The organism is Geobacillus sp. TFV-3 (assembly GCF_009901865.1).
Classification (GTDB): Bacteria; Bacillota; Bacilli; order Bacillales; family Anoxybacillaceae; genus Geobacillus; species Geobacillus thermoleovorans_A.
The window spans coordinates 3,343,126-3,400,796 of sequence record NZ_MPSP01000001.1; the positions used below are offsets into that span (position 1 = coordinate 3,343,126).

57 protein-coding genes and 5 pseudogenes (2 of these 62 only partly in view) are annotated in these 57,671 nt (G+C 50.9%); 25 read left to right on the top strand and 37 right to left on the bottom strand.

From position 1 onward, the window contains the following. Nucleotides 1-1,341, top strand: partial view of an IS21 family transposase gene (gene istA, locus BJQ97_RS16925; RefSeq protein ID WP_160155207.1) — the 3' portion only. 165 nt of this gene lie to the left of the window's left edge; the window shows 1,341 of its 1,506 coding nt (coding positions 166-1,506); its start codon lies off the left edge, out of view; the stop codon is at nucleotides 1,339-1,341. Continuing rightward, nucleotides 1,338-2,090, top strand: coding sequence for an IS21-like element helper ATPase IstB (gene istB, locus BJQ97_RS16930; protein ID WP_160157460.1), 753 nt, complete (start codon nucleotides 1,338-1,340; stop codon nucleotides 2,088-2,090). The genes istA and istB overlap by 4 nt, the downstream gene beginning before the upstream one ends. 92 nt (nucleotides 2,091-2,182) lie before the next feature. On the opposite strand, the pseudogene BJQ97_RS16935 reads toward istB, so the two are convergent. Together BJQ97_RS16935 and BJQ97_RS18265 are read right to left on the bottom strand one after the other, a co-directional pair. Continuing rightward, nucleotides 2,183-2,582 (bottom strand): annotated as a pseudogene (locus BJQ97_RS16935) (helix-turn-helix domain-containing protein); the annotation flags it as partial. A 492-nt stretch (nucleotides 2,583-3,074) separates the two neighbouring features. Next, entirely contained in the window at nucleotides 3,075-3,290 is a 216-nt protein-coding gene (locus BJQ97_RS18265) for a hypothetical protein (RefSeq protein ID WP_483867024.1), read from the bottom strand. Between the two features lie 182 nt (nucleotides 3,291-3,472). Here BJQ97_RS18265 and BJQ97_RS16945 point away from each other — a divergent pair, with 182 nt between their 5' ends. The 9 genes and pseudogenes from BJQ97_RS16945 to BJQ97_RS17520 all read left to right on the top strand — a co-directional run bounded on the left by BJQ97_RS16945 (nucleotide 3,473) and on the right by BJQ97_RS17520 (nucleotide 10,283). Next, nucleotides 3,473-3,949, top strand: a complete 477-nt coding sequence (locus BJQ97_RS16945; protein ID WP_160157461.1) for a hypothetical protein — start codon at nucleotides 3,473-3,475, stop codon at nucleotides 3,947-3,949. 16 nt (nucleotides 3,950-3,965) lie between these two features. Beyond that, nucleotides 3,966-4,283 carry a hypothetical protein gene (locus tag BJQ97_RS16950; RefSeq protein ID WP_013146668.1) on the top strand — a complete coding sequence of 106 codons (318 nt, stop codon included), beginning with the start codon at nucleotides 3,966-3,968 and terminating at the stop codon, nucleotides 4,281-4,283. A gap of 84 nt (nucleotides 4,284-4,367) precedes the next feature. Continuing rightward, nucleotides 4,368-4,478: pseudogene (locus tag BJQ97_RS18270) on the top strand (DUF7667 family protein); the annotation flags it as partial. Between the two features lie 435 nt (nucleotides 4,479-4,913). Next, a complete protein-coding gene (locus BJQ97_RS16955; protein ID WP_160157462.1) occupies nucleotides 4,914-6,671 on the top strand; it encodes a stalk domain-containing protein in 1,758 nt (585 codons plus the stop codon). Between the two features lie 29 nt (nucleotides 6,672-6,700). After that, the gene (locus BJQ97_RS16960; protein ID WP_160157463.1) at nucleotides 6,701-7,561 is read left to right on the top strand and encodes a phosphate ABC transporter substrate-binding protein; all 861 of its coding nucleotides are present in this window, start codon (nucleotides 6,701-6,703) and stop codon (nucleotides 7,559-7,561) included. Nucleotides 7,562-7,634: 73 nt separating this feature from the next. Further along, a complete protein-coding gene (pstC, locus tag BJQ97_RS16965; protein ID WP_160157464.1) occupies nucleotides 7,635-8,570 on the top strand; it encodes a phosphate ABC transporter permease subunit PstC in 936 nt (311 codons plus the stop codon). Continuing rightward, nucleotides 8,567-9,463: a phosphate ABC transporter permease PstA gene (gene pstA, locus BJQ97_RS16970; RefSeq protein WP_160157465.1), complete on the top strand. Its 897-nt coding sequence runs from the start codon at nucleotides 8,567-8,569 to the stop codon at nucleotides 9,461-9,463. Before pstC ends, pstA begins: the two co-directional genes overlap by 4 nt. A 183-nt stretch (nucleotides 9,464-9,646) precedes the next feature. Beyond that, nucleotides 9,647-9,913 (top strand): hypothetical protein, encoded by a 267-nt coding sequence (locus BJQ97_RS17830; RefSeq protein ID WP_236567312.1) that lies wholly within the window; start codon nucleotides 9,647-9,649, stop codon nucleotides 9,911-9,913. A 226-nt stretch (nucleotides 9,914-10,139) separates the two neighbouring features. Beyond that, entirely contained in the window at nucleotides 10,140-10,283 is a 144-nt protein-coding gene (locus BJQ97_RS17520; RefSeq protein ID WP_201451710.1) for a transposase, read from the top strand. Between the two features lie 268 nt (nucleotides 10,284-10,551). Here the strand turns inward: BJQ97_RS17520 and BJQ97_RS16985 are convergent, their stop codons facing one another. The 3 genes and pseudogenes from BJQ97_RS16985 to BJQ97_RS16995 form a co-directional block, all read right to left on the bottom strand. Beyond that, nucleotides 10,552-10,704: a hypothetical protein gene (locus tag BJQ97_RS16985; RefSeq protein WP_236567314.1), complete on the bottom strand. Its 153-nt coding sequence runs from the start codon at nucleotides 10,702-10,704 to the stop codon at nucleotides 10,552-10,554. A gap of 61 nt (nucleotides 10,705-10,765) precedes the next feature. Further along, on the bottom strand, nucleotides 10,766-11,260 hold the full coding sequence (locus BJQ97_RS16990) for a PTS sugar transporter subunit IIA (RefSeq protein ID WP_160157466.1): 495 nt from the start codon (nucleotides 11,258-11,260) through the stop codon (nucleotides 10,766-10,768). 58 nt (nucleotides 11,261-11,318) lie between these two features. Next, nucleotides 11,319-11,432, bottom strand: a pseudogene (locus BJQ97_RS16995) (tartrate dehydrogenase); the annotation flags it as partial. 94 nt (nucleotides 11,433-11,526) lie between these two features. On the opposite strand from BJQ97_RS16995, the gene BJQ97_RS17000 reads away from it, so the two are divergent. The 6 genes from BJQ97_RS17000 (at nucleotide 11,527) to BJQ97_RS17025 (ending at nucleotide 16,636) form a co-directional block, all read left to right on the top strand. Continuing rightward, complete coding sequence (locus tag BJQ97_RS17000) at nucleotides 11,527-12,762, top strand: PucR family transcriptional regulator (protein ID WP_160157467.1); 1,236 nt, start codon at nucleotides 11,527-11,529, stop codon at nucleotides 12,760-12,762. A 116-nt stretch (nucleotides 12,763-12,878) separates the two neighbouring features. Continuing rightward, nucleotides 12,879-14,012, top strand: a complete 1,134-nt coding sequence (gene ald, locus BJQ97_RS17005; protein ID WP_160157468.1) for an alanine dehydrogenase — start codon at nucleotides 12,879-12,881, stop codon at nucleotides 14,010-14,012. A gap of 189 nt (nucleotides 14,013-14,201) precedes the next feature. After that, nucleotides 14,202-14,660 (top strand): Uma2 family endonuclease, encoded by a 459-nt coding sequence (locus BJQ97_RS17010; RefSeq protein ID WP_160157469.1) that lies wholly within the window; start codon nucleotides 14,202-14,204, stop codon nucleotides 14,658-14,660. Then, entirely contained in the window at nucleotides 14,626-14,766 is a 141-nt protein-coding gene (locus tag BJQ97_RS17015; protein WP_160157470.1) for a hypothetical protein, read from the top strand. Before BJQ97_RS17010 ends, BJQ97_RS17015 begins: the two co-directional genes overlap by 35 nt. A 47-nt stretch (nucleotides 14,767-14,813) precedes the next feature. Then, nucleotides 14,814-15,629 carry a pyridoxine/pyridoxal/pyridoxamine kinase gene (gene pdxK / locus BJQ97_RS17020; protein ID WP_160157654.1) on the top strand — a complete coding sequence of 272 codons (816 nt, stop codon included), beginning with the start codon at nucleotides 14,814-14,816 and terminating at the stop codon, nucleotides 15,627-15,629. 146 nt (nucleotides 15,630-15,775) lie between these two features. Next, on the top strand, nucleotides 15,776-16,636 hold the full coding sequence (locus tag BJQ97_RS17025) for a carbon-nitrogen hydrolase family protein (protein WP_160157655.1): 861 nt from the start codon (nucleotides 15,776-15,778) through the stop codon (nucleotides 16,634-16,636). 54 nt (nucleotides 16,637-16,690) lie between these two features. Here the strand turns inward: BJQ97_RS17025 and putP are convergent, their stop codons facing one another. Then, nucleotides 16,691-18,148 (bottom strand): sodium/proline symporter PutP, encoded by a 1,458-nt coding sequence (gene putP / locus BJQ97_RS17030; protein ID WP_160157471.1) that lies wholly within the window; start codon nucleotides 18,146-18,148, stop codon nucleotides 16,691-16,693. A 393-nt stretch (nucleotides 18,149-18,541) separates the two neighbouring features. On the opposite strand from putP, the gene BJQ97_RS17035 reads away from it, so the two are divergent. The 3 genes from BJQ97_RS17035 (at nucleotide 18,542) to BJQ97_RS17045 (ending at nucleotide 20,821) form a co-directional block, all read left to right on the top strand. Beyond that, nucleotides 18,542-19,369, top strand: coding sequence for a basic amino acid ABC transporter substrate-binding protein (locus tag BJQ97_RS17035; protein WP_160157472.1), 828 nt, complete (start codon nucleotides 18,542-18,544; stop codon nucleotides 19,367-19,369). 76 nt (nucleotides 19,370-19,445) lie between these two features. Continuing rightward, nucleotides 19,446-20,102, top strand: a complete 657-nt coding sequence (locus tag BJQ97_RS17040; RefSeq protein WP_023633306.1) for an amino acid ABC transporter permease — start codon at nucleotides 19,446-19,448, stop codon at nucleotides 20,100-20,102. Then, entirely contained in the window at nucleotides 20,099-20,821 is a 723-nt protein-coding gene (locus BJQ97_RS17045) for an amino acid ABC transporter ATP-binding protein (protein WP_160157473.1), read from the top strand. The genes BJQ97_RS17040 and BJQ97_RS17045 overlap by 4 nt, the downstream gene beginning before the upstream one ends. 222 nt (nucleotides 20,822-21,043) lie before the next feature. On the opposite strand, the gene qoxD is transcribed toward BJQ97_RS17045, so the two are convergent. The 5 genes from qoxD to BJQ97_RS17070 form a co-directional block, all read right to left on the bottom strand. Continuing rightward, complete coding sequence (qoxD, locus tag BJQ97_RS17050) at nucleotides 21,044-21,343, bottom strand: cytochrome aa3 quinol oxidase subunit IV (RefSeq protein ID WP_160157474.1); 300 nt, start codon at nucleotides 21,341-21,343, stop codon at nucleotides 21,044-21,046. Between the two features lies 1 nt (nucleotide 21,344). Beyond that, entirely contained in the window at nucleotides 21,345-21,959 is a 615-nt protein-coding gene (gene qoxC, locus BJQ97_RS17055) for a cytochrome aa3 quinol oxidase subunit III (RefSeq protein WP_160157475.1), read from the bottom strand. A gap of 3 nt (nucleotides 21,960-21,962) precedes the next feature. Further along, nucleotides 21,963-23,909, bottom strand: coding sequence for a cytochrome aa3 quinol oxidase subunit I (qoxB, locus tag BJQ97_RS17060; RefSeq protein ID WP_160157476.1), 1,947 nt, complete (start codon nucleotides 23,907-23,909; stop codon nucleotides 21,963-21,965). 17 nt (nucleotides 23,910-23,926) lie between these two features. Beyond that, nucleotides 23,927-24,832 (bottom strand): cytochrome aa3 quinol oxidase subunit II, encoded by a 906-nt coding sequence (gene qoxA, locus BJQ97_RS17065; RefSeq protein WP_160157477.1) that lies wholly within the window; start codon nucleotides 24,830-24,832, stop codon nucleotides 23,927-23,929. A 248-nt stretch (nucleotides 24,833-25,080) separates the two neighbouring features. Further along, nucleotides 25,081-25,824, bottom strand: a complete 744-nt coding sequence (locus BJQ97_RS17070) for a TrmH family RNA methyltransferase (protein ID WP_160157478.1) — start codon at nucleotides 25,822-25,824, stop codon at nucleotides 25,081-25,083. A 231-nt stretch (nucleotides 25,825-26,055) separates the two neighbouring features. Between BJQ97_RS17070 and BJQ97_RS17075 the strand changes: the two genes are divergently transcribed. Further along, entirely contained in the window at nucleotides 26,056-27,444 is a 1,389-nt protein-coding gene (locus BJQ97_RS17075; RefSeq protein ID WP_160157479.1) for an amino acid permease, read from the top strand. Nucleotides 27,445-28,425: 981 nt separating this feature from the next. Here the strand turns inward: BJQ97_RS17075 and BJQ97_RS17080 are convergent. Beyond that, nucleotides 28,426-29,805 carry a putative DNA binding domain-containing protein gene (locus tag BJQ97_RS17080; protein ID WP_160157480.1) on the bottom strand — a complete coding sequence of 460 codons (1,380 nt, stop codon included), beginning with the start codon at nucleotides 29,803-29,805 and terminating at the stop codon, nucleotides 28,426-28,428. Nucleotides 29,806-29,988: 183 nt separating this feature from the next. Between BJQ97_RS17080 and BJQ97_RS17085 the strand changes: the two genes are divergently transcribed. Continuing rightward, nucleotides 29,989-31,515 carry an FAD-dependent oxidoreductase gene (locus tag BJQ97_RS17085; protein WP_160157481.1) on the top strand — a complete coding sequence of 509 codons (1,527 nt, stop codon included), beginning with the start codon at nucleotides 29,989-29,991 and terminating at the stop codon, nucleotides 31,513-31,515. 191 nt (nucleotides 31,516-31,706) lie between these two features. After that, nucleotides 31,707-32,669, top strand: coding sequence for a mannose-6-phosphate isomerase, class I (gene manA, locus BJQ97_RS17090; RefSeq protein WP_160157482.1), 963 nt, complete (start codon nucleotides 31,707-31,709; stop codon nucleotides 32,667-32,669). A 164-nt stretch (nucleotides 32,670-32,833) separates the two neighbouring features. Here the strand turns inward: manA and BJQ97_RS17095 are convergent, their stop codons facing one another. Further along, nucleotides 32,834-33,988, bottom strand: coding sequence for a glycerate kinase (locus tag BJQ97_RS17095; protein ID WP_044732908.1), 1,155 nt, complete (start codon nucleotides 33,986-33,988; stop codon nucleotides 32,834-32,836). A 710-nt stretch (nucleotides 33,989-34,698) separates the two neighbouring features. On the opposite strand from BJQ97_RS17095, the gene BJQ97_RS17100 reads away from it, so the two are divergent. Further along, the gene (locus tag BJQ97_RS17100) at nucleotides 34,699-35,937 is read left to right on the top strand and encodes a GGDEF domain-containing protein (RefSeq protein ID WP_160157483.1); all 1,239 of its coding nucleotides are present in this window, start codon (nucleotides 34,699-34,701) and stop codon (nucleotides 35,935-35,937) included. A 298-nt stretch (nucleotides 35,938-36,235) separates the two neighbouring features. On the opposite strand, the gene rlmH is transcribed toward BJQ97_RS17100, so the two are convergent. From rlmH to BJQ97_RS17200, 20 genes and pseudogenes are all read right to left on the bottom strand, one after another. Further along, nucleotides 36,236-36,715, bottom strand: coding sequence for a 23S rRNA (pseudouridine(1915)-N(3))-methyltransferase RlmH (gene rlmH / locus BJQ97_RS17105; protein ID WP_160157484.1), 480 nt, complete (start codon nucleotides 36,713-36,715; stop codon nucleotides 36,236-36,238). An 84-nt stretch (nucleotides 36,716-36,799) separates the two neighbouring features. Beyond that, entirely contained in the window at nucleotides 36,800-36,952 is a 153-nt protein-coding gene (locus BJQ97_RS17110) for a CxxH/CxxC protein (protein ID WP_011232932.1), read from the bottom strand. A 55-nt stretch (nucleotides 36,953-37,007) separates the two neighbouring features. Beyond that, nucleotides 37,008-38,228, bottom strand: a complete 1,221-nt coding sequence (locus tag BJQ97_RS17115; RefSeq protein WP_160157485.1) for a S1C family serine protease — start codon at nucleotides 38,226-38,228, stop codon at nucleotides 37,008-37,010. Between the two features lie 101 nt (nucleotides 38,229-38,329). Then, the gene (locus BJQ97_RS17120) at nucleotides 38,330-39,124 is read right to left on the bottom strand and encodes an MBL fold metallo-hydrolase (protein ID WP_160157486.1); all 795 of its coding nucleotides are present in this window, start codon (nucleotides 39,122-39,124) and stop codon (nucleotides 38,330-38,332) included. A gap of 6 nt (nucleotides 39,125-39,130) precedes the next feature. Continuing rightward, entirely contained in the window at nucleotides 39,131-39,913 is a 783-nt protein-coding gene (locus tag BJQ97_RS17125; protein WP_013146696.1) for a two-component system regulatory protein YycI, read from the bottom strand. Then, nucleotides 39,900-41,228 carry a YycH family regulatory protein gene (locus BJQ97_RS17130; RefSeq protein WP_160157487.1) on the bottom strand — a complete coding sequence of 443 codons (1,329 nt, stop codon included), beginning with the start codon at nucleotides 41,226-41,228 and terminating at the stop codon, nucleotides 39,900-39,902. The genes BJQ97_RS17125 and BJQ97_RS17130 overlap by 14 nt, the downstream gene beginning before the upstream one ends. After that, complete coding sequence (gene walK, locus BJQ97_RS17135) at nucleotides 41,221-43,050, bottom strand: cell wall metabolism sensor histidine kinase WalK (RefSeq protein WP_160157488.1); 1,830 nt, start codon at nucleotides 43,048-43,050, stop codon at nucleotides 41,221-41,223. Before walK ends, BJQ97_RS17130 begins: the two co-directional genes overlap by 8 nt. 6 nt (nucleotides 43,051-43,056) lie before the next feature. Continuing rightward, nucleotides 43,057-43,770: a response regulator YycF gene (gene yycF / locus BJQ97_RS17140; protein ID WP_011232938.1), complete on the bottom strand. Its 714-nt coding sequence runs from the start codon at nucleotides 43,768-43,770 to the stop codon at nucleotides 43,057-43,059. A gap of 190 nt (nucleotides 43,771-43,960) precedes the next feature. Continuing rightward, nucleotides 43,961-45,247, bottom strand: a complete 1,287-nt coding sequence (locus BJQ97_RS17145; RefSeq protein ID WP_044732916.1) for an adenylosuccinate synthase — start codon at nucleotides 45,245-45,247, stop codon at nucleotides 43,961-43,963. A 217-nt stretch (nucleotides 45,248-45,464) separates the two neighbouring features. Then, a complete protein-coding gene (gene dnaB, locus BJQ97_RS17150) occupies nucleotides 45,465-46,829 on the bottom strand; it encodes a replicative DNA helicase (protein WP_025949231.1) in 1,365 nt (454 codons plus the stop codon). A 78-nt stretch (nucleotides 46,830-46,907) separates the two neighbouring features. After that, nucleotides 46,908-47,357 (bottom strand): 50S ribosomal protein L9, encoded by a 450-nt coding sequence (gene rplI, locus BJQ97_RS17155; protein ID WP_160157489.1) that lies wholly within the window; start codon nucleotides 47,355-47,357, stop codon nucleotides 46,908-46,910. Then, nucleotides 47,354-49,330, bottom strand: a complete 1,977-nt coding sequence (locus tag BJQ97_RS17160; protein WP_160157490.1) for a DHH family phosphoesterase — start codon at nucleotides 49,328-49,330, stop codon at nucleotides 47,354-47,356. Before BJQ97_RS17160 ends, rplI begins: the two co-directional genes overlap by 4 nt. 46 nt (nucleotides 49,331-49,376) lie before the next feature. Continuing rightward, complete coding sequence (locus tag BJQ97_RS17165; protein ID WP_160157491.1) at nucleotides 49,377-50,303, bottom strand: YybS family protein; 927 nt, start codon at nucleotides 50,301-50,303, stop codon at nucleotides 49,377-49,379. A gap of 136 nt (nucleotides 50,304-50,439) precedes the next feature. After that, complete coding sequence (gene rpsR / locus BJQ97_RS17170) at nucleotides 50,440-50,676, bottom strand: 30S ribosomal protein S18 (RefSeq protein ID WP_008880812.1); 237 nt, start codon at nucleotides 50,674-50,676, stop codon at nucleotides 50,440-50,442. Nucleotides 50,677-50,774: 98 nt separating this feature from the next. Beyond that, nucleotides 50,775-51,269 carry a single-stranded DNA-binding protein gene (gene ssb / locus BJQ97_RS17175; protein WP_160157492.1) on the bottom strand — a complete coding sequence of 165 codons (495 nt, stop codon included), beginning with the start codon at nucleotides 51,267-51,269 and terminating at the stop codon, nucleotides 50,775-50,777. A 30-nt stretch (nucleotides 51,270-51,299) separates the two neighbouring features. After that, nucleotides 51,300-51,587 (bottom strand): 30S ribosomal protein S6, encoded by a 288-nt coding sequence (gene rpsF, locus BJQ97_RS17180; RefSeq protein ID WP_011232945.1) that lies wholly within the window; start codon nucleotides 51,585-51,587, stop codon nucleotides 51,300-51,302. Between the two features lie 215 nt (nucleotides 51,588-51,802). Then, entirely contained in the window at nucleotides 51,803-52,903 is a 1,101-nt protein-coding gene (ychF, locus tag BJQ97_RS17185) for a redox-regulated ATPase YchF (protein WP_160157493.1), read from the bottom strand. A gap of 393 nt (nucleotides 52,904-53,296) precedes the next feature. Next, nucleotides 53,297-53,431 (bottom strand): annotated as a pseudogene (locus BJQ97_RS17190) (hypothetical protein); the annotation flags it as partial. Between the two features lie 56 nt (nucleotides 53,432-53,487). After that, nucleotides 53,488-53,685: a DUF951 domain-containing protein gene (locus BJQ97_RS17195; RefSeq protein ID WP_011232948.1), complete on the bottom strand. Its 198-nt coding sequence runs from the start codon at nucleotides 53,683-53,685 to the stop codon at nucleotides 53,488-53,490. Between the two features lie 12 nt (nucleotides 53,686-53,697). Next, on the bottom strand, nucleotides 53,698-54,603 hold the full coding sequence (locus tag BJQ97_RS17200) for a mechanosensitive ion channel family protein (protein ID WP_160157495.1): 906 nt from the start codon (nucleotides 54,601-54,603) through the stop codon (nucleotides 53,698-53,700). A gap of 195 nt (nucleotides 54,604-54,798) precedes the next feature. On the opposite strand from BJQ97_RS17200, the gene yyaC reads away from it, so the two are divergent. Then, nucleotides 54,799-55,422 (top strand): spore protease YyaC, encoded by a 624-nt coding sequence (yyaC, locus tag BJQ97_RS17205; RefSeq protein WP_160157496.1) that lies wholly within the window; start codon nucleotides 54,799-54,801, stop codon nucleotides 55,420-55,422. 150 nt (nucleotides 55,423-55,572) lie between these two features. Here yyaC and BJQ97_RS18220 read toward each other — a convergent pair. The 4 genes and pseudogenes from BJQ97_RS18220 to noc form a co-directional block, all read right to left on the bottom strand. After that, a pseudogene (locus BJQ97_RS18220) lies at nucleotides 55,573-55,710 on the bottom strand (DUF554 family protein); the annotation flags it as partial. 54 nt (nucleotides 55,711-55,764) lie between these two features. Beyond that, the gene (locus BJQ97_RS17215; RefSeq protein WP_160157498.1) at nucleotides 55,765-56,634 is read right to left on the bottom strand and encodes a ParB/RepB/Spo0J family partition protein; all 870 of its coding nucleotides are present in this window, start codon (nucleotides 56,632-56,634) and stop codon (nucleotides 55,765-55,767) included. Then, on the bottom strand, nucleotides 56,627-57,388 hold the full coding sequence (locus BJQ97_RS17220) for a ParA family protein (protein ID WP_011232953.1): 762 nt from the start codon (nucleotides 57,386-57,388) through the stop codon (nucleotides 56,627-56,629). Before BJQ97_RS17220 ends, BJQ97_RS17215 begins: the two co-directional genes overlap by 8 nt. A 128-nt stretch (nucleotides 57,389-57,516) precedes the next feature. Beyond that, nucleotides 57,517-57,671, bottom strand: partial view of a nucleoid occlusion protein gene (gene noc, locus BJQ97_RS17225; protein ID WP_011232954.1) — the end only. Its footprint extends 691 nt past the window's final position; 155 of the gene's 846 nt are visible here — the last part of the coding sequence; its start codon lies off the right edge, out of view — the gene reads right to left on this strand; its stop codon occupies nucleotides 57,517-57,519.

Sequence of the window (57,671 nt, forward strand, 5' to 3'; positions counted from 1 at the left end):
ATGGAGGAAGAAGGATACGGGCAAATCATTGATGACTGGTTGGAGGAGGATGCCAAGCTGCCGAGAAAACAACGGCGAACGAACAAGACGATGTTTGAAGCGCTTTGTCGTGACCATGGATTTCAAGGCTCGTATCGCACCGTTTGCGCGTACGTGCAAAAACGAAGACCGCAGCTCAAACTCGAGAAAGAACAGCGCTATGAACGACTTGAGCACCCGCCAGGCGAGGCGCAGGTGGATTTCGGGAAGATGACGGTGGTGACGAAGGAGGGGAAGGAAGAAGAACGATCGGTTTTGATCGTAAGCTTCCCGTATAGCAACGCTGCGTTTGCTTATCCGCTGCCGGCGGAAAACAGTGAATGCTTCCTCCATGGGTTGACGCAGCTGTTTCGTCAGGCTGGGGGAGTGCCAAAGGCATTGCGCATTGACAATTTGTCCGCGGCCATCGTGTCGATTCGAAAAGGGGGAGAACGCCAATTCACCGAGGCTTTTGAGAAATTTCAACTCTACTATCGGTTTGATGTACAAGTGTGCAATCCATACAGCGGACATGAGAAAGGAAATGCGGAGCGAAAAGTCTATTACACTCGCAACCTTTGTTTCGTCCCGGCTCCGTTGATCGAGTCGGATCCGGAGCTGGTGGAGTGGCTGCATCGCAAGATGGTCGAGGACCGAAACCGCCCTCATTATGAAAAGGGGCGGTTGATAGAGGAGCTATGGCAGGAAGAGCGGCCGGAGCTGTTGGCGTTGCCGGAACAAGATCTTCCGATCTTCTCCCTCGATCACGCTTACGTGAATAAGTACGGAGAAGTGATGGTGGATGGGAAGGCGTTCGTCGTCCATGGCCTGTCCGTCCCCAACCGGGTATTGGTGAAAAAAGAGTGGGATCGTTTCTTTGTGCTCTCTCCTGACGGAGGCATACATCTTGAGATGCCAAGGCCGTATACGAACGTGAAACGCGAGATCCCTTGGAAAGAGATTTTCGCTGAGTGGGAGACCAAACCCCGGGTTGTCGGGCATTCCCGATACCGGGCGTACTTGCCGGAAGCGATCCGAACGTATCTGGCTGGCACCCCGCCCCAGGTGGCGGCCCGTTTGAAAGGGCTGCGAGCGCTGTTGGATCGTTGCACGCTTTATGAAATCGCCCAGTGGCTCGAGGAGAGTCAGCGATGGGACTTGGCTCCTCATGAAATCGGGGTGTTGATGGAAGCCGAGCAATCCCATTACCCGGCCAAGTGGAAAGAATCGTACACCCCTTCCGTCCTGATCGACTATGAAACGGACTTAACGGTGTATGATCAACGTCTTCATCCTGTTCGGGAAGGGGGTGTCCAGGGATGAGAGCAGAGGTGAAAGAGATTTGTAAAGCACTGCATTTGGCCTATATCGCGGATCGATTCGAGGAGGTGATGTTCGAAACGAAAGAACAGTTTTTGCGGGATGTATTGGCGCTGGAGCTGTCGTGCCGCCAGCAGGCGAAACAGGCCCGGCTGATCAAGAAAGCCAAGTTTCGGGAGTTGAAATGGCTGAAGGATTACGAATGGTCGGATCACATCCACTGGCCGACCACGACATCGAAGAAGGAATTGTGTGACCTTCGCTTTTTGGAGCGAAAGCAAAACGTTCTGCTTTTAGACTCGCCCGGGACAGGAAAAACCCATCTCGCCACAGCGCTCGGCATCCAGGCGTGCCAACAAGGCCATGAGGTTCGGTTTTTCCGCGTCGCGGATCTCGTCGCCCAGCTGGAAGAGGCATTGAAAAATGGCACGCTCGGGCGGCTGAAACGAAGCATCGATGCGTGCGAACTGTTGATATTGGATGAACTCGGCTATGTGCCGTTTCAAAAGCAAGGATCGGAGCTGTTGTTTCATATTATCGCCGACTGTTATGAGCGAAAAAGCGTCATCGTGACGTCGAATCTGGAATTTGGACAGTGGAATCGGGTGTTTGGGGACAACCGCTTGACAGCTGCGCTGGTGGATCGCTTGGTTCACCATGCCCACATCCTGGCCTTTACGGGAGAGAGCTATCGACTGCGGAACGCTCTCTCCGCGATCCAGCCGTCCTCTTCCCCCGGTCTGGAACCTTAAGTCTTGAGCTGGCAAGCCTATGTATTTTTTCTTGCACTTCTCTGCATTTTTTGCTTGCAAAAAACACCGAGGCGGCACTTCGTATAAGGTTGATCGTGCCATCGAAACAATCGGTATATAGTAAAGTATGAGAGGGTGGTGGGAATGGTCCCCCAGCTTGGTGAGTTGTTCGTAGAATAGGGTCACGGGCATGGTGGGATGTTCCTTCCTCAATGCTAGAATATGATCCTTATCATCGGGGGACAGACGTCTGGAGCGGCCGCGGTCCGAACGGCGCTTCGGCTTCAAGGCGTCGAAGCCCCCTTTTTTGTATCGGGCGCACCAATCCAGAATCGTCTTCGCCGCAATGGGTTTGTCCCCTTGATGAGGAATCGAATGCACTCGCCCGCCCACCTCATTCAAATACGCTTTGGGCTCCACCTGGCCATTCACCAACGGAGCGATCAGCCCGTACCGAAACAGCGCGATGTCGTGTCTCATCGATTCATCCATCCGGATCTCCTCCCTGTCTCCCTGTGATGTTGGACCGTCCCGGTCCCCTCTGCCCCCTATCTTACGAAACGGCTCGAGATTCGTCGAGAGGAAGGGTTTGTGGGAACACCAACCATCTCTTTTTTTTTTGGTTTTCAATAGAAAATTAGGAAGCCATTTGATCCGCAAACGGATGCCACCTCTCGTTTGTCCACATGTCTTGGATGATCGAGCCCCCCGTCCCTCCATGGTCTGCATCCACCAAACCGCCCGTTCTGTTCTTGCGTTCCCCACAGGGCCGATGATCCCCCATCTCCTCCCCGCCGCGTGATGCAAGTGGGAGAGATTCCGTAAAAAATCGTCGGACATAAAACAGGATCACCTCCTTGGTGGGAAAACCAACCTGTTTGGTCTTCGCTCCTCGCCTTGGCGTTTCGAGCCACGTTTTGACCGCTTGCCAGATGACCGGCCGTGTATATTGAACATACGGGAGGAGGAAAGAAGGCAGCACACTCACGGTTTTGCGTCATTCTCACGAGCGTATCGTGCAATCCAAAGGTGATACTCCCCCTCTGCCGTCAACGCATAGCGTTGGTAGTATCCGTGACGGTGCAAGGGCGGCGGGATGGACAGTGGGGAGGGACATTGGTTCACGTCGGGAAAATTGTTCTCTTTCCCACGATCCGTATACGTTTGAATGTCAATGCCAAAGTCGTGAAACTGGATCACACTTCCTCCCCCCTCTCTGTTAGGGTGCGAAATGTGAGTACTAATATGGGTTATATAAACTTTTTGTGAACAACAAATTGCGACATACTTTTACTTTTTTAACCTTTTGACATACTTTTACTTTTTTAACCTTTTATAGTACTCATTGAAATAAATAAACCGATAAAAGGGAGGGGAAATTTATGAAGCTGTCTATGAAGTTGTTCAAAAGAATTTTATCTCCTGTTTTAGCTCTGTCTGTTTTGGCGGTAGCAGTACCTACTTCTGTTTTTGCCGCAGAGACAAACACGGTGTCACAACTCACCCCTTCTGTGGCGAAGGTCAACACAGTGTCGCCAAAGGTAGAAACACAGGGTATCAAAACTGCAGCTCTCAAGAAAGCGGTATTGACGTTAGCAGACATGCTGGAATCGCAAGCCATTAAAAAATTGCTCGACTTTGTTGAGGACTACGGCAGTAAAAAGATAGCAGATACTATCAGGGAATATGCCGATAATATTGCTGATACCTTGCGGACCATAGCTTCTTGGAAAGACCTTTCTATCCAAATCATTCAAGATCAAGTTAGCGGGACGTTATATGATCTGGGAGTACCACTGAGTACAGCGAGACAGGTTGGTTGGATCATTTCAAAATTCGTAGACTGGGTATTACTATAGTACAAGGAGGGTGCTTATGAACGAGGAAAGAATCAAGGATCTTGAAGCAAAATTAAGTCTAGCCACCGACGCAATTACGTTACTCTTAGATATGGTGAACAAGGAGCACAAAAGCTTTGCGATTCTGGCCTTAGCCACTGGCTTTACTGCCGACGAGTTGGAACGCCTGGAAAAGCTGTTTTATCACGCTGGCAAATCACAGTGGGACAAGGACACATTTGTGGCAGAGTTCGAGAAGCAGCTTCCCAAAAGAAGTGCAATGTTGAGAAGCATTTTGGAAGGGCTAAAGTCAGATGGAAAGTTTGTATCGTTATGCGAGAAGTATTTGGATTGACAGAAAAAACCCGCCCATGTCGAGGCGGGTTTATTTTTCTTCAAAACATCCAAATCTTCACCAAGCGATTCTGTCAATGTCAAGAGGAGTATGGAGATCGCGAAACTCAAAAACCTGTCGCTGCTGGCCAGCATGACCGGCGACGTTGGGTGGCAGCATAAGTTGTGCGCGAGGCTGGAAAAGTTGTCGAGATGAAAAATGACTACATTTTTTCCGGCCGATCCGGCTCCAGTAGCAGCATGACGAGTGCAGCCAAACACAACAGCCGCACTTTGCTTGGCAGGCGCTAGTGCATCTTTTGGCCAACCTCAAATCTGTTCTTCTTTCCCTTTCCGTGATGTTGTTCATTTTGGCCTATAATGATCACTTTGCTTAAAAGGGGCTGGAGCTTCCATTCATTCGTCATCATATTGGAACTAGAAATGCGTTGCATAGTGAAATTAACACTGAAAACACAAAATATCAATACACTTTAAATAAAACAAAATATTCCTTTTACAATTTTCTCATATAATCGTTTATGCTTAGGAAAAATTTCTTAAATCCTTTGAATGGAAAGGAGGATCGCCTTCCATCAAACAATGAAACCCGCTTCTCATGCAAAAGGAAAAATAGAAAGGAGAGGCTCTCGTGAAAAAAATCATTGCCGGAACTGTCATGGCGACAGCTTTGCTGGCGGCTTCCCCCTCATCATGGACGGCTCTCGATGGACATGCCTATGCCGCAGCGGAAAAGAATACAGCCGCATCTCACTATATTGTCAATGTCAACGGCAAATTGATGACGATCCGTTCGCTCCATCGTTCGGGAACTGTTTTATTGGCGGGGAGCGATATGGCCAAGCTGTTTTCAGCCGATTATCGGTATGATCAAAAACACCAATATTATGAAATTCGACGTACATCTCCCAACGTACGGATCGTGCTTCAGACGGGGAAAAAAGCGGCATTGGTGAATGGCAAATCCGTTTCATTGTCTGTCGCCCCACAGCGTTTTGGTCAAGAACTGTACGTCGATGCCAAGCAAATCGCCGCTCTCTTAGGTGGACAATGGAAAGCAGAAGCTGGCGTCGCCATCGTGTCGACATCCGGCAGCTTTCGCCCATTTCGCGAGACATGGCAAGTGAACGGCTCCACAGCCACGATTCACGGTCTCGTGTTAGGACAAACATCTTTTTATTCAGTCAATGATGTTGCCGTTGCTTTTGGCGCTACTGTACACGTTGACAAAAAAACGAGCATGGTTAAGGTGGAAAAAGGCAACCGGACAATTCTCTTCCACCCGTTTAGTTATGTATTGAACGCCGGCGGCAAAAAAACCTCCTTGCCGACCGCGCCATTCATTCAAAACGGCGTGCCGTACATCAATCTGTCCGCCATCGTCTATGCACTAGGGGGAGATATCGAGAAGGAAGATCGATTTATCGCCACGTCTGGTTTCATCAAAGGAACGAGCATCAATCCACAATGGATCGATCAAAATACATTGCTCATCAGCCGACCGGATGAAGCCTCTTCACTGCTTTTGGACATTCGCTCGCGAACGGCCATCCGTTCCATCAACGAAATGGATCTTACGTTATCACCTGATGGAAAAAAAGCTGCTTACGTCGATGAAAACGGTCATTTGTTTGTCATAGACTTCGTTTCCAACACGGTCCAACAAATCGGCGAAGACGATGAGGTCAAAACGGATCTCGTTTGGTCCAGCGATGGCCGCTCACTCTATTGCATTTACGGCAGCAACAATGAGGCGGTCGCGGTCGTTGCCTTAGACAATGGAACCGTCACCAAGCTCATTGATGACAAAGTGAAGTACAAAACAGATCTTCGTCTTTCTTCCGATGGAACAAAGTTATTATACACAGTAGCGAATGAAGGGAAAACGAATTACACGGACGATCAAAAAACCGATGTCGATTCCATTGATACAAGCGGAACCGATCCGCAGCTGATTCTTGTCGACCTGTCTTCACCAACAAAACAGCCGACACCATTAACTTCGTCGCCAGACAATAAGGTTGACAGCGCGTTTCTATCAAACCATGACATCGTATATGTAAGCGCAACGGATGATGAAATGAGTCCGCCATCATTGAAAGTGATCCGAAACGGAGTAGAACAAACATTGCTTGATAAGCAGAACATCATTGACATGGCGGTTGTCAAAAGCCGCATTTACGTTGTTGTTGAAGCAAACGGCCTTTACACAATCCGCTGCTTCGATCCATCTACCAAATCGTGGATAACAATGGGAAGTACGAAAAATGAAATTACCTCGATTGCGCCATCACCATATGACGATCAAATTGCGGTAACGATGGCGACCGACGGTGGGGAAAAAGTATCGCTTCTTCGCCATGGTGCATGGATGAATCTTACAAAATGACAATTAAAAAGGATGATGGAGGGGGATTTATGAAACGCAGCACATTATGGAAAAGAGTCATTTCTGCTGTTCTTTCATCCACGTTGTTGCTCGGAGCAGCCTTCGCCACCGAGCATCGCGCCGATGCCGCTGAAGTATCTGGAAAAATTGTGATCGCCGGCTCCACAGCTTTGTTGCCGTTAACTCAACAAGCGGCAAAAGAATTTAAAAAGAGCCATCCAAAAGTCAAAATTGTGGTTTCCGGCTCTTCTTCCATCGCCGGTCCGCAGTCTGTCACAAAAGGAGTCGCCACCATCGGAGCATGCGACTGGGATGCCACCAAAGCAGTCGGAGGGTTCCCCGCTTACAAAGGATTAAAAGCATACAAAATTGCCAAAATTCCGTTCGCTGTCATTGTCAACAAAGGCAATCCCGTCAGCAACCTGTCCGTCGAACAAATCCAAGACATCTATGAAGGAAAAATCAAAAATTGGAAACAATTAGGCGGAAAAGATGAAGAAATCGTCGTCATCAACCGAGCCAAAGGATCTGGAACACGCGTCAATTTTGAAGACAAAATCATGGACGGCCATATGATCAAAACGACAGGAGATAACTATAAAGAAGTGCAAAAATCAGGGGATATGGTGAATGCCGTTGCGTCGAATCCAAACGCCATTGGATTTGTTGATTTGGCTTATGTGAAAGGCGGAATTAAAGCCGTCAGCATCAACGGTGTCAAAGCAACCACAGCTAATGCCGCCAGCGGCAAATACATCTTTTACGGCTATGGATACTTACTGACCAAAGGGGAAGCCAAAGGCGCGGACAAAGCCTTTATCGATTATATTTTAAGCAAAAAGTTCCAAAATGGCTCCTTGAAAAAATTAAAATTCATTCCCGTGAAATAACGACCTCTTTCAGCCTCTCCTTTATTGGCGGAGAGGCTGATTTTCCGTTCGATGAAAGAAAGGGGAAAGGAAAATGGAAAAGCTGTCTCCTGATTGGACTGAGGCCACCCACTTGTTGACTGCTCAACGTCAACGCTGGATCACAAAATATAGGTCCGACCGCCTGTTTCGTTTTTTTTGCTTGACGAGCATCGTATTTCTGATTGTCGTATTGAGCGCCATCGTTCTATTCGTCAGCAAAACAGGCCTTCTCGTGTTTCGAGATATATCTCCGTCGGAATTTTTCTTTTCCTCCCGATGGGATCCGGAACATCATCGATACGGCGCTGCCGTCTTTATCACCGGAACGCTATATTTAACGTTCGTGACGCTGTTGATGGCCACACCGATTTCCATTTTGACAGCCATATTTATTGCGGAGATGGCCCCTCCCCAGCTTCAACAATGGCTTCGGACACTGCTTGATTTATTGGTCGGCATTCCATCCATTGTTTACGGGTATTTGGGAGCGACCCTGCTCGTTCCATGGATCCGGAAGCTTACCGGTGCTCCAGTTGGGGATGGCATTCTTGCGGCAGCGATCGTGCTATCGATGATGATCTTGCCTACCATCACCCGCATCACCGACGATGCACTTTGCGCGGTTCCCAACGAATGGCGGGAGGCCAACTATGCCCTTGGAGGAACCAAAATAGAAATGATTGCAAAAGTGTTACTTCCTGCCGCCAAATCTGGAATTGCCGCGGCTGTCATCCTCGGCATGGCACGCGCCATTGGCGAAACAATGGCCGTCGTGATGGTTATCGGCAACGTGGCGCAATGGGGATTTGATTTAGTCACGCCATCAAGTGTGTTAACTAGCCATATCGTGATGCAAATTTTAAACGTCGACTTTCAATCAACGGCCAACCATGCCCTTTATATGATGGCGCTTTTGCTGCTTTTCATCTCCATTTCTCTCATTATGATGATTCGCCGCTTGCGTCTGAAAGGAGGATCGTCATCATGAACAATCAAGCCCCTGGCCTTCATAAAAAAATGAGTCGGCTCCGCATCCGTCGTCTCATGAATCGACTCGTACTGGGGATGATCAGCATCATTTCCGCAACCGTCTTTTTGATCATCTTATCCCTTCTTTATACGATCGTGCGAAAAGGGTTGCCAGACATTGATATACATTTTCTCATAGGACTGCCCGAAGAAATCGACGCTGGAGGAGGAGTTGGGCCGTTCTTATGGAACTCGATTTACATTCTCGTGCTATCATTGCTTTTGTCGTTGCCCATCGGAATTGGAGCCGGTATTTTTTTAGCGGAATACGCCCCAAACAGCCGAATCATGGAATGGGTGAGGGCGGCCATTGAAAGCTTGGCATCTGTCCCGTCGATTGTGTTTGGTCTATTCGGTTACGCCTTGTTTGTGGAATACTTTCAAATCGGCGTGACCATTTTAGGAGCATCCATCACATTGGCATTGCTCAATCTCCCAGTTTTAGCCCGCGTCTCCGAAGAAGCGATCACGGCGGTTCCCTCCGCTTGGAGGGAAGCCTCCTTCGCTTTAGGCGCAACCAAAGCACAGACCATTGTCAAAACGGTGCTCCCTGCCGCCATGAAAGGCATCTTGACCGGCATCAGCCTTGTCGCATGCCGAGCATTTGGCGAATCCGCCATCATTTTGCTAGTCGGTGGGACATCGTCATCTGGCGAGATGTGGGATTTCCATCTCCTTTCCGAAGGCGCGACTCTTCCGGTCCATTTGTGGTACATTCAATCCGAAGCGCTCGTGGCCGATGCGCAGCAAATTGCCCAAAAAACATCCGCCCTCCTCGTGCTCATGGTGTTGTTCCTTAGCTTTATCATCCGTTTTCCGCTATGGCTTAGTCAGCGGAAAAATCGGCATTAATGGATTCTTTTAGTCGAATCTGATGTCGAAAAGCACTTTGGTGTTTGCCTTTCACGTGAAACACTGCGAAAACTCCTGCACCGCAAAGGGCTGTCGTGGACACGGCCGACCGACACATTGGCGAAAGACGATCCGAATCGACAAAAGAATGTTGAGAAACAGATCGACTTCATAAAAAACTTAATGGATCGTGGTTCGGTCTTGTTGCACCTTAATGAAACCCATATCCGCTCTTGCCATGTCTTGCGGTCCGCATGGTCGGAAGTCGGCCGTCAAAAACAAGCGCCGACGTTCGGCCATCATGTCCACGCATCCCTGTTTGGCGCGGTGAACGTCCATAATGGTGAAACGGTGCTTCATCAAACGATTGCTGCCAATGCCGCGACGTTCTTGGATTTCTTGAGAATGCTCAACGAGCTCGATCCATATAGATGCAACGAAGAAGTTTAACATATCCTTGACGGAAAAGAGGCTTGTCCATTTTTCGACTGTCGAAGGCAAGCCACAGGCTTGCCCCCGTCACGCTTTGGCGTGACGGAAGACCGAACAACCACCCGCTTCACAGACCCATACATGGGTCCGGAAGCGGGGTTGTTCGTTCGCCCGACAGTCAATCAAATGCTCGGTAAAAGTGACAAATGTTAAAGCTTCAAATTGCATCTATACAGACCGTCTCATGGTCTCAGTGTTGGATAACGCCCGCATTCACCATGCCAACATGGTCAAGGAATTTTCGCGGGAAGAAGGGCCGTGTTTTCGCTTTATTTACCCTCCTCCCTATTCGCCACAGCTGAACCCGATCGAACGCTTATGGAAATGACTGAAAGATACGGTGATTGCCAATGTATTTCACAAGGATCGCAACGATATCATTCAATCCATTACTGGGTTTGTCAACTACATCCACGAATGTCTGGAGGAAGTTCTGCAACGCTTAGGGTGTGCAGGATGACTGATAAGTTTAACTCTTCATGTTGCATGTATACTAGGAGACTTGACTTGCACAATACCTGACAAACTAAAAAAAGCTGCCAACTCGCAAGGGCGTTATTGGCAGCTTTTATTCGAGTCCCGGCCATGATCTCAGCTCATTCACCACACTGGCGCTTGGATAATGCTGCTTTTTGTTTGCGCAATTGTTTCAGCTTGCCGCCAGTGAGGCAAAGTTCGAGCGGCAAGGTGAGCACGTGCACCCAGCGGTGGCTCACTGTCGGCTGACGGTCTTCACCCTGACCCGGCACGCCCATCCAACCGATTAAAACCTTATGAATGCGAAACCGCCATATGTCCTCCCTGCCGCCCTTATTTCGTTTTCACATGAAATAAGACCGTCTCGCCTTTTTTGGCTGATGCCTCGGCCTCTCTCTCGAGGCTTTCGAGGGCGTCGCCGTTCGTGATGATGATCGGCGTCACCGCGCTTTTCGCTTTCTCGCGCACAAGCGGCAAGTCGACAGAAAGAAGCCGATCGCCCCGTTGCACTCGGTCGCCGGCTTTGACATAGGCGGTGAATCCTTCCCCGTTCATCGACACGGTGTCGATGCCGACATGGATCAGCAGCTCCACCCCCGCTTCCGAACGCAAGCCGATGGCGTGTTTCGTCGGAAAGAGCTGGACGATTTCACCATCGACCGGAGCGACGACATCCCCATCCGCCGGATCGATGGCGATGCCATCGCCCATCATTTTTTGCGCAAACACTGGATCCGGCACGTCTTCAAGCCGCATAATCGTCCCGTCAAGCGGCGCGGTAATCGTCTCTTCCTTCAGCTGTTGCTTGCCAAACCATTTTTTGAACAAAGCGTGTCATCCTTTCTTTTGCAGTTCATCTGAAAACAGTATACCGAAACCGAAGAAAACCGCAAGCCGTGCCGCCAAGATCGGTCAAAATGTCGCCGAACAAGTTGCTTGCGACAACGATGTCAAACGTATACAGCCTTGTCACGAAAAAGGCGGCCAACACGTCAATATGTTTCATTCGACAAGAAGCTCTGCCATCCCTCTTCATCAGAATACATTATGATAAAATGAAACTATCATCACTTGAATGATGCGGAGGAACCGATATGTCTCATTACACTGACCCGTTCCGCGGCGAATTTGACAGTCTTGAAGAGTTTGCCGACCGCGTCAGCGACGTGCTGAAATGCCCGGTGACGATCGAAGATGCGAACCATCGACTCATCGCCTACAGCGCCCACGACGATTACACTGACCCGGCGCGAACGGCGACGATCATCAGCCGGCGCGTGCCGGAAAAAGTGATCAACAGCTTATGGAAGCAAGGCGCCATCCCCGCGCTTCTCAAAAGCCGCGAGCCGGTGCGCATCCCGCCGATTCCAGACGTCGGCCTCGGAAGCCGCGTCGCTGTATCGATTTGGAAAAACGATGAGGTGATCGGCTTCATTTGGGTGCTTGAGACAAACCGCACCCTCTCTCCGGAAGAGATGGAATGGCTGAAGCTGGCGGCGAAAGCGGCGAAAAACAAGGTGCTGCAGCTGTATATGCGCAAAAACAAAAAAGAAGAGCGGGTGCAAGAGCTGTTTTGGAAGCTGCTCACCGGCCATATCTCGACCGAAGACGAAATTCGCGCCTATCTTGCCGCGATGCAAATTACGGCAGCACCGCAGTTTGCCGTCGTCGTCTTCCGTTTTGCGGCCGATTTGACCGCTGAAATGGAACGGCAAATTTCCTACCTGCTGCAAACAACCCAGCAACTTCCGCTCCTTCTTTATACGACCGACGGCCGCGATGTCATTTTGCTTGGGGCGCCCAAAACCGACCAGCCATTGAAAGAACTGAACGCGTTCATCGAATCGTTCGCCTCCAAAATGAAAGAACGATTTCACATCCACGATGTGCAATGCGGGTTCGGCGGTGTATATGGCGCCTATCGCCTCATTGAAAAAAGCTACCGTGAAGCGCTCGCCGTCCTAGCGCTGAAAGAAAGGCTCGGCGATGAAATCAAGTCGGTTTACGGCTATGCCCAGCTTGGCATTTACCAGTTTTTTGATTTTTTGCTTGAACAAAAGCGGCAAGGGGAATGGACGAACCCAGCGTTAACGAAGCTGCAATCGTACGACCAGAAGCATCATAGCGACTTGGTGAAAACGTTTGAAACATTTTTGGACCATAACGAAAACGTGCAAGAAACCGCCGACGCCCTCAACGTTCACCCGAACACGCTTGCTTATCGGCTCAAGCGGATCGCCGACATCGCCGAACTGGATCTGCATGACATGAATCAAAAAATCAAATTATACATTGATATTAAATTAGCGAAATACGAAGCGCGTGGTTGAATTTGTGGAAATCCACAAAATCCGGGCGCTTCTTTCTCTTTTTTGAACAATGCCGGGCTCATTCTCTCTCTCTTATACTATAAGTAAGGCCAATTTTATGAGGAGGAACGATATCTATGATTATTGGAGTGCCAAAGGAAATCAAAAATAACGAAAACCGTGTCGCCATTACGCCGGCTGGCGTTTTGTCATTCGTTCAGGCAGGACATACGGTGCTGATTGAGAAAGAGGCAGGGGTTGGAAGCGGTTTCAGCGACAGCGATTACGCCCGTGCCGGAGCACAAATCATCGAGCGGGCGGAAGATGTTTGGACACAAGCCGATATGGTGATGAAAGTAAAAGAGCCGCTGCCAAGCGAATACGGCTATTTCCGTCCGGGTCTCATTTTGTTCACCTATTTGCATTTGGCCGCCGACCCGGAGTTGACACGTGCCTTAAAAGAAAGCGGCGTCATCGCCATTGCCTATGAGACGGTGCAAGTTGGCCGCACGCTGCCGCTGTTGACGCCGATGAGCGAAGTAGCCGGACGGATGGCGGCGCAAATCGGAGCGCAATTTTTAGAAAAACCGTACGGCGGCAAAGGCATTTTGCTTGGCGGGGTCCCAGGCGTCGCTCGCGGCAAAGTGACGATCATCGGCGGCGGGGTCGTCGGCACGAATGCGGCAAAAGTCGCCGTCGGCCTCGGGGCAGATGTCACCATTATCGACTTGAATGCTGACCGCCTGCGTGAGCTTGACGATATTTTTGGCAACCAAATTACGACGCTCATGTCCAATCCAATGAACATTGCCGAAGCGGTTGCTGAGGCCGACCTTGTCATCGGCGCTGTCCTCATCCCAGGGGCGCGGGCGCCGAAGCTCGTCACCGAGGATATGGTGAAAGCGATGAAACCGGGTTCGGTCATCGTCGATGTCGCCATCGACCAAGGGGGCATTGTCGAGACGAGCGACCACGTCACGACACATGACGACCCGACGTACGTCAAACACGGCGTCGTCCATTATGCGGTCGCCAACATGCCTGGAGCCGTTCCGCGCACTTCAACGATCGCCTTGACGAACGTCACGATGCCATACGCCTTGCAAATCGCCAATAAAGGCGTCATCCAAGCCATCGCTGATAATCCAGCTCTTGAGCTTGGCGTCAACGTCGCTAACGGCGAGATCACGTACGAAGCGGTCGCTCGCGACCTCGGCTACCGCTACGTACCGGCCCGCGAAGCGCTCGGAAAAACGTTGGCCGCCAACTAACCGCTGGTTGGCGCGGCCGGCAACGCGCGCTGTCGGCCGCCTGTTCATCACTGCCCATCCGTACCACGCACCGCCCGCCCACAGCGGGCGGCTTTTCTTTTTGTATCCGTTTCGTTATGCAAAATCATTTTCGTTCGGCAAAGCGGGCATTGTATCATAACATGTAAAGCTGGGAAAGAAGGTGGTTTTGTGAATTTTCCAGAAAAACAGGCGATTTCGCTTAACGAATTTTACGGCATGCGGGAAACAACCGACCGCGTTTTAGAATACATTGATGGCGTTATGTTGATGCCCCTCTCCTTCGACCCGGCACCAACACCTATCGAGGCGGTTGCACGTCAAACTGCTCCATTTTTTAAAAAAAATCCGTGCGAAGTGTTTCATGCCCCTTTTGATGCCGAACTAAAGAACGAACGGATCGAAGGCGAGAAAATTGTCGTCCCTGATTTAACCGTGATCTGCGATCGAAGCGGATTAATGGACACAAAATTTGTCGGCGTCCCAATGTTGATCATCGAGATTTTGAGCCCTTCCAACCAGGCGTACGATCTCGTGTTCAAATTGAATTTGTATACGCAATACGGAGTCCATGAATACTGGGATCGTAAACCCTATGCATCGTGTTGTGCCATTCTACTCGCTCAATGATAATGGACAATATGAACAAGCCGGCGTCTGGAAAGAAACCGGCATCGCGCGTGCGCTTGTGCTCGAAGACTTTTCGGTCGATGCGGAACAACTGTTTCGGCCTTGAAGTGGATTCATGATATAATTCATATGGAACAAAGGAGAGTGAGTATGATGACAATGCCAAAAGCATTAACGATCGCCGGGTCGGACAGCAGCGGCGGCGCCGGGCTGCAGGCGGACTTAAAAACGTTCCAAGAGCTTGGCGTTTACGGAATGACGGCGATCACGACAATCGTCGCCATGGACCCGCACAACCGGTGGGCGCACCAAGTGTTCCCCGTCGACCTCGCAACGATCGAAGCCCAGCTAGAGACGATCATCGTCGGCGTCGGCATTGACGCCTTGAAAACAGGCATGCTTCCGACAACGGACATCATTGAGCTAGCGGCGCGGACGATCGAAAAACATGGGTTGAAAAATGCGGTCGTCGATCCAGTTATGGTTTGCAAAGGGGCCGATGAGCCGCTTCATCCAGAAAATACGGTGTGCTACCGCGAAATGCTTGTGCCAAAAGCGACGGTTGTGACGCCGAACTTGTTTGAAGCGGCGCAGCTAGCCGGCCTGCCGCGCATTGAAACGATCGAGGACATGAAGGAAGCGGCCGGGCGCATCCATGAGCTTGGCGCCCAATACGTCATCGTCAAAGGCGGTCGGAAAATTCCGCATGACTATGCGGTCGACGTCCTTTACGACGGCAAAACGTTTGAACTCCTCGAATCGGAACGGATTGACACGACGTATACGCACGGAGCGGGCTGCACGTTCTCGGCCGCCATTGCCGCCGAGCTGGCGAAAGGGCGGTCGGTGAAAGACGCCATTGCGACGGCCAAAGCGTTCATCACCGCGGCGATCCGCCACTCGTTCCCGCTCAACGAATACGTGGGGCCGACACATCACGGCGCGTACCGCCGCTATGAAGGCAAATAGACAAGTGCTTGGCCCTGTCTTTTTCTGCCCCCTTTGAAATAGGAAGGGAAGCGAGGGCGCACATATCAAAAAAACAAATGCCTCCAAACGATTTTCATGATGCTAAAATAGATGCCATATACAATATAGAAAGGAAGGTGCCGCCATTGCGCGTCTCGGCTGTCCAATATCATCTTCACACCATCCGTTCGTTTGACGAGTTTGCCGCGCAAGTGACGCATTACGTCAAAACGGCGCAAGAGTTTGACGCCGAGTTTGTGTTGTTCCCGGAATTTTTTACAACCCAGCTGCTCTCGATTCCGCTTGATGGCGGACGGGCGGCGACGATTGACGACTTGCCGGATTATACAGAAAAATACATCGAGCTGTTTACGTCGCTCGCCAAAAACACCGGTATGTATTTGATTGGCGGCACGCATGTCATCCGCGAAAACGGCAAGCTGTACAATGTCGCCCATTTATTCACGCCGGACGGGCATGTCCGTCGGCAGGCGAAACTGCACATCACTCCAACGGAAGTGAACGAGTGGAATATCGCTCCAGGCGACGCCATGCATGTGTTTGAAACAGACAAAGCAGCGATCGCCATTTTGACGTGCTATGACATCGAGTTTCCGGAAATCGTCCGCTTGGCGCGCGCCAAAGGGGCGGATGTCATCTTCTGTCCGTCGTGCACCGATGACCGGCACGGGTTTTACCGAGTACGGTATTGCTGCCACGCGCGGGCCATTGAAAACGAAGTGTATGTCGTCACGACCGGTACGGTTGGAGCGCTTCCGGCGGTCGACTTTATGCGCGCCAATTTCGGCCAAGCGGCCGTCATCACGCCCAACGACATCCCGTTCCCACCCGGCGGCGTGCTCGCAGCCGGCGAGATCAACGACGACATGGTCGTGACCGCCGATCTCGACTTATCACTTCTTCGCAAAGTGCGGGAAAAAGGATCGGTCGCGACATGGCGCGACCGGCGCATCGACTTGTACCCGGATTGGAATCAAGTGAAATAGTCCTAAACGACAAAAAGGGTGTCCCTGCGCAAAGGGACACCCTTTTGCCTATTTTTAGGACAGCAACTGCTTGAATCGATCAAATTGTTCAGCTATTTTCCTTTCTGGTTCCTTCGTCAGCAAGCTGACGATCACAATCGCTGCCAAGCTGGCGGCAAAACCGGGGATCATTTCATACAACAACCCTTTTAAGTAGGCGGATTGCGTCCAAAGAATGACTGTCAACGCCCCGGCGACCATACCGGCGAGCGCCCCCCATTTCGTCATCCGCCGCCAGCATAAGCTCAACAGAATAACTGGACCAAACGATGCGCCAAATCCAGCCCACGCATAGCCGACCAAGTTTAAAATCGTGTCGTTTTTCGTGTACGCCAGCGCCGTTGCGACAATGGCGACAATGAGCACCGACAAACGCCCGACGAAGACAAGCTCCTTATCCGAAGCCGCGCGGCGGAACACGACTTTATACAAGTCTTCGGTCAGCGAGCTTGAGGTGACGAGCAGCTGCGATGAAATGGTGCTCATAATCGCGGCTAAAATCGCCGCCAGCAAAAACCCGGTAATAATCGGATGGAACAAAATGTGCCCGAGCTTAATAAATACCGTTTCCGGATCATCAAGCTTCATACCGCGCTGCGAAAAGTAAGCGATTCCAAACAGACCCGTCAACATCGCTCCGACAACCGAGAAAATCATCCAACCCATGCCGATGCGCCGAGCGCTTTTCATTTCTTTGACCGATTTGATCGCCATAAAGCGGACGATAATGTGCGGCTGGCCAAAATAGCCGAGCCCCCAGGCGAATAACGAAATGATGCCAAGAACACTTGTTCCTTTCCATAAGTTCAACAAGTTGGGATCGATGTCGCGGATCGTCTCCATCGTATCTACTGGCCCGCCTGTATGGAACAGCGTCACGACCGGCACCAAAATCAACGCAATGAACATAATCGTCCCTTGCACAAAGTCCGTCCAGCTGACGGCCAAAAAGCCGCCAAACAGCGTGTAAGCGACCACAACGCCGCCGACGATCCACAAGCCCGTATGATAGCTGACGCCGAATGAGTTTTCAAACAACACGCCGCCCGAAACAAGGCCGGACGATACATAAAACGTAAAAAAGACCATAATGACAATGCCGGACACCATCCGCAACAACTTCGACGCATCGCCGAAACGGTTTTCTAAAAACTCTGGAATCGTAATCGAATCGTTCGCCACTTCCGTATAGACGCGCAAGCGCGGCGCAACGAACAGCCAGTTTGCATAAGCGCCGAGCGTCAAGCCGATGACGATCCATGCGGCGCTCACTCCATCGATATACATCGCCCCCGGCAGCCCCATGAGCAGCCAGCCGCTCATATCGGAAGCCCCAGCACTAAGCGCGGTCACGGCCGGTCCGAGCGTCCGGCCGCCAAGCATATAATCGGACAAATTCGACGTCCGTTTATACGCCCAATAGCCGATCCACAGCATGCCAACTAAGTAAACAATGACTGAAAATAAAACCATGTCGTGCTCCCCTTCCTTTGTTGTCTTGCCACCCACACTTTTATCATACGGAACAAATAATATTTATACAATAGTATTTATTTTTTTCCAAATACGATAAAATAAAAGAATTTAAAATAAAGATGTACAACACTCCCTCTTTCTGATATAATATTTAGTAAATTCAGAATCATACATAACCGCGACTCCCTTTCATGAACATTATTTCATAAAAATTCAATCCCATTTTATTTATCACGATAAAACCATTGATAAAACCCACATTTTCTTATTAAGGAGTGGATACCAAAATGTTCAAACAATTATTTTTATAAAACCTATTGCATAACCAAAAAAATATTGATAGTATGATAATCGTTCATCGACAATGATTTCAAAGGGGGATTTTATAACATGCTTAAAATGAAAAAAGGTTTATTCGTGACTGTTGTTGCCGCGTTGCTGATGGCGCTCGCTGCCTGCGGCGGCAAGTCAACGGAAACAAGCTCGTCATCGAGCGGCGGCGGGGAAGCAAAGAAAAAAATCGTCGTCGGCACAGATGCGGCGTTTGCGCCGTTTGAGTATATGGATAAAGGAAAAATTGTCGGCTTCGACGTCGATCTTCTCGATGCTATTATGAAAGAAGCCGGTCTTGACTACGAATTGCGAAACATCGGCTGGGATCCGCTGTTTGCCGCATTGCAAAGCAAAGAAATCGACATGGGCATCTCAGGCATTACGATTAATGATGAACGCAAGCAAACATACGACTTTTCCATTCCTTATTTTGAATCCACTCATATGATCATGGTTAAAGAAGGAAGCCCGATTCAAAACGCGCTTGACCTAAAAGGAAAAACAGTAGGTGTACAAAACGGCACCACAGGGCAAGAAGCTGTAGAGAAATTGCTTGGGAAAGAGAATAAAAATATCAAAAAGTTTGAAAACACGGTCGTCGCCATTATGGATTTGCTCAACGGCGGTGTTGATGCAGTGGTCACAGACAACGCGGTAGCCAATGAATACGTGAAAAACAACCCAGACAAAAAGATCAAAGCGATTGCTGACCCGAAAAACTTCCAATCTGAGTTTTATGGTCTCATGTTCCCGAAAGGAAGCGAGTTGAAACCAAAAATTGACGAGGCATTGAAAAAAGTGATCGACAGCGGCAAATACGCAGAAATTTACAAAAAATGGTTTGGTACTGAACCGAATATCGAAAGCTTGAAACAAGCCCAATAACAATGAAAATACACGAGATTGAAAAAGGCGTAACTGGCCATAAGTTACGCCTTTTTCATAAGAAAGGTGAGAACCGATGGATTTCCGTTTCGATATCATTATAGAATATGCCCCGTTTTTCCTGCGCGGATTGTTGCTGACCATTGGTGTTTCGATCGCCGCCATTATTGCGGGTTTAATTCTCGGCTTGATCATCGGCCTTGGCAAAATGTCAACCAACCGCCTCATCCGGTTGCCTTTTGCATGGTACATTAACTTTTTCCGCGGCACACCGCTTGTCGTGCAAATTTTACTCGTTCACTTCGGTGTCATGCCAATCTTTTTCGCCCAGCCAAGCGCAACCGTTTCACTGATCGTATCGCTTTCGCTCAACTCGGCCGCCTATGTGGCGGAAATTTTCCGCGCCGGCATCCAGTCCATCGACAAAGGGCAAATGGAAGCGGCCCGCTCGCTCGGCATGACGCACGCGCAGGCGATGCGCTACATTATTTTGCCGCAGGCGCTGAAGCGGATGATTCCGCCGTTTGCAAATGAATTTATTGTCCTGATCAAGGATTCTTCGCTTGGACTGGTCATCGCCGCCCCGGAACTGATGTATTGGGGAAGAGCGGCACAGGGGCAATATTACCGCGTCTGGGAGCCGTATTTGACAGTCGCGTTTATTTATTTGTTGCTTACCCTCTCCCTCAGCAAACTCTTACACTATCTTGAAAGGAAGTATTCGACCCAATGATCGACGTACGCCAGTTGAAAAAATCGTTTGGATCGCTTGAAGTGCTGAAAGGGATCAATGTCCATATTCGCGAAGGGGAAGTGGTCGTTGTCATCGGGCCATCCGGCTCAGGAAAATCGACGTTTTTGCGTTGCTTAAACTTGCTTGAAGATTTCGATGAAGGTGAAATTATCATTGACGGCATCAACTTAAAAGCGAAAGACACGAACTTAAACAAAGTGCGTGAAGAAGTGGGCATGGTGTTCCAGCGCTTTAACTTGTTTCCGCATATGACGGTGCTGAACAATATCATGCTGGCACCGATGAAAGTGCGCAAATGGCCGCGTGAAAAAGCGGAAACGAAGGCGATGGAGCTGCTCGCCAAAGTCGGGCTGAAAGACAAAGCGCACGCCTACCCGGACTCCCTCTCCGGCGGACAGGCGCAACGCGTTGCCATCGCCCGGGCGCTCGCCATGGAACCAAAAATCATGTTGTTTGACGAGCCGACATCCGCCCTTGACCCGGAAATGGTCGGCGAAGTGCTGTCGGTGATGAAGCAGCTGGCCAATGAAGGGATGACGATGGTTGTCGTCACCCATGAAATGGGCTTTGCCCGCGAAGTCGGCGACCGCGTCCTGTTTATGGACGGCGGCTACATTATCGAAGAAGGCAAGCCGGAAGATTTGTTCGACCGCCCGCAGCACGAGCGGACGAAAGCGTTTTTGTCAAAAGTATTATAAAAAGCGCCTTGCCTTGAACCGGCAAGGCGCTTTTTCCTCCTCGGCAAAAATCCGCCGGTTATGGTGATGAGTTAAACCGGCTGCCCGAAATGACGCCAGCTGGCCCTTCCCGTCCATCTAGTCCTAAACAGACCCGACCAAAGCTCTGCAGTCCATCCGTCCCCAAACACCAACGCTCTATCATTATGAAAAAAGCCGGCCTGCCATGAGGCCAGCTCCACGCTACAACACAAACTGCATCACCCAAATCGAACCAGCGACAACGACAACGGCGATAAAGAAGCTGTACGCCATGTTGAATGTTTGAATACGGCCGCTGTCGCTTTCGGTCACGTGCATGAACATAAACAGCTGCAAGCTTGCTTGCATCACCGCAAACACGACAATGATGACAATGACCGCTTTGAGCGGCAGCCCGGATGAGAGCGCCACCCAAAGGGCAGCAAACGTCAAGACGAGCGACAACAAAAACCCGATGATATGTTTCCACGGAAATGATTCGTGATGGCCGTTCGCCCCCATGTTAAATCACCATCCCTAACAAATAGACGAGCGTGAAGATGAAAATCCAAACGACGTCTAAAAAGTGCCAATATAGGCTGACGATAAACACTTTCCGCGCTGTTTTCGGCGTAAAGCCGCGCTGGAGGAGCTGGATGATGATCAAAATCATCCAGCCAATTCCTAAACTGACGTGGGCGCCGTGTGTGCCGACGAGCACGAAAAAGCTTGATAAAAACGCGCTCGTCTGCATCGTCGCTCCTTCATGGACGTAATGGATGAACTCGCGAATTTCAAACGTAATAAACCCGGCGCCAAGCAAAAGCGTCACCAGCAGCCAAGCGATGAGCCCGCTCATGCGGCCGCGGCGCATTTCAAAAATGGCCAGCCCGCACGTAAAACTGCTCGTTAAAAGCAACAGCGTTTCAATCAGAACGTCTTTTACCTCAAACAGCTCGCCTGCCGTCGGCCCCAAGCCGGTCCGTTGGAACAAGACGAGATACGTTGCAAATAGCGTCGCAAACAACGCGACTTCCGCCCCGAGGAAAATCCAAAAGCCCAATATGTTCAACCGACTCTCTTGTGTCCGATACTCCAGCGGCAGCGTTTCATCATAGCGATGTGCAGCTTCTCCCATTCGTTACGCCCCCTTTCGCGCCGCCTGCTCCATTCGTTTAATCTCATCAACCGGAATATAGTAGCCATCATCATCTTCAAATGAACGGAGAATCAACCCAAGCACAATGAACAACGCGCCGACAATGGCCAACGCAAACCATTTGAACACGAGGCCGAATCCGGCGACGAAAAACGCGACCGACATCCAAAACGGGCGTCCTGAGTTGCTTGGCATATGGATCGGCTTCAAATCTTCCTCTTTCACGTGGAAGCCGCCGTATTTTTTCTTCATCACCCAATACGCATCTACATCTTCGACGACCGGCGTCACCGGGAAGTTGTAATGCACCGGCGGCGACGCGGTCGCCCACTCGAGCGTCCGCCCGTTCCACGGGTCGCCGGTCATGTCGCGCTCGCCGTAGCGGGCGCTGTAGTAAATGTTATAGCAAAGCACGATAAATCCGATACCCATCAAGGCCGCCCCAACCGTCGCAACAACGTTCAGCGGCGTCCAGCCGAGACCAGCCGAGTACGTGTACATGCGGCGCGTCATCCCCATCAGCCCGAGGAAATACATCGGGAAGAAGCAGACGTTAAAGCCGATCATAAACAGCCAAAACGTCCATTTGCCGAGCCGCTCGTTTAAAATATGGCCAAACATTTTCGGATACCAGTAATGCAAGCCAGCAAAGCAGGCGAACACCGTACCGGCAATCAACACGTAATGGAAGTGGGCGATGAGAAAATAGCTGTTATGGTATTGGTAATCGGCCGCCGCCATCGCCAGCATCACACCTGTCACGCCGCCGATGACAAAGTTCGGGATGAACGCCAGCGACCAAAGCATCGCCGTTGTAAAACGAATTTTCCCTTTTCGGATCGTAAACAACCAGTTGAAAATTTTCACCCCAGTCGGGATCGCGATCGCCATCGTCGTGATCGAGAAGGCGGAGTTCACGGCCGGCCCCGCACCCATCGTAAAGAAGTGGTGCACCCAAACGATAAAGCTCAGGAACGCAATGCCGACGATCGAACCGACCATGGCCTTATAACCGAACAGACGCTTCCCGGCAAACGTGCTGACGACCTCCGAGAAAATGCCGAACGAAGGCAAAATGACGATATATACTTCCGGGTGACCCCAAATCCAGAACAAGTTCGCCCATAACATCGACATGCCGCCATTGGCCATCGTGAAAAATTGCGTGCCAAATACGCGGTCGAACGTCATTAATGCCAAGGCGACGGTCAATACCGGGAACGCAAAAATAATGAGCACGCACGTAATGAGAATCGTCCACGTAAACATCGGCATGCGCATCAATGTCATGCCTGGCGCGCGCATTTTTAAAATCGTCACAAGGAAGTTGATCCCGGTCATCAACGTCCCGATCCCGGAAATTTGCAAGGCAACGGCATAGTAGTTGTTGCCGACGCCATGGCTGAATTCGTTGCCGGCGAGCGGAAAGTACGCCGTCCAACCGGCATCCGGCGATCCGCCGATGACGAATGAAATGTTAAACAGCAACGCACCGAAGAAAAAGAGCCAAAAGCTTAACGCATTCAAATATGGAAACGCGACGTCGCGCGCCCCGATTTGCAGCGGAACGACGATGTTCATCAGTCCAATGATGAACGGCATCGCCATAAACAAGATCATAATCGTCCCGTGCGTCGTAAAAATTTCATTATAGTGCTGGGCATCAAGAAATTTCATATTAGGAGCCGTCAGCTGCGCCCGCATCAAAAGCGCATCGACGCCGCCGCGGAACAGCATGAGCACCGCGCAAATAATGTACATGACGCCGATTTTTTTATGGTCCACCGTCGTGAGCCATTCGTTCCACAGCCATTTCCACTTTTTAAAATATGTCAACACGAACACAATGCCGACCATTGTCAAGACGATGGCGACATCGGCCGCATAAATGAGCGGCTCGCCAGTGACAAAAAACTCACTCCATTTCACCTTTCACTCCCCCTTTCCTATTCGCCATGGTGATGGCTCTCTGTCATCGCTTCATCGCTTTGATCGTCATTTTTCATTCGCTTTCCATCTGCATGATGGCTGTTCTGTTTTGCGTGGTCAATCCATTCTAAGTGGGTGTTCGAAAACGTCATCCGCCCGACAAGCCCCGGTTTTAAAATTTGTGCATATTTTTTCTCATCGAGCTTCGGGGCGGTTTGTTTCACTTCATTCACCCATTTGCGGAAGTCATCTCCCGTTTGCGCGACGACCTCAAACTCCATATGAGCGAACTTTTCCCCGGAAAAGTTGGCGCTCCGCCCCATGTAGGAACCTGGCTTGTCGGCTTGCAAAATCAACTCCGTCTCCATGCCATCCATCGCGTATTTTTGCCCGCCTAATTCCGGCACCCAAAACGAGTTCATCGGCCCGACCGAAGTCAGTTTAAACTTAACCGGCACACCGGCGGGAATATGGACGTAGTTGACCGTTTCAATGTTTTCTTCCGGATAGCTGAAAATCCATTTCCAGTTCGCCGCCGTCACATGAATCGTGATCGGTTCAATTTTCTCAGTCGGCGGCTTTTCCAACGCAAACGTCGCCTTCACTGTCGGAACAGCGAGCGCCGCGACGATCAAAATCGGAATGGCCGTCCAGACAACTTCAAGCAGCGTGTTCCCTTCCTCATCCGGCGGCTCATAGCCGGCATTTTCCGGCTTCTCGCGATAACGAATGAGAAAAACGGCAAATAACGTAAACACAACAACAATAATGAACAACATAAAGCCGACCGACCACATGATCAAATCATACTGCATGCGCGCCACCGGCCCTTGCGGATTGAGCACAGCGGTGCGCTCCACGCACCCCCCAAGCAAAAACAAAAGCGGCAAAACCAGCACGGCGCGCCATCTCGCCCGTTTCATCGCTATCGGTCCTCCCTCTTCCGCCCCAGCCACTTTGGGGCCTTCCATGCATTTTCTTCTGTCTCTACCATATCAAAATTGAAAATGTTTGAAACGAACGAGCGAAAAAGTTCATAAATCGGCAAAACATTTGTCACAAACTGTTCAATCATTGTTCAACAAATCGCCACTTGTTTTCCTCGTTTAGGGAAATATTGATGATAAAGGGGAGTTGCGGAAAAATACGCCATAAAAAACAGCCGGATTCTTTATTGAAAGGAACCCGGCTGTCCTCCGTTGTTTTGTATTGTATATCCTTGTTGTTCCAATTGTTTGCGGATTCGTGGATTTAACGTTTGCCACATCCACTGTTCATACAACACCTTTTTCTCCCCGAACGATAAATAGTAGCGCTCCCCTGCTTGGCGGCGCGCCCGCTCGGTGACATCATAGAGCGCCAACGCGGCGGCGACGGAAATGTTAAAGCTTTGCACAAAACCGTACATCGGAATGACAAACGTTCCGTCCGCCAAGCAGAGCGCCTCTTCCGACACGCCGCTATGTTCATTGCCAAACAACAGCGCTGTCGGTTGGGACAGATCGATCTCGGAAACCGGAATCGTCCCCTCACCAAGATAGCTTGCATACACTTGATACCCTTGCTGTTTCAAGTCGGCAATGGCCGTTTTGATATCTGGCTTATGGTGGAGCGTCAGCCACTGATCGGCATAGCGGGTCACAAGCCGGTTCGGCGAAAACGGCGCCTTTCCCGTCACGATATGAACGTCTTGAACGCCAAACGCTTCAGCCGTCCGCAGCACCGCCGCTTGGTTATGCGGGTCATCGACCGCTTCGATCAAGACGGTAATATAGCGGGTGCGCTCATTCAAAACCTCATACATCCGTCGAAGCCTCCTTGGCAAAATCATTTCCCAAACCGGACGCGTCGATTCGGTGATCAGCCCTTCGTGCCGCAGCTGTTCCAAAAATGATGCCGCTTCCCGTTCTTCCACAACGCATCCCCCTTTCCAAGCCCACCGTATTCTGTGTTTCCCATTGTACAAAATGACAGGATGCCAAAGCAATTCTTATATTTTTAAATACTATTCAGATTATTAAATATATAATAACTTGAAAACATTGCTCATTTACAACCTCTTTCTCTATCGGTTAGTATTATAATGTAAGCGCTTAAAAAATACTTTTCCAAAAAATATTATTTATTATTAAAAGGAGGAGAAACAATGGAGCAAAAACAGCCGCAATTGCATCGAGGCTTAGAAGAACGGCATATCTCGCTCATGTCGCTCGGTGCAGCGATCGGCGTCGGCTTATTCCTCGGTTCGGCGTCCGCGATTGAGATGGCTGGACCGGCGATTTTGCTCGGCTATGCGGTCAGCGGCGCCATTATGTTTTTTATCATGCGCGCGCTGGGTGAAATGGCAGTCGAACACCCGGTTGCCGGTTCGTTCAGCCGCTATGCTTATCAATATTTAGGTCCGCTCGCTGGCTACTTGACCGGCTGGAATTATTGGTTTTTATGGGTGGTCACATGCATCGCTGAAATTACGGCTGTCGGCATTTACATGCAGTTTTGGTTCCCCGGCACGCCGCGCTGGGTGTGGGCGCTTGCCGCGCTGGTGCTCATGACGTTCATCAACTTTCTCGCGGTGAAAGCGTACGGGGAGTTTGAATTTTGGTTTGCGTTAATCAAAATCGTGACGATCGTCGCCATGATCATCATCGGCCTTGGCATGATCCTCTTTGGCATCGGCAACGGCGGCGTCGCCACCGGCATCCACAATCTTTGGAAGCACGGCGGCTTCTTCCCGCACGGGATCAGCGGCGTTTTGATGTCGCTGCAAATGGTCATGTTCGCCTATTTGGGCATTGAGATGATCGGCGTAACGGCCGGGGAAGTGAAAAATCCGCAAAAGTCGTTGACGAAAGCGATTAACAGCGTCTTTTGGCGCATTTTGATCTTCTACGTTGGGGCACTGTTTGTCATCATGTCCATTTATCCTTGGAACGAAATTGGCGAAAAGGGAAGCCCGTTCGTGCTGACGTTTGAAAAAATCGGGATTCACGCCGCGGCTGGCATCATCAACTTTGTCGTCTTGACCGCCGCCTTGTCGTCGTGCAACAGCGGCATTTTCAGCACGAGCCGGATGCTGTTTAACCTTGCTGAACAGCAAGAAGCGCCGAGCGCATTCGGCCGGCTGACAAAGCGCGGCATTCCGGGCGCGGCCTTGATCGCCACTGCGCTTGTCATGCTTGTCGGCGTCTATTTGAACTACGTATCGGAAAAAGTGTTCCAATGGGTGACAAGCATCGCCACATTCGGCGCCATTTGGACATGGGCGGTAATTTTGCTGTCCCAGCTGAAATTCCGCAAACAGTTGAGCGCGGAACAAGTAAAACGTCTCACGTTCAAACTTCCGCTTTATCCGTACAGCTCATACGTGTCGCTTGCCTTTTTGATCGGCGTTGCCGCTCTAATGGCGTATTTCCCAGATACGCGCATCGCCTTGATCATCGGCCCAGCCTGGCTGCTGCTTTTGACGGCAGTATACTTCGCCAAAGGAATGCATCGTCGTCAGCATGGACAAGCCGAAGAAAAGCAAGCTGGATGACAAGTATGAAAAGGATCCCATTTGATCGCGGGATCCTTTTTTCTTTGAGAATCGTAGGCGCGCAGATGCTGATTCCCTCTATTATAGATGCAATTTGAAGTTTTACCATTTGCAGCTTTTATCGACTGTCGGGCGACCGAACAACGCCGCTTCACAGACCCATGTATGGGTCTGTGAAGCTAGTAGTTGTTGGGTCTTCCGTCACGTCTTGACGTGACGGGGGCGAGCCTACGGCTTGCCTCGTCAGTCGAAAAAATAAGTGGCTTCTCCGCCAAGGATATGTTAAACGTTTTCGTTGCATCTATATAGATGCAATTTGAAGCTTTAACATTTGTCGCTTGTCCCGAGCATTGGATCGAGACTGTCGGGGGAACGAACAACGCCGCTTCCAGATCCATGTATGGGTCTGTGAAGCGGGTGGTTGTTCGGTCTTCCGTCACGCCTTGGCGTGACGGGGGCGAGCCTACGGCTTGCCTCGTCAGTCGAAAAAATAAGTGGCTTCTCCGCCAAGGATATGTTAAACGTTTTCGTTGCATCTATATAGATGCAATTTGAAGCTTTAACATTTGTCGCTTGTCCCGAGCATTGGATCGAGACTGTCGGGGGAACGAACAACGCCGCTTCCAGATCCATGTATGGGTCTGTGAAGCGGGTGGTTGTTCGGTCTTCCGTCACGCCTTGGCGTGACGGGAGCAAGCCTGTGGCTTGCCTTCAACAGCCGAAAAATGGACAAGCCACTTTTCCGTCAAGGATATGTTAAACTTTTTCGTTGCATCTATATATAATAGAAGGCTGGTGAAAAACAATGGATTCGCTCGATCCATGAGGAATCGCAGAGAAAAGAAAACACGATGTTGCAAGGTTTTTCAAATTGAGAAATATCTGTGTAAATCTTTATATCCATTTCAATCACCGGTCTTCTAGAAAGACTGATGATTGAAATAGGAAGCCCGGTTGGGTGTGAACTCCCCTCCAACCTTTTCATTCATCGGCCGCCATATAGGCTTGGCGAGGATGATTGGGTTGATCCGGGTATTTTAAGCGGATTTTCCCTTCCTCCAACAGCTTTCCTAAATAATTGTTGCGCAACCCATCCGGCGTCCGTTCGAGCAGCTCTGCCAGCTCTTTCAGACGCAGCGGCCGCTCGCGGCATAATCGAACGATCAATTGTTCCATGACTGCTGGAGCCAACCGTTTTTTTCGCCGTGCTAATTCCGCCATCTTCCATAGCCGTTCGTCGATCGTTTCCCTTTTTTCGTCGCTGTCATGCATACGGATGTCGTTGTTTACGGAGCTAAGCAAACTATTTACGAACCCCAGCTCTTTATTTATAGAGTCCGAAGTTCTATTTACGGAGTCAAAGTCGTTTTTTACGGAGTTCGATCCACTGTTTACGGAGTTTTTTGTTATATTTACGAAGTTTCCTCCGTTATTAACGGGGTTGGTGTCTGTATTTACGGAGCTTAGTTCGTTAGTTACGAAGCTCTCGGTTTCCTGTCCGCTGCCCGGATCCAGCCATTCAGGTTTCGACTGTTCCAGCTGTCCAGCCGGCTCTGTTTCCATTGTTGCGCTAATTTCAGCTGGAAATGGCAGCGGACATAACACAACGATTGTACGGTCCGGATTCGTTTGCTGCAAGATATCGATCGGGCAAGCAAGCACCTGTTCCTGCATATCGCACATTCGCTTGAGGCCCGATCCCGCGCGTTTGCATACGTCGATCAACAAAAACATTTTAAAGATATTCGGGTTGCGCAAATTGCTCATATGCCCCGCCATTGCCGCTTCAATCGGGATGCGGAACCGTCCCGGGTTGGCAAAGCAAAATGAACGATCCTCTTTTTCGACGGTGATGCCGCCTTCCTCCCCATAATCGGCATGAACGATGGCATTAGCGAGCGCCTCCCCAAGCAGAGCACGCCCTTCATCCGACCAAACGTGACGCTCCAGCTCAGCCAACACGCGAAAATAAAAATCGTAAATGTTGCCTGACCATGTACCGTCCTGCGATGTGAACCGCTTCGTCCATCCTGCCGCTTCACCGTCAGCGTGCTCTCGATATTCCAAAAAGTATTGCGGCAGCACCTCGGTGATGATCCGCTCCTCACTGAACATCAACAATCCCGCGAGCGTCAGCCCTTCTTTGCTGCTGTCGCGCAGCTTGCCCCACGCGCCGATTTTGTACAAAAATTCTTTTGTCTCAAGACCGTTCCACGGATGGCCCGGCTTCACTCGCGCGAACCGCTCGCGGTAATGGCTGACGGTCTCAAAATTGAGCTCGCTTAAGCTGTAATGCTCTAAAATCAGGCTGTCTGCCATCGCGTTGGCGCGTTCATGAAACGAATTTGTATATTTATTCACTCCTGATCTTCCTTTGACATTATTTTTGCAAAACAGTTTTGTCCTCTTTTTTCTATTGTATCATCTTTCACTCTTCTTGCGGACCGGTTGCCAAAAAAGAAAACAGTTGTGGATATGTGGAATAGTTCGCCTGATAAAAGGAAAACTACAGAAGACAATATTGACAACCAAGGAGGTGTAGTGATGTCGTCCCTTCCTTCCACCGTAGAGCCTTACTGGCGCGATTCCGTTTCACTTCCGTCGTTTCCGAAGCTCGATGGGGACATTTCCGTCGACGTCGCGGTCATCGGCGGCGGCATTTCCGGCATTACAACCGCTTATTTGCTGGCGACGCAAGGGGCGCGCGTCGCCCTTCTGGAAGCCGACCGGCTCCTGAACGGCACGACCGGCCATACGACAGCGAAAATCACCGCCCAGCACGATCTCGTCTATGATGAATTTCTCAACCATTTCGGTGCAGAAAAGGCGCGGCTCTATTATGACGCCTGCGTGGACGCACTCCAGTTTATCCGCCGCACGATCGAAGAGCAACAGATCGACTGCGATTTTTGCGAGCAAGATGCCTATATTTATACGACATCTTCCTCTTATTTCCAAAAAATAATGAAAGAATGGGAAGCGTACGAACGGCTCGGTATTGACGGCGCCTTCGTTGAGTCGATCCCGCTCCCGCTGCCGGTGGCAGCAGCGGTTGTGATGAAGCGGCAGGCACAGTTCCACCCGCTCAAATATTTAGTCAAGCTCGTTAACGCCATCACGCAGGCCGGCGGCGCCATTTACGAGCACACGCCGGCGGCGGACATCGAGCAAGGAAGACGGCTAGCAGTCACAACGCGCGACAAAAAACGGGTTGAGTGTGACTATGTCGCCGTCTGCTCCCATTTTCCGTTTTACGACGGCGGGTTTTACTTTTCGCGCATGTATGCCGAACGGTCGTACGTATTGGGAGTGACGATCGCTGAACCGTACCCGGGCGGCATGTATTTAAGCGCCGATGAACCGAAGCGCTCGGTTCGCTTCGCAACGGCAGGCGGCGAGACGCTCATCTTGATCGGCGGCGAAAACCATAAAACCGGCCAAGGCGTGCCGACGATGCGCCATTACGAGGCGCTGTCTTCGTTCGCTTCGCAGCTGTTTACGGTGGACGATATCCGTTACCGTTGGTCGGCCCAAGATTTGACGACGCTGGACAAAGTGCCGTACATCGGCCCGATGACGGCAGGGACGCCAAACATTTATGTCGCGACAGGGTACCGGAAGTGGGGGATGACGAACGGGACGGTCGCCGGGATGCTTTTGTCTGACCTCATCCTCGGCCGCGACAACCGATACCGCGACTTGTACTCGCCGTCGCGCTTTTACGCCGATCCGAGCATTAAACAGTTTTTCACGACAAACCTCGATGTCGCCAAACATTTATTGTCCGGGAAAATGGAACCGGCCGTTCGGCGGCCGCAAGATTTGGCGCGCGGCGAAGGGGCGGTTGTCTCGGTCAACGGGAAACGGGCCGGCGCCTATAAGAACGAAGCCGGGATGCTCCATGTCGTCGACACGACGTGCACCCATATGGGCTGCGAGCTGGAGTGGAACAGCGGCGACCGGACATGGGACTGCCCATGTCATGGCTCGCGCTTCTCGATCGATGGCCATGTGATCGAAGGACCGGCGAAACAGCCGCTCGCGCGCATTGAACTTGATGACGCGACGTGACGCGCTGACGCAGGACGGCGGCGCGTGAAGAACACTATCGCAGTCGGCATGTCGACCTTGAGTTCCAATGGGGGTTGGGATCGTATGTTCCTAACCCCCTTATCGTTTTCATTTGCCGATGGCGCATTTCGTGATAAGATGAAAATTAGAGTGGACTGCATGTTGCATGATGTTTTCGGGAGGGATGACGCATGGACCTTGAACCGATTTTTCTCACCCCTGTCTTTCAAGAGCGCATTTGGGGCGGCACGAAGCTGGCCGAACGATTCGGCTATGACATTCCGTCTTCGCAAACAGGGGAATGCTGGGCGGTGTCCGCCCATCCGCACGGGCAGACGGTCGTCGCCCGCGGACCGTTTGCCGGAATGACGCTCGGGCAATTATGGGAGGAACGTCGCGACTTGTTCGGCCATTTTCCGTCTGACCGCTTTCCGTTGTTGACGAAGATTTTAGATGCCAACGCTGATTTGTCGGTCCAAGTCCACCCGGATGATGAATACGCGAAAACGCATGAAGGCGGAGAGCTCGGCAAAACGGAGTGCTGGTACATCATTGACTGCAAGCCGGGCGCTAAGCTCATTTACGGCCATTATGCCGAAACGAAAGGAGAGCTGCGCGCGATGATGGAGGCGGGCGAATGGGATCGTTTGCTGCGGAAAGTGCCGATCCGCCCCGGCGACTTCTTCTATGTCCCGAGCGGCACGATCCACGCCCTTTGCGAAGGGACGCTCGTCCTTGAGACGCAGCAAAGCTCGGATACAACCTACCGCGTCTACGATTACGACCGCGTCGACAGCCAAGGGCGGAAGCGCGAGCTTCATCTCGAGAAAGCGATTGACGTCACGACCGTTCCGCATCGCGACATCGATGTCCGCCCCCATGTCGCCGAATTTCCCGGCGCGACGGTGACGACCTTCGTGGAAGGAGACTACTTCGGCGTCCAAAAATGGGACGTCCATGACGTGTTCGCGTCAGAACAGACGAAACCGTTTCTCATCGTCAGCATCCTAAAAGGCGAAGGTGAGCTCGTTCATCATGAGCGGATATACGCGATCCGCCAAGGCGACCACTTCATTTTGCCGCACCAATTTGGCCGGTTCACGATCCGCGGGATGCTTGAGGCGATGGCCTCATGGCCGCGGGCAGGCAAATAAACGGCTGACTGCCTCAATCAATGGGTTGCAACATACAAAAAAGGTGTCCCCAAAGGCAAGAGGACACCTTTTTCTATTGTCCACCCGAGAAGGGGACGGCTGAACAGAACATGCCGTTCAACAATAGGATTTCACCCATGAAGAAATCCCATCATCTTCCCCGCTTAGGAGGAAGATGTCCCTTTCATCTGACCGAGACGATACACAGAAGCAATATGCCGCGCCGTTTGTGTCACATAATGTTCTGCCTGCTCCAACGCTTTTTCAAGCGGCACGACGCCGGGCACGATCGTAAACAGCGCGTCGATGCCATGATCCAACACGACGGCGCTGTCGTCGCCCAACGACCCGGCGATGCCGATGACGGGGACGCCGAACTGTTTCGCCGTCTTGGCGACGCCGATCGGCGTTTTGCCGAACACCGTCTGTCCATCGATCCGCCCTTCGCCGGTGATGACCAAGTCAGCGTCTTTGACGCGCTCCGCGAGCTGAACCGTCTCGATCACAATCTCCACGCCGCGCTTCAGCTCGGCCGGGAGAAACGCGAGCAGCCCCGCCCCCAAACCGCCGGCCGCGCCAGCGCCGGGAATGTCGCCGACTTGTTTGCCGAGCTCGCGGCGGATAATATCAGCGTAATGCGCTAAATTCTGGTCGAGGACCGCGACCATGTCCGGCGTCGCTCCTTTTTGCGGGCCAAAAATGGCGGACGCTCCTTTCGGTCCGGTGAGCGGGTTGTCGACATCACACGCGACGTCAATTCGGACTGACGCAAGGCGTGGATCGAGTTCAGAAAGATCAATGGTATGCAAATCGGCCAGCGCCCCGCCGCCCGGGCCGATGTCGCGGCCGTCACGGTCCAACAGCCGCGCTCCGAGCGCTTGCACCATGCCGGCCCCGCCGTCGTTTGTCGCGCTGCCGCCAATGCCGACAATCAAATGAGTGGCGCCGGCGTCAAGCGCCGCTCGAATCAGCTCGCCTGTCCCCCGCGTCGTCGTCACCAACGGATTGCGCCTGTCGCGCGGGACAAGGTGCAGCCCCGAAGCGGCCGCCATCTCAATCACCGCTGTTTTCCCGTCACCAAGCAAGCCGAAAAACGCCCGCACTGGCTCACCGAGCGGTCCGGTCACTTCCGTTTCAACGATGCGGCCGCCGGTCGCGTCAACGAGCGACCGCACCGTTCCTTCCCCGCCGTCAGCCATAGGCACTTTGATGTATTCTGCATCCGGAAACACCGCCCGAAATCCACGCTCGACCGCCTCGGCGACTTCGAGCGCAGAAAGGCTTTCTTTAAACGAATCAGGGGCAATGACGATTTTCATTCTTTTTCCCTCCTCTTTTGTCTCCATCCAAACACTGGCAACCAAAAGTCATCGGGAACGGCCGCCTTGGCATAAACGATGCAGCACCCTCCAACTATAATGTTGTTCGCCAACCGAAGCGCTGCTTCCTTTGTGCGCAAACAAGCCGGCCAACATGCTAATGCCACGAGCAAGCCATGGCTGCCCGTAGCCGTCATGAGCGGGAAAAGAGAAGCGCCAAACACCTCAGCCGCCGCAATCGTATTCGGATTCGGCGATACGATATTTCCGGCCTTTCCGTCGCCGACAACGCCGCAATCGCGCTAGCTATACTGGAAGCACCACCCATGCTTTATCTGCTTCCCTTTTCATTCAGCAAAACAAGCACGATCCAGCTGTATTGTTCACTAAAAAGAATCGGCATCGATTTGAGCCAGCTTTTACTCAATATGTGTCAAATTTTGTGGAAAAAAGGCGAAAAACAACGCCATTTCTCCTATTTCCAAAATTGTGTATATAGTACTATAATAGATGTAACTATACGTTCGTTTGTTCCAATTGGGAACATATTCATTCTATGGCAGTGTCCAAATTGATCATTCGCCATCGTCTTCCACAACTTGTATTTTTGCTGAAAGCCACTGGCATGTGAGTGGCCATCCTCTTTTTTGGCATCACTTCGCCAGCGCCGAAGTTGTCAGAGGTCAGATTTTATAGGAGAGAGAGCCGAGATGTTACTCCGAGCACGACCGATCATTTTTGCTGTTTTTTCCGCGTCCATTGCTGTTGTTTTTGTGTCAAAACCGCCTTCCTTCGATCGCACCTATGTCATCGCTTTGCTGTTTTATTGGCTGTTTTCCATCTTGTATTCACACTTGCGCGTCATCGACAAAACGAAAAACAATATTCCTGTTGATTACGGCATTAACTATAGCTTATCGTTCGCCTTATTTGCCGGCCCGCTCGGGCTGTTTATCTTTGAAACCTTGTTTCGCTTGACTGAACATATGGCAAAAAAATATTTGAAAACAGCGGAACCGGATGAATGGCTGCATACATTGTACAATATCGGCTCTTTTGTAACGTTCAATTCACTGGCGTTTGCTTTATACAATCTTCTTCATCCGCTGTTTCAATCTGTTCCGCTCATCGGTTTTTGGCTGCTTATTTTCCTGCTCGTCATCGTCGTTTCTTTTTTGGCGGACTGCTGCCTGATCATCGTTTTTTATATGACCGGCGATATTCAGACGCAGCGTGAGGCGTTGGATTTTATTAAGACGAGAAGCTGGATGGACATGGGGAAAACAGCGCTGACAAACGGCCTGTTATTTCTTTTTTTGCAAGAACAGCGGTGGGATATGCTCTTAAGCTTATTTTTGCTGAATTACTTCGTCAGCCGTTCGTTCTTTTCCAAATCGCAAAGCATTCAGCATAAACTAGAACGCGACCAGTTTGAAAAAATGGCATACACCGACTTTTTGACCGGCGTCCACAACCGCGCCTATATGGATCAAACAATCGCCAAGTTAAACGGAACAGGCGAATGGATCGGCGTGGTCGTCGCTGATATCGACAATTTCAAAACGATCAACGACACATACAATCATGCCGTCGGCGACGAGGTAATCCGCCATTTCGCCTCAACCTTGAAACAGTTTCTTAAAGAGGGGGATTTTTTGTTCCGCAGCGGCGGCGAAGAATTTACGATGTTTTTGCGTAATCGCACGTTTGAAGAGAGCGTCCGACTCGTCGAGGAGATGCGGGAAGCCGTGCGCCATAGCACTGTGTTGGTCGATTATATGGCGGCGAAACGTCCCATTGCCTATACGTCGTCGTTCGGTCTTTACTTTTGTCAAGCAGAAGGAACAATGTCAATTGAAAAAGCGTATATTTATGCCGACCATTTATTGCTCCGTTCGAAGGAAAGCGGCAAAAATAAAGTATCAGCCCAATGCGGGGGAGTTGCATAAATTAGACGGTCCCCCTTGACTTTTCCTTGGCGCCCCCCTCTTTCCTTTCCATACTTCCTAAAAGGCCGGTGATTTAATGAGAAAAAGCAGTTCAAAACCGGATCTTCTCAAATTGAGAAGTCTTGTAAAATCGGCTCTTATTTCCCGACGAACTCCATCGATTTGGCAAACATAATCGTTTTTCACCGTCCTTCTAAACGTCATTTGGCATAACACCTTAATAATCAAGATTAGCTATCTGTCAAACCAATGCGGCACCCCTTGATTTTCAACCACCTACAGAATGACAAAACGTCGTTTACTTATGGTACGGTTCCCCCCTGTTGATCCGAAACGCACGATAAATTTGCTCGAGCAAAATGAGGCGCATGAGCTGGTGTGGAAACGTCATTTTCGAAAACGACAGCGTCTCATCGGCGCGCATCATCACTTGTTTGCTTAAACCAAGCGAGCCGCCGATGACGAACACCACTTTGCTTTTGCCGTAGGTGGCGAGCTCGTCGAGACGGGCGGCGAATTGCTCGGACGATTTCATCTTCCCTTCAATCGCGAGCGCGATGACGTGGGCGTCATGCGGAATTTTCGCCAGCAGCCGTTCTCCCTCGCGCTCTTTGATTTGTTCCTCCTCAAGTTCGCTCGCCCGCTCCGGCGTTTTTTCATCAGCGACTTCGATGATGTCGATTTTGGCGTACGCGGACAGACGCTTTGTATATTCATAAATTCCAGCGATTAAATATTTTTCCTTCACTTTACCCACAGCGACAATGGAAATATGCACAAACAACCCCTTCCTTATAAACAGCTTATCAACAGGATTTATCCACATATACACAACACATATCCACATGTTGTGAAAAAACTGTTATCCTCCTACGACATATACAGCTTGTTTCGAGCAAAAATAACACTGTTTTTCGCTGTTGTCCACAGGCAGGAGATCTGGCGCCTGTTCTGTTTCATCTACATATTGATCAATGGCAATGTCGACATGTTCTTCACATGTGAATATCATCATTCTTGCTCCTTTCCTTGTGGAAAAAAGAAGGAGCGTTTCCGCTCCCTCCATTCGTTTAATACGACTCGCGCGCCAGCTTCATGGTGACCGTGCGTTTTTTTCCATCACGATAAAACGTGACTTCCATCCGGTCACCGATTGATTTTTTCGTATACAAATATTTGCGCAAATCAAGCACGTTGCGGATTTTTTCGCCGTCAAGCGCCACGATGACATCAAACTGTTTTAAGCCCGCCTGTGCAGCTGGTGACATCGGCACGACTTGAATGACCGCCGCTCCTTCCGTTACGTTCGGCGGCAAATGAAGCGTCGCCTGCAAATGGTACGATGGGATGTCGCTCAGCGAGCGAAGTTCAACGCCCATATACGGACGGCGCACTTGTCCGTATTTTTCCAAGTCCGAAATGATCGGAATGGCCGTGTTGATCGGAATCGCGAATCCGATGCCTTCAACCGCCTCTTGGGCGATTTTCATCGAGTTGATGCCGATGACTTGCCCCTTGATATTGACAAGTGCACCGCCGCTGTTGCCCGGGTTGATCGCCGCATCTGTCTGCAATACTTCTGCGTTCCAGTCTGGAGCGCCGTCTTGGTCCAAATCGACTTCGACTGTCCGGTTCGTTCCGGAAATAATGCCTTGTGTCACCGAGCCGGCAAACTGCAAACCGAGCGGGTTGCCGATGGCAATGACCGGCTCGCCTGGCTTCACCGCATCAGAGTTGCCGAACTGGGCGACTTTTTTCACGTGCTTCGCGTCAATTTCCAAGACGGCTAAATCCATAAGCACATCGCTGCCCAGCAGCTTTGCCGGCACTCTCGTCCCATCTTTGAGGCTCACTTCGAGCTGACTGGCGTTTTCGACAACATGATGGTTCGTGACGATAAACGCCCGGCCTCCCGCTTTCTTGTAAATGACGCCCGATCCGACGCCAGCCTCGCCTCCTTGCGACCAGAAGCTTGCTTCTTGAATGTTGACAACGCCGACAACCGCATCCGACACTTGGTCGATCGCCTTTGTCACCGCCGTCGTCACATCAACGGAAACACTCTGCCGAATCGGTGGAGTTCCATTTTCCTCTGTTTTTGGCTCTTCCTCTGCTCTTTGATTCGGCACAACATCATACGGGAGGATATCCCAACGGGAAAGCGCCGGAATGGACATAAGGACGAGCAACCCTCCTAACACGGCGCCGACAAGCGCGGAAACAAACGATCCGCTGCGCCGCTTCCTCCTCGTTTGTTCGTACGGCTCATAATGGTCGTCGTAGTATCCCATGCTCACCATCCTTTCCACATTCGTCTCCATCCCTCATTATAATCATGAACAGGAGAAAAAATCCAACAAATGCATCTCCCACAGCTTCGGCAAAACGGGCTTTATACATACGCCAGCGCCGTCGCCCGACGCGGATCGGTATCATACAAATGAAAGCGGGCGCCGACCGCTAAGCCTTTCTGTTCCAACACTTGCGTCACGGTCATGTGCGCCAGCTCTTTCATATTGTTATCTTGGCTCAAATGGGCCAAATAAATTTGCTTTGTCCGGTCGCCGATCACGTCAGCAAGCGCCAAACCCGCTTCCTCATTCGAAATATGGCCGACATCGCTTAAAATACGGCGCTTGACGCTCCATGGATATCTCCCCATCCGCAGCATGCCGACGTCATGATTGCTTTCAAACACGAACACATCCGCGTTTTCAATCGTCTTTTTCATCCGCTCGCTCACGTAACCGGTATCGGTGAGCAACACAAGCTTTTTCCCTTCATAGTGGAAAACGTAAAACATCGGCTCGGCGGCGTCGTGAGAGACGCCGAACGATTCGACGTCAACATCGCCGAACGTCCTTACCGCGCCGAGCGGAAAGACAAATTTTTGCTCGGGCGGAATGTCGCCAACCGCTTGCTCCATCGCCCGCCACGTTTTTTCATTGGCATACACCGGCAGCCGATACTTGCGGGCAAGGACGCCGATCCCTTTAATATGGTCGCTATGTTCATGGGTGACAAGCAGCGCATCAAGCTGTCCCGGATGGCGGCCGATCTCAGCAAACAACTCCTCCAGCTGCTTGCCGCTCAAACCGGCGTCAACAAGCAGGCGCTGGCGGTCTGTCTCAATGTAAAAGGCGTTGCCGGTGCTGCCGCTGGCCAGCACACTAAATCGCATCGTCATGCTCTTTCACTCCAGCACATTTCCTTGATCATTGATCACTTGACCTTCAAAGGCATTGACGAAATAATCTTCCTTCCGATTGACAACGATATGCCAAGTTGGAGTCAATACTTGGGATGCAGTAAATTGAACAAGCCCGTAATAGCCAAGCTCCACTTTCGTGACGCGGTCGCCCGGCTGCAAATGCCCTTTTCGGTACAACGTCTCAATGGCTTTAATCGCTGGGACGATATCTTGCTTCCGCTCGTACTTTTCCAAGTCGCTGAGCATCGTCTGTTCATACGACAGCGCTTCCCGTCTCCCGTTGACATGGATGACGAGCTTGCTGTTTTCATTGCCGTAAATCATCTTGCCGTCATACACTTGATAGCAGGTCAAGATTCCTTGTTTTTCATCAAACGACCAAAAGGCATATTGTCCGCCGCCGATGATGTAGCGTTGCAAAAACTCACGCAGCTGGTATGGATCGTCAATCGGCAGCGCAACCGGATCGATGAACGTCCCTTTGACTTTCGTTTCTCCTTCGATTTTCACTTTTTGCCCGGGCAGCTTTTTTACATCCGCCATGGTGAATGAGCGGCTTTTGCCGCTGACATACGCCGCTTTCGTCACTTCCTTCGGCAGATCGACGTACGTAATGCCGTTGGCCTCAAGCTGCTCTTCAATCGTCGTTTCCAAAATGACATCGAGCTGGCTGCTGTTTCGTTTTTCCATAAACTGATATCCTAAAAAGCAGTCGAGGATGAGGAACACGATAATAAAAATTGTCTTCGTTTTACTCCAGTCCATTTGTTCCCCCTCCTCCCGCCTCATCGCCCATGTTTACCTTTTTCCATGTTTGTCCGTACAAGTAGAACCATGCCGGTTCAAGGCGGATGACTTTTTCCCGCTCCGGATCTTTGACGAGCTCATAGCCGATGGCGATATCTTTGATGAGCGATTTGCGAACGCCTTTCGTCTGTTCGAACCAGTTGACGACCTCATGGCCGGACGGCAGCGTTTTTAGTGTGCGGTTGCGATCCGCGATTTCAAGCCGGAAGAGCGGACGCTGGTATTTCATCAAGTCGGACGCTCCCCACGTCTCCACGATTTCTGACATGCCGTATTCATTAAAGACTGGATAGCCGTTGACGACAAGCCGGAACGTGACTTTTCGATCCTCCTCGCTCCAGCGGGCGAAATGGTACAGATCCGTCCAACCGCCATGCTCATTGACGAAATCAATGCTTTTTTGGATGATATGGGTTTCTTGCTCCGTTTGTCCCATATTCGAGACGCGCGCCGCTGGATTCACATACAGCAGCATCCGTTGAAGAAAATCGACGTCCATCAGCCGCGAACCGTCTGTATATTCTTCGCCAAACGGAATCAAATCTTTTTTGACAAAGCTCGGATCGCTAAAGAGCGCTTCTTTAAACTTGTCTGCGTCCAGCTCGTCCGTATAATATTGCAGACTGCTGAGCGCCACTTCTTTTTCCGGCAAATACAACTGCTTCGTTTCGCTGACCGGATAAGCGAAATAACGCGGAAAATGGCCCGCTTCTTTCGCCAGCCGGCCGATCGCCGATAAGGAGGCGTCGCTGGCGATCGCCTTATAAATTTTGCGCTTGTCGGTGGCGATGAAGTAGATGGGGAACTCGTCCTTCCCGCCGAGCGGGACAAGCAGACGGTCAAATGCCAATCCGTCGAGCCCCCTGTCATCGATCGTGAAAATCAATCGGTATATGTCGATCGGCACCTCATCGGGGTAAATGATCTCAAGCCGCTCTTTGCCATTCAAAAACGATAAAAACTTCCCATGCGGAACAGAAGACGAAACATCTTCGAAATCGTCAAGCGTCCATTTTCTCATTTCTTTCAGCACTTCATTTTTCTCGTCGTCTTTCGTCACAGCATAGGGGACGCCGTTTTGATGAATGAGAATCTGCTTTGGCTGCACGACCATCGCTGTATCTACTTGCGTATTGCTCACGGAGACGTGTTGAATGTATTCGTCGTTTTGCAGCACGTCGTATTTCGGATGATATGTCCATAAGGCAAACGTTAAGGTAATGCTGATGAGCACAAGCAACGTCAACACGATGGTTTTGATCGTTTCATACATCGCACCAGTCATCCTTTTGCTCGCGTTCTAGCGGCAGCGTAAAATAAATCGTCGTTCCTTTATGCTCTTTGCTTTCTGCCCAAATCGTCCCGCCATGGGCGACGACGACTTCTTTGGCAATGGCCAGCCCAAGCCCCGTGCCGCCCAATTTGCGCGATCGCGCTTTGTCGACCCGGTAAAACCGTTCGAAAATTTTTGCCAAATCGGCTTTCGGAATGCCGACTCCTTCGTCGCTGACGCTGACAATAATTTCATCAGCCAGTTTGCGGACGCGAAATGTAATCGTCCCGCCTTGTGGAGAATATTTCAAAGCGTTCGAAATAATGTTGTCTAACACTTGCGTAATTTTATCTTCATCAACTTCAATAAAAATCGCCTCGCGCGGAATTTTGCGAACGAACCGGATGTTGTCGCTTTTCGTCAACTCAAATCGGTCAATGACTTTATGGAAATAGGCTGAAAAATTGATCCACGTTTTCTTCAGCTTGTAGTCTTTGCTGTCGAGCTTGGACAGATGGAGCAAGTCGTTGACGAGCCGAATCATCCGTTCCGTTTCATTTTGCACGACTTGAATGAACCTCGGCGCGATGTCTTTATCTTGCCAAGCGCCATCAGCGAGCGCTTCTAAGTAGCTTTTCATCGTGGTGAGCGGCGTGCGCAATTCATGCGACACATTGGCGACAAACTGCCGCCGCTCACGGTCGATTTTTTCCTGTTCGGTAATGTCGTGCAAAACGACGATCAACCCGTTGACAAATCCGCCCTCTTTTTGAATCACCGACAACGACGCGCGCAAAATATACAGTTCCTCATCCGTGCTGAAATCTAAAATGAGCGAATCGCGCTCCTCAAGCAGCGTTTCAAACGTATACTGGTCGGCAATGCCAAGCACGTCGACGATCGAACTCGACAGCACTGTTTCACGTGAAACATTCAAAATGTTTAACGCCGCATCGTTAATGAGAATGACGCGCCCGCGGCGGTCGGTCGCAATGACGCCATCAGTCATATGCGTCAACACCGACTCGAGCTTGCGCCGCTCTCCCTCCGTCGTCGCCTGCGCTTCCTGCAGTTTTTTGGTCAGGTTATTGAACGTCATCGCCAATTGGCCGATTTCATCATAGCCGTACACTTTCACCTTGCGGGAGAAATCTCCCCTCGTCATCGCCAGCGCTTGCCGACGCATATCGGAAATCGGCCGGGTGATCGTGCGCGATAAAAAAATGCCGAGCACGGCGGTAATGGCGAGAGCGATCCCCGTCCCGGTCGCCAAAATCATATTGATTTGCCGCATTTGCGAAAAGACGTTTTCCATAGAGGCGATGACGTAAATGACACCTTTGATTTCGCCGCTCGTTTTGATCGGAGTCGACGAAATGTACATGCGATGGCCTGTTTTCGAATCGAGCAGCATCCGGTCGACGATTTCGCCGGTGACGAGGGAACGTTTTACATAAATCTCGGTCGTCCGCTTTCCGACGATGTTTTGCATATACGGATTGGATGTCGCAAGCACTTTCCCTTTCTCATCGATGACGCGCACTTCGGAAATGTCTTGGGAAACGAAATCATGAAGAAGCGAACGGATGTCTTCTTCCAATGTCGCGCTTTTTTCATCGCGCTCCCGATTCATCGCCTGCTCGACGTTATAGGCGAGCAAGGTCACCCGTTCGTTTAATGAGTTTTTAAAGTTCTGCACAAGCTCCGTTTCCAGCTTGCGAACGAAGTACACGCCGATGATTTGCATAGCGACGAGAATCAGTAATACATAAATGATGACAAACTTAAAATGAATCGAACGGAATGGGCCTACTTTTTTCATGCTGGCTCATGACTCCTGTTCCGGATTGCGCAAGTAATAGCCGACGCCCCGTCTTGTGACGATCCAATTCGGGTGGGAAGGGTTGTCCTCAATTTTTTCACGCAGACGTCTTACCGTCACGTCGACGGTGCGCACATCGCCATAGTAATCGTAGCCCCAAACGGTTTGCAGCAAATGCTCGCGCGTCATCACTTGGCCGATATGCTTCGCCAAGTAATGAAGCAGTTCAAATTCGCGGTGGGTCAGTTCAATGGTTTCTCCTCGCTTTTGCACGACATACGCGTCCGGACGGATGACGAGCGGGCCAATGACGATTTCATTTGTTTCGTTTTCTCCTTCTTCTTGGTTGGCCGTTTGCGCATGGCGGCGCAAGTTTGCCTTCACCCGCGCTAGGAGCTCGCGCGTGCTGAACGGCTTTGTCACATAATCGTCCGCACCAAGCTCCAACCCAAGCACTTTATCAATCTCGGAATCTTTCGCTGTCAGCATGATGATCGGCATATCATATTTTTTCCGCACTTCACGGCATACTTCCATGCCATCTTTTAACGGCAACATAATATCCAATAAAATCAAATCCGGCATCGTTTCTTCGACTTTCTGCAACGCTTCTTCGCCATCGTAGGCGCAAATGACTTCATATCCTTCTTTTTGCAAATTAAATTGCAAAATATCGGCAATCGGTTTTTCATCATCAACGACTAAAATGCGTTTTTCCATCTCGCTCACATCCTTCCTTATTGCGATGGAATCCTATCATTACTAATTTACCATGTTATGAGCATGAAATCATCCTTTGCCGATTGCCATTTTGAGGAGCCTATCAAAAGAAAAAAGCATAGACGCGCGCGCATCTATGCCTGTAGTTTGCATTGTTTATACGCTGCCTGCCGCCGTCCACTGTTGCCGCTTACGCGTAGACGCTGCGGACGACGTTCGTTTGCGAACGATCCGGACCGACGGAGAAAATCGAAAGAGGGATGCCGGTGAGCTGGGAAATGCGCTCGACGTAATGGCGGGCGTTCGCCGGCAGCTCGTCTAGACTTTTCACCCCGGTGATATCTTCCGTCCAGCCAGGAAGTTCTTCATAGATCGGCTCGCATTCGGCCAACACTTTCAAACTGGCTGGAAATTCTTCGAGCACTTGGCCGCGGTAGCGATAGGCGACGCAAATTTTCAACGTTTCAATGCCGGTCAACACGTCGATCGAGTTGAGCGACAAGTCCGTAATGCCGCTCACCCGGCGGGCATGACGGACAACAACGCTGTCAAACCAGCCGACGCGGCGCGGGCGGCCGGTCGTCGTCCCATACTCGCGCCCGACTTCGCGGATGCGGTCGCCGATTTCATCGTGCAGCTCCGTCGGGAATGGCCCATCGCCGACGCGCGTCGTATAGGCTTTCGCCACCCCGACGACATGTTTGATTTTCGTCGGCCCGACACCGGCGCCAATCGTCACCCCGCCAGCCACTGGATTCGACGACGTGACAAACGGATATGTTCCTTGGTCAATGTCAAGCATGACGCCTTGCGCTCCTTCAAACAAGACGCGGCGCCCTTCATCGAGCGCATTGTTCAATACGACCGATGTGTCGCAGACATATTTGGCGATTTGCTGGCCGTACTCGTAATACTCCTCAAAAATGTCCTCCAACCGGAAGCCTTCGACTCCGTACACTTTTTCAAGCAAGGTATTTTTCTCCCTCAAGTTGCGCTCCAGCTTTTCCGCAAACACATCGCGGTCAAGCAAATCCACAATGCGGATGCCGACGCGCGCCGCCTTATCCATGTACGCCGGCCCAATTCCTTTTTTTGTCGTGCCAATTTTGTTTGTCCCTTTCCGCTCTTCCTCAAGCTCGTCCAATTTCAAATGATACGGCAAAATGACATGAGCGCGGTTGCTGATGCGCAAATTGTCCGTCGAAATGCCGCGCTCGTGCAAATACGAAAGCTCCGCGACGAGCGCTTTCGGGTCAACGACCATCCCATTGCCGATGACGCAAATTTTATCTTTATAAAAAATGCCCGACGGGATCAAGTGCAACTTATACTTTTCCCCGTTGAACACGATCGTGTGTCCGGCGTTGTTTCCCCCTTGATACCGGGCAATCACTTCCGCATTTTCCGATAAAAAGTCCGTAATTTTCCCTTTCCCTTCATCGCCCCATTGTGTGCCGACAACAACGACTGACGACATGGCGAGCACCTCCAATTTCCTCGGTCTAAACATTGTCAGTGTACCAGTTTTCAGACATAAAGTCAATGAAACACGAACATTAAAAGAAAATGTTGTCTTTTTTATTCGTTTATTAATGATCAGGAAGGCTCCCGCTTCAACGCCGTGGGTGTAAACGGGGAAATAGTCAAAGGCCAAAAGAACAAAAAGGCGCTCGCTGCCGGCAACGCGGTCCGTCTTACGCCCCCGGTGGAATTTGCGCCTCATCGAAACGGCGCTCTAGGTTAACGAATTTATTATATTCTTTGATAAAGGCCAGCTGCACCGTCCCAACCGGACCATTCCGCTGTTTGGCGATAATGATCTCAATGATGTTTTTGTTTTCGGAATCTTTGTTGTAGTAGTCGTCGCGGTACAAAAAGGCGACGATATCAGCGTCCTGCTCAATGCTTCCCGACTCGCGCAGGTCAGACATCATCGGCCGCTTGTCTTGCCGCTGCTCCACGCTGCGCGACAGCTGCGACAAAGCGATGACCGGCACTTCGAGCTCACGGGCGAGCGCCTTTAATGAACGGGAGATTTCCGACACTTCCTGCTGACGGTTTTCCCGGTTGCGCCCACTTCCTTGAATGAGCTGCAAATAATCGATCACCACCATGCCGAGTCCGCTTTCTTGCTTCAAGCGGCGGCATTTGGCGCGAATGTCGCTGACGCGGATGCTCGGCGTATCGTCAATATAGATGCCGGCGTTGGACAAACTGCCCATCGCCATCGTCAGCTTGCCCCAATCTTCCGGCGTCAGCCTGCCGGTGCGCAAGTTTTGGGCGTTGATGTTGCCTTCGGCGCAAAGCATCCGCATCACAAGCTGCTGGGCGCTCATTTCCAAACTGAAAATCGCGACATTTTCGTTCGTCTTCGTCGCCACATTTTGGGCGATGTTTAACGCGAATGCCGTCTTCCCGACCGATGGACGGGCGGCGACGATAATCAAGTCGCTGCGCTGAAATCCGGACGTCATCCGGTCGAGTTCAGTGAATCCGGTCGGGATGCCGGTGATGTCTCCGTTCCGGTTATGGAGCATTTCAATGTTGTCATACGTCTGTACGAGAACATCTTTAATATTTTTAAAGGCGCCTGAATGTTTCCGTTGGGAAACTTCCATAATTTTTCTTTCGGCTTCATCGAGCAAAACGTCAATTTCATCTTCCCTTGTATAGCCATCTTGGGCAATCGATGTCGCCGTGCGAATAAGGCGGCGAAGCAATGATTTTTCTTCAACAATGCGGGCGTAGTATTCGACGTTGGCCGCTGTCGGCACAGAATCGGCAAGCTCACTTAAGTAGGAGACGCCGCCCACTTCCTCCAGCTGTTCCAAAGCGGCCAGTTCCGCCGTCACCGTCACTAAATCGACCGGCTCGCCTTTATCAGCGACGCGAAGCATGGCGTGGAAAATTTTTTGATGGGCCGCGCGGTAGAAGTCTTCGGGAATTAATCGTTCCGAGGCGAGCGTCAGCGCAGTGGGATCCAAAAACACAGCGCCAAGCACGGCCTGCTCGGCTTCAATGCTTTGCGGAGGAATTCGTTCTGAAAAAAGTTCGCTCATCGTCTCACCGCCTTTTCCCCCGTTTCATTTCCGTCGATAATGCCCCCGCCATAGCGGGCGGGGGCATCGTCGCTACCGTTACTTTTGTTCCTTGACGTGCACTTTTAAGGTCGCTGTCACTTCCGGATGAAGCTTCACCGGCACGTTCGTATATCCGAGGGAGCGAATGGCATCAGCAAGCTCGATTTTCCGCTTGTCCAGCTTCAGGCCATGCTGGGCGTAAAGCGCCTCAGCGATTTGCTTGCTCGTGATCGAGCCGAACAAACGGCCGCCCTCACCCGCTTTCGCCGGAATTTCCACCGTCAGCTTCTCGAGCTCTTCTTTCAGTTTTTTCGCATTCGCCAGCTCTTCCGCCGCCTGGCGCTGCTCTTTTTGTTTTTGCGCCTCGAGCGCTTTGATGTTCGCCGGCGTCGCTTCAATAGCGAGCCCTTGTTTGAACAAAAAGTTGTTTGCGTAGCCGTCGGCGACGTCTTTGATTTCTCCCTTTTTCCCTTTTCCTTTCACATCTTTTAAAAAAATGACTTTCATGATGGCTTCCCCCCTTCGAAATAGTCATGAATGGCTTCACGCAGCTGCCGCTCCGCCTCTTCCACCGTCACTTCGAACAATTGGGCGGCGGCGTTTGTCAAATGTCCGCCTCCACCGAGCCGTTCCATAATGACTTGCACGTTGATATCGCCAAGCGAGCGGGCGCTGATGCCGACCGTCCCGTCAGACCGTTTGGAAATGACAAACGAAGCGATGACGCCGCTCAAGGTGAGAAGCGTATCGGCCGTTTGCGCAATCAACACTTGGTCGTGCACTTCGTTCTCGCCCCCTTTGGCGATGGCGATGCCGCGCTCATCGATCGCCGCCCGTTCGATCAATTTCGCCCGTTTGACGTAGTTGGCGATGCTTTCCCGCAGCAATTTTTGCACAAGCACCGTATCCGCTCCTTGGGCGCGCAAGTATGAAGCGGCGTCGAACGTCCGCGAACCAGTGCGGAGCGTAAAGCTTTTCGTGTCAACGACGATGCCGGCAAGCAGGGCGGTCGCTTCGAGCATGGTCAGCTTCATCCGTTTCGGTTGGTACTCTAACAGCTCGGTGACGAGTTCCGATGTGGAAGAAGCATAAGGCTCCATATAGACGAGAATCGGCGCCTCAATGAACTCTTCGCCGCGGCGATGGTGATCAATGACGACGATATGGTCAGTGCGATACAATAGCCGCTCTTCCATGACGAGCGAAGGACGATGCGTATCGACGACGATCAAAAGCGTATCCTCGGTGACGAGCTCAAGCGCCTGCTCCGGCTTTAGGCATCTTGACCATAATTCAGCATGTTTTTTCATTTCCTCAAGCAACCGTTGCACCCCGGCATCGGTTTTCGCCGGATCGACGACGATAAACCCTTCCTTTTGGTTCGATTGGACGACTTTTAAAACGCCAATCGCCGCTCCCATGGCGTCCATATCGGGATATTTATGTCCCATGATGAGCACCTTGTCGCTTCCTGCAATCAGTTCGCGAAGCGCATGGGAAATGACGCGGGCGCGGACGCGCGTCCGCTTTTCCATCGGGTTCGTTTTGCCGCCGTAAAACTTCACTTTTCCATTTCCTTGCTTAATCGCGACTTGATCGCCCCCGCGCCCCAACGCTAAGTCCAAGCTTGATTGGGCGAGCGCCCCGAGCTCCGGGAGCGGGGACACGCCGGCGCCGATGCCGATGCTTAGCGTCAGCTGGGCATGATGTTTTGCCGTCTGCTCTCGCACTTCGTCGAGAATGGAAAATTTGCTTTTCTCGAGCCGCCCAAGAATCTGTTCGTTCAATACGGCAATAAATCGGTCGGATGACGTCCGCTTCAAAAAAATGCCATAGTCGTTCGCCCACCGGTTCAACACGGAAGTGACGAGGCTGTTTAGTTGGCTTTTTGCCTGATCGTCCATCCCTTGCGTAATTTCATCATAATTGTCAAGAAAAATGATGGCGAGCACCAGCCGTTCCGCTTCGTACTGCCGCTTCAATTCCATATGTTCGGTGACGTCGAAAAAGTAAAGAAGCCGTTCAGGGCGGCGAATGACCACTTTCAGCTGCTTTCCGTTCAGCTCGAAAATCTCTTCATCCGTTTTTCCCCTTTTCACAAAAGCGGCCAACGATTCGGAAAGCTCGGCGAGCGAGCGGCCGACAAGCGTCTGTTCCTTAAAGCAGGCGGCCAAAAAGCGGTTCGACCACTCGATTTCTCCCCCTTCATCGATGAGCATAATGCCGATCGGCATTTGCATCAACGCTTCCTCGCCTACTTTTTTCACACGATGCGACAAATTGGCAATATAGTGCTCCACCTCTTTATGCAAGGAACGTTGCGCCCCAATGACATAATAAAGCACAAACCCGACGCCAAGAAGGGCGACGAGGCCGAGCAGCCATTGGAAGTAAAACAAGCCGATCGCCATCAGCACCGCTAGGGCCGCTAATGCATAGAACGGATAGCGATACGCTTTCCTTTCATAAAAATGGGACATTCAAGTCAGCTCCTACACTGAAGAAATGACTCACCTTATCCAATTATCATATGCGGCGGCGCAAATCAAATCCTAAATCAATTATACCGAATATCGCCACAAGATAAAGTAGAAAAGGCAGGAATAAGCAAACGACCGTCCCTACCGCTACCACACCTTTGCCAATCCCTTTTTTGTAAGCGACGTAGTAAAGAAACGAAAATCCTTGCACAATCATCGCCAGCTGCAACACATACGATACGTTCAATACGACGATATAGGCAAACGATCCTTCTTCAAACGGGAACAAGGAGAGAAGGAGCACGAAGGCATACAACCACAATACAGTTTTCGGCCACGTCAACTCGCGAAACGGCGGCCATGAGCCGACCGGCAGCTTCAGCCTCTTCATCACCGGCAGCGAGACGATGATCGTCGCGTACGCCAGCGCAAACGAAGCGATGACAAACAGCGTCGGAACCATATAGCCGATCAGCTTCAGCCCTTGTTCCAACTGCTTTTGCATCTCCAAAGGCGGCGCTTGTCCCATTCCCTTCATTAGATTCATTGCCGTGTCAAACGATTCTCGCACGAGCGCAAGCGTATCTTGGATCATATCGACGTGCAAAAATTGAATCGAGATGATGTAATCAAGCACGATATTCGCCAAAAATATAAGCGCGCCGACAAGAAGAACGACGTAACGGTTTTTCTGTTTCGAAAGCATCGCGCCAACTGCCATGCCAACGGTGCCGAACATAAGCGCCATCGGCAGCGACAAAAGCGAGCCGATCAAACCGGAAATGACAAGGGCCGCTGCCAGCAACAACATAGCTGGAATCCATCCATGGCGCATCGTAAACACCATAAACGGAAGCGCTAAAAACAAAGCAGCGACAATCCCAATGACCGGCGCGTACAGCGCAAGCAAAAACAAAACGGCAAACAGCGCGAGCTCAATTGCGGCTTCGGTGAGGGCGTGCGTTTTTCGCAATGGACGTTCCCCTTTCTTTGTTTTTTTGGTGATTTGACCTCCTTCCCCACTTTCGCTCTGCTTGAGAGTGGGAGTTCGCTCAGTCAGAGGAGATAAAAAAAGCAGTAAGGATCCCCCCTTACTGCTTCGTTTCAGCTCACTCGTCCGCAACGTACGGCAGAAGCGCCATTTGGCGCGCGCGTTTGATCGCGACCGTCAATTTGCGCTGATATTTCGCGCTCGTTCCCGTGACACGGCGCGGCAAAATTTTGCCGCGTTCAGAAATGAACTTTTTCAGCAAATCGACATCTTTGTAGTCGATATGCGTAATGTTGTTCGCCGTGAAGTAACATACTTTGCGGCGTTTGCCGCGGCCGCCTTTCCGTCCTGCCATGCTATTTCCTCCTTTCCGTTGCCATCGTTTCCTCATCGGTGGAATGGCCCCGCTGCCTGCGCTTTGTTTAGAGACAGGGGTTGGAAGCGACTTGTTTATTAAAACGGCAAATCATCATCAGAAATATCGATCGGCTGGCCGTCATTGGAGAACGGATCGTCATCAATGCGGCCAAACCCTTTTTCATCCGGATATCGGTGGTTCTGATCTTGTCCGAATGGGAACGGATCCCCGTAATTGCCGCCTGCTGTTGCCCCTCGCTGCTCGCTCATTCCTTTCGGCTCAAGAAATTGGACGCTATCAGCCACCACTTCCGTTACGTACACGCGCCGACCTTCTTGATTTTCATAGCTGCGGGTTTGCAGTCGGCCATCGACGCCAGCCAAGCTCCCCTTTTTCAAAAAGTTGGCGACGTTTTCCGCCTGGCGGCGCCAAACGACACATTGAATAAAATCCGTTTCCCGCTCGCCCTGCTGATTTGTAAACGGACGGTTGACCGCGAGCGTAAACGTGGCAACAGCCACTCCGCTTGGAGTGTAGCGCAACTCCGGATCTCTCGTTAACCTGCCGACCAAAATGACGCGGTTAATCATCAGAACCACCTCTTCATCCTATCGAAAAGATTACTCTTCTTCTTTGACGACGATATGACGGATGATGTCTTCGCTGATGCGCGCTAAGCGGTCGAATTCTTGCACCGCTTTCGGCTCCGATACGACATTGACAATCATGTAATAGCCGTCGCGGTATTTTTGAATTTCATAGGCTAAGCGGCGCTTGCCCCAATCCGTCACGTTCGTAATCTCCGCGCCGTTTTCTTTCAACACGTTGTTGAACCGTTCCACGAGAGCTTGTCTCGCTTCATCGTCCATGTTCGGGCGGATGATGTACATGATTTCGTACTTTCTCACGCTCGTCACCTCCTTTTGGTCTAAACGGCCCTTCCATTTCGAAGAGCAAGGAGCAATCACCATTACTCACATTTGTTGATTATACCATGACCGACAACGATAAGCAAGGCAGTTTGCCGCATTCCGTCGGCGCAAACATCTTCCATCCGTATGGCCAAGCCCAAAACGGCCCTACGCCGTGACCTGCTGCATCCGTTCTGTCCTCGAACCGATGGTTACACGTTGAACCGGAAATGCATAATGTCGCCATCTTGCACTTCGTAGTCTTTTCCCTCTAAGCGCACTTTTCCGGCTTCGCGCGCCGCCGCCATCGATCCAGCGGCGACGAGGTCAGCGTACGACACCGTTTCCGCGCGAATAAACCCTCGCTCAAAGTCGGAATGGATGATGCCGGCGCATTGCGGCGCTTTCATCCCTTTGCGGAACGTCCACGCCCGCACCTCCTGCTCGCCGGCGGTGAAAAACGTCGCCAATCCGAGCAAGCTGTAAGCGGCGCGGATAAGCTGGTCAAGGCCGGACTGCTCGATGCCGAGCTCCTGCAAAAATTGACGTTTTTCCTCATCGCTGAACTCAGCGATTTCCTCTTCGATTTTGGCGCAGACAACAATGACTTCAGCGTTGTCGCGCTTCGCAAACTCGCGCACGTCCTTGACAAACGGATTGCCGCTAGAGTCAGCGATATCTTCCTCGCCGACATTGGCGACGTAAAGCATCGGCTTTATCGTCAACAAATGCAGCTGCTTGACGACTTTCATCTCTTCATCAGTGAACTCGAGTGTGCGCGCCGGCTTGCCGGCTTCGAGCGTCTCCTTCAACCGCCGCAAAATGTCGTATTCAAACGCTGCCTCTTTATCCTTTTGCTTGGCGATTTTTCCGACCCGCTCGATTCGTTTCTCAATCGTCTCTAAATCAGCCAACACGAGCTCCAAATTGATCGTTTCGATATCGGCGAGCGGGTCGACTTTGCCCGCCACGTGGGTGATGTTTTCATCACTGAAGCAGCGGACGACTTGGCAAATTGCATCGACTTGGCGAATGTGAGACAAAAACTTGTTGCCAAGCCCCTCTCCTTTGCTCGCCCCTTTGACGATGCCAGCGATATCGGTAAATTCAAAAACAGTCGGCACCGTCCGCTTCGGCCGAAACATTTCCGTCAATACATCGAGCCGCTCATCGGGCACTTCGACGACACCGACGTTCGGTTCAATCGTGCAAAACGGGTAGTTGGCTGACTCAGCACCTGCTTTTGTAATGGCGTTAAACAACGTCGATTTGCCGACGTTCGGCAATCCGACGATTCCTGCTGTCAATCCCATTCGTTCCACTCCTCTTTCCCGTTCACATCTTTCCTCAATTATATGGGCTGGCGCAGAAAATGACAAGCGCGCCGCAAGCGGGGAATGTTTTCTCTTCCACCCGCTTCAAAAAAGGAGAGAGTTGGTGCTCTTTTTCCAATACTTGGATGACAAAATCATTCTTTTCGGATCAACAGCTTTAAACCGCGTTTTGTCATCGACAATATCTTTTTTCTACATGATCCGAAGCAACTTTGAACCGCTTATTTTGCTTCCGACGTGACTTTTTCAATATTGACCAAACAGTCATACATGCGGCCACTGGAAGAACGTAATCGGCGGCGGAAGCCGTGTCGGTTATAAACTGCTCGAATACAACGACCGTCTCAACGGAAGCGAACGCTTTTTTCATTAAATGTTCCCTTTCGTGATGGGATGGTGTTCGTCGCCGTTAACCCGTACGACTTTCCCCTCGTTCACCGTCACCTTCAGCCCGCATACGTCCCAGCAGTTGAGCGGACATGATGTTATATGCGTCGTTTCCACCATTTTCTCCCTCCCCTTCGCAACAAAAGAGCATGGCCTCGCCACCATGCTTCATTTGTTTATTCTTCATGCTTGACGAGCACTTTTTTCATTTTGCGGATAAACTCTTTGCGCGGCAACAAAACGCTATGGGCGCACCCTTCGCATTTAATGCGGATGTCAGCGCCTAAGCGGATCACTTTCCAACGGTTCGTTCCACATGGGTGCGGCTTTTTCATTTCGACGATATCGTATAGGCCGAACTGTTTCTCTTCCATCGATCCACCTCCCTATGACAACGATTGCTCCCGTTGCGGCTTTGCCTCCGGCTGCTCTTGTCCGTCGCGGCGATGCAGCACAAGCCGTGGGTACGGGATTTCAATTCCCCGTTCGTCCAACAGCAACTTCACTTCCTTGCGGATCGCCCGAGCGACCGCCAAATGGCGCATCGGTTTCGTTTCGCACGTGATGCGCAATACGACTTCTAAGCTGGCTAAATTTTGCACGCCAAGCAATTCCGGCGGGGCGACCATGTCTTCATACTTCGCCGGCAGTTGCGGAAGAAGCTCGCGGATGGCTTTCTCCGCCTCTTCAATGTCTTCTTCATAGGCGATGCTGACGTCAACGACAGCGAGGCTGTTGTGCAGTGAATAGTTCGTCACTTGAGTGATGCTGCCGTTTGGCAAAATGTGCACTTCCCCGGTCCAACTTTTAATTTTCGTCACCCGAAGCCCAATCGTTTCAACATACCCTTCAAAATTGCCGATGCGCACATAATCGCCGACCGCAAACTGGTCTTCAAAAATGATGAAAAATCCAGTAATGATGTCTTTCACTAAGCTTTGTGCGCCAAAACCGACAGCCAACCCGACGACCCCAGCCCCGGCAAGCAGCGCTTTGACGGGAACGCCAAACGTATCTAAAATCATCAAGAGCGCAATAAAATATAGTACGTACGTAATGACGTTGTCGAGCAGCCGAACAAGCGTCGCCTCCCGCCGTTCAGAAATGCGGATCGGCGCCTTCTGCCGCACTTTGAACATGTTATGAACAGCAATTTTCAACACTTTCACCGCAATGGCGCATATGAGTAGGATAAGAACAATCTTCAGCGTCCCTTTTCCGATCTGGAGCCACAATTTTTCATCTATCAAAAATGCGAACAATCGGCTCATCGTTTTTTCCATCGTGTTCAACGTTGACGACACCTCAATCTTTTCTTGTTCTGCGCTTTTATTTTAACAAGACCGCTCGCCGATTTGTAGCCCGATCTCTCAATAGAGAGCTGTTAAAGCGGAGAAAAAGCAAGAAAACAAACGGAGAAATGTATATCATTCTTTTATTTTCCGTATACTGTTAATACTTTTAAAACGAAAGTAGGAGTGAAGCGAATGAGCATACCATCGATATTTTTCTCGTCCAAGGAGGAAAGGGACCGCGTGTTTTATGACGAGCAAGGGGCGGTATCGTCGATCGCTTGGCGGGTCGCCTCACTGCTTCCCGACCCGCTCGTTCAGCCGGTCGCTATCGTTTGCATCGGCACAGACCGCTCGACCGGCGATTCGCTTGGACCGCTCGTCGGCACGATGCTCAAAGAGAAGCCGTTGGCTCGCTTCCACGTGTACGGAACACTCGAAGAACCAATCCATGCCGTTAATTTGGAAGAAAAGGTAGAAGCCATTCGACTAATTCATCACGATCCGTTCATGATCGCGGTCGATGCCTGCCTCGGGCGGCTGAAAAGCATCGGCGCCATCACGATTGCCAAAGGACCGGTCCGCCCTGGGGCTGGGGTCAACAAACAGCTCCTTCCCGTCGGCGACGCCCATATTACTGGGGTTGTCAATGTCAGCGGATTTATGGAGTTTTTCGTCCTGCAAAATACGCGCCTCCATCTTGTCATGAATATGGCGAAAACGATCGCCAATGGCGTTTACGAAGCAGAGCGGTTCATCCTCCGAAAAGAGCGGCTCGCCGCCCCTCCGCTCTCAACAGACCGGCATTCATTACGGTAGGCAGCAAATCCCCCTCTTGGTCAGCGGTTCAAGGAGGGGATTTCTTTTCTGTCCGGCCAAAACAACCGGTCGTTAAACGAGTGAAAGAATGAAAACAGCGGTTGCCGTAATGAGAATGCTCGGCAACAAATTGGCCACGCGAATATTCGTCAAACCGAGCATATTGAGTCCAATGAATCCCCCCATCACTGTTTCCTTTACTCGTTCGGGGATGCGATGAAGCCATTTTCCAATCAACGCCCCGGCGATAATGCTCACTCCGTTGATAATCGTTCCTAACAACACCATGATGTCCAACCCTCTCTTGCAAAAAAATAAACCGGCCTTAATCAAAGGGCCGACTTACTCGTCGAACCGCACATCGAGCAGTTCTAATATTCTCTCTAAATCTTCCGGAGAAAAAAACTCAATTTCAATTTTTCCTCTTTTCCTCGTTTGTTTAATTGTGACGTTCGTCCCGAATTTTTCGCGCAGCAACGATTCGCTTTCCCGAATAAACACGCTTTTTTCCAGCGGTTTCCGCTTTGATGTTTCACGTGAAACATTTTCGTTCGCTTGTTGGATCAGTTTTTCAAGCTGGCGGACGTTCAACCCTTCGCGAATCGTCCGTTCCACGATCGGTTTCATTTTGTTTTTTTGTTTCAGCCCTAAAAGCGCGCGGCCATGTCCCATCGAAAGTGTGCCGTCCATGAGCAACTTTTGCACATCTGAAGGTAGAGACAACAAACGCAAATGATTAGCGATGTGCGGACGGCTCTTCCCAACGCGGCTCGCGACTTCTTCCTGGGTTAAATGCAGCTTGTCCATCAACATTTTGTACGCCATCGCTTCCTCAATCGGGTTCAAATCCTCACGCTGCAAGTTTTCAAGAAGGGCGAACTCCATCATTTGATCATCAGTCAACTCGCGCACCACGACCGGCACCGACGGCAAATTCGCCTCTTTGGCCGCCCGGTAGCGCCGTTCGCCAACGACGATTTCAAATCCGTTCGGTACACGGCGGACGATGAGCGGCTGCAAAATGCCGTGCTGCAAAATCGATTGCTTCAACTCCTCAATCGCCTCAGGCTGAAACGTTTTCCGCGGCTGGTACGGATTTGGATGAAGGTCGTGAATGCTTACTTCCCGCACCGTTTCCTCTTTCCCATTAAGTTCATGGAGAGAGAGATTGTCAAACAGCGCACTGATGCCTTTGCCGAGACCTTTAGCCACGTTCAAGCACCTCCTTCGCCAGTTCCAAATACACTTCCGCCCCCCGCGATTTCACATCGTACAAAATGATCGGCTTGCCATGGCTTGGCGCCTCGCTCAGCCGCACATTTCGCGGGATGATGGTCTGGTACACCTTTTCGCGGAAATACTTTTTGACTTCTTGAATGACCTGCAAGCCTAGATTCGTCCTTGCATCCAGCATCGTCAACAGAACGCCTTCGAGGCGCAAATCATAGTTTAAGTGCCGTTGCACAAGCCGGATCGTGTTCAACAGCTGGCTGAGCCCTTCTAACGCATAATATTCGCATTGGACAGGGATGAGCACGGAATTGGCCGCTGTCAACGCGTTGAGCGTCAGCAAGCCGAGCGAAGGAGGACAGTCGATAATAATGAAGTCGTATTTGTCTTTCAGCGGCTCGATCGCGTTTCTCAGCCGGATTTCGCGGGAAATGACTGAGACGAGCTCAATTTCTGCGCCGGCGAGCTGGATCGTCGCTGGAATGACGTATAAATTTTCGATGTCCGTCGGTCGAATGACATCTTTTGCTTTCATGTCGCCAATGATGACATTGTAAATGCATTCGTCGACATCGCCTCGCTCAATGCCGATGCCGCTCGTCGCATTTCCTTGCGGATCGGCGTCAACAAGCAGCACTTTTTTTCCAAGATGCGCCAAACAGGCCGATAAATTGACCGCCGTCGTCGTTTTTCCAACTCCGCCTTTTTGGTTTGCAATAGCAATGACTTTTCCCACGATGCCACCTACCTCTACATCTCTTCCTCAATCCATGTTTATTTTAGCACGAAAACAGGAAAATGACTTTGTTTTCTGAAAGAAAAAACCCCATCAGCTGTGCTTGATGAGGCAAAAGGTGACTTTCGTTATTTTTTCGCGATTCGAATCGTAATTTGATAGTAGTCATCGAATTCTTCTTCTTCCGATTGGACGGACACCCCGCTGCTTTCGACCATGGAAAGCGACTGACGGATCGTGTTGACGGCGATGCGCATATCGCGGCTGAACGCCTTTCGCTTCG

Coding starts and splice junctions, on each gene's coding strand:
- BJQ97_RS16945 (WP_160157461.1), top strand. CDS start 3,473: ATGAAGCTGTCTATGAAGTTGTTCAAAAGAATTTTATCTCCTGTTTTA.
- pdxK (WP_160157654.1), top strand. CDS start 14,814: ATGACAATGCCAAAAGCATTAACGATCGCCGGGTCGGACAGCAGCGGC.
- BJQ97_RS17195 (WP_011232948.1), bottom strand. CDS start 53,685: ATGGAAGAGAAACAGTTCGGCCTATACGATATCGTCGAAATGAAAAAG.
- BJQ97_RS16950 (WP_013146668.1), top strand. CDS start 3,966: ATGAACGAGGAAAGAATCAAGGATCTTGAAGCAAAATTAAGTCTAGCC.
- yyaC (WP_160157496.1), top strand. CDS start 54,799: ATGAGCATACCATCGATATTTTTCTCGTCCAAGGAGGAAAGGGACCGC.
- BJQ97_RS17035 (WP_160157472.1), top strand. CDS start 18,542: ATGCTTAAAATGAAAAAAGGTTTATTCGTGACTGTTGTTGCCGCGTTG.
- BJQ97_RS17045 (WP_160157473.1), top strand. CDS start 20,099: ATGATCGACGTACGCCAGTTGAAAAAATCGTTTGGATCGCTTGAAGTG.
- pstC (WP_160157464.1), top strand. CDS start 7,635: ATGGAAAAGCTGTCTCCTGATTGGACTGAGGCCACCCACTTGTTGACT.
- BJQ97_RS17095 (WP_044732908.1), bottom strand. CDS start 33,988: ATGAAAATCGTCATTGCCCCTGATTCGTTTAAAGAAAGCCTTTCTGCG.
- walK (WP_160157488.1), bottom strand. CDS start 43,050: ATGAAAAAAGTAGGCCCATTCCGTTCGATTCATTTTAAGTTTGTCATC.
- BJQ97_RS17830 (WP_236567312.1), top strand. CDS start 9,647: ATGGATCGTGGTTCGGTCTTGTTGCACCTTAATGAAACCCATATCCGC.
- putP (WP_160157471.1), bottom strand. CDS start 18,148: ATGGTTTTATTTTCAGTCATTGTTTACTTAGTTGGCATGCTGTGGATC.
- BJQ97_RS17160 (WP_160157490.1), bottom strand. CDS start 49,330: ATGTCCCATTTTTATGAAAGGAAAGCGTATCGCTATCCGTTCTATGCA.
- ssb (WP_160157492.1), bottom strand. CDS start 51,269: ATGATTAACCGCGTCATTTTGGTCGGCAGGTTAACGAGAGATCCGGAG.
- pstA (WP_160157465.1), top strand. CDS start 8,567: ATGAACAATCAAGCCCCTGGCCTTCATAAAAAAATGAGTCGGCTCCGC.
- BJQ97_RS17110 (WP_011232932.1), bottom strand. CDS start 36,952: ATGATGATATTCACATGTGAAGAACATGTCGACATTGCCATTGATCAA.
- rpsR (WP_008880812.1), bottom strand. CDS start 50,676: ATGGCAGGACGGAAAGGCGGCCGCGGCAAACGCCGCAAAGTATGTTAC.
- qoxA (WP_160157477.1), bottom strand. CDS start 24,832: ATGAAACGGGCGAGATGGCGCGCCGTGCTGGTTTTGCCGCTTTTGTTT.
- BJQ97_RS17520 (WP_201451710.1), top strand. CDS start 10,140: ATGGTCTCAGTGTTGGATAACGCCCGCATTCACCATGCCAACATGGTC.
- manA (WP_160157482.1), top strand. CDS start 31,707: ATGGACCTTGAACCGATTTTTCTCACCCCTGTCTTTCAAGAGCGCATT.
- istB (WP_160157460.1), top strand. CDS start 1,338: ATGAGAGCAGAGGTGAAAGAGATTTGTAAAGCACTGCATTTGGCCTAT.
- ychF (WP_160157493.1), bottom strand. CDS start 52,903: ATGGGATTGACAGCAGGAATCGTCGGATTGCCGAACGTCGGCAAATCG.
- BJQ97_RS17130 (WP_160157487.1), bottom strand. CDS start 41,228: ATGTATGAAACGATCAAAACCATCGTGTTGACGTTGCTTGTGCTCATC.
- ald (WP_160157468.1), top strand. CDS start 12,879: ATGATTATTGGAGTGCCAAAGGAAATCAAAAATAACGAAAACCGTGTC.
- BJQ97_RS17085 (WP_160157481.1), top strand. CDS start 29,989: ATGTCGTCCCTTCCTTCCACCGTAGAGCCTTACTGGCGCGATTCCGTT.
- BJQ97_RS16960 (WP_160157463.1), top strand. CDS start 6,701: ATGAAACGCAGCACATTATGGAAAAGAGTCATTTCTGCTGTTCTTTCA.
- yycF (WP_011232938.1), bottom strand. CDS start 43,770: ATGGAAAAACGCATTTTAGTCGTTGATGATGAAAAACCGATTGCCGAT.
- BJQ97_RS17115 (WP_160157485.1), bottom strand. CDS start 38,228: ATGGGATACTACGACGACCATTATGAGCCGTACGAACAAACGAGGAGG.
- BJQ97_RS17000 (WP_160157467.1), top strand. CDS start 11,527: ATGTCTCATTACACTGACCCGTTCCGCGGCGAATTTGACAGTCTTGAA.
- BJQ97_RS17145 (WP_044732916.1), bottom strand. CDS start 45,247: ATGTCGTCAGTCGTTGTTGTCGGCACACAATGGGGCGATGAAGGGAAA.
- BJQ97_RS17120 (WP_160157486.1), bottom strand. CDS start 39,124: ATGACGATGCGATTTAGTGTGCTGGCCAGCGGCAGCACCGGCAACGCC.
- rplI (WP_160157489.1), bottom strand. CDS start 47,357: ATGAAAGTCATTTTTTTAAAAGATGTGAAAGGAAAAGGGAAAAAGGGA.
- dnaB (WP_025949231.1), bottom strand. CDS start 46,829: ATGAGCGAACTTTTTTCAGAACGAATTCCTCCGCAAAGCATTGAAGCC.
- BJQ97_RS17100 (WP_160157483.1), top strand. CDS start 34,699: ATGTTACTCCGAGCACGACCGATCATTTTTGCTGTTTTTTCCGCGTCC.
- BJQ97_RS17040 (WP_023633306.1), top strand. CDS start 19,446: ATGGATTTCCGTTTCGATATCATTATAGAATATGCCCCGTTTTTCCTG.
- qoxD (WP_160157474.1), bottom strand. CDS start 21,343: ATGGGGGCGAACGGCCATCACGAATCATTTCCGTGGAAACATATCATC.
- BJQ97_RS17075 (WP_160157479.1), top strand. CDS start 26,056: ATGGAGCAAAAACAGCCGCAATTGCATCGAGGCTTAGAAGAACGGCAT.
- BJQ97_RS17015 (WP_160157470.1), top strand. CDS start 14,626: ATGCATCGTGTTGTGCCATTCTACTCGCTCAATGATAATGGACAATAT.
- qoxC (WP_160157475.1), bottom strand. CDS start 21,959: ATGGGAGAAGCTGCACATCGCTATGATGAAACGCTGCCGCTGGAGTAT.
- BJQ97_RS17125 (WP_013146696.1), bottom strand. CDS start 39,913: ATGGACTGGAGTAAAACGAAGACAATTTTTATTATCGTGTTCCTCATC.